48 protein-coding genes, 1 tRNA gene and 1 riboswitch (1 of these 50 running past the window's edge) are annotated in these 57,671 nt (G+C 60.5%); of the genes, 14 read left to right on the top strand and 35 right to left on the bottom strand.

Going from position 1 to position 57,671, the window contains the following annotated elements; genetic code table 11:
* The 5 genes from infB to RCH93_RS11565 all read right to left on the bottom strand — a co-directional run.
* A protein-coding gene (gene infB / locus RCH93_RS11580) for a translation initiation factor IF-2 (protein WP_306548566.1) crosses the window boundary here: on the bottom strand, positions 1-1,280 show its start. Its footprint begins 1,486 nt before the window's first position; only the first 1,280 of its 2,766 coding nucleotides appear in the window; its start codon is at positions 1,278-1,280; its stop codon lies beyond the left edge, outside the window.
* Positions 1,281-1,318: 38 nt separating this feature from the next.
* The gene (locus RCH93_RS17940) at positions 1,319-1,516 is read right to left on the bottom strand and encodes a DUF448 domain-containing protein (RefSeq protein WP_373693287.1); all 198 of its coding nucleotides are present in this window, start codon (positions 1,514-1,516) and stop codon (positions 1,319-1,321) included.
* Entirely contained in the window at positions 1,516-2,895 is a 1,380-nt protein-coding gene (nusA, locus tag RCH93_RS11575; protein WP_306548565.1) for a transcription termination factor NusA, read from the bottom strand. The genes RCH93_RS17940 and nusA overlap by 1 nt, the downstream gene beginning before the upstream one ends.
* A gap of 81 nt (positions 2,896-2,976) precedes the next feature.
* The gene (gene rimP, locus RCH93_RS11570; RefSeq protein ID WP_306548564.1) at positions 2,977-3,438 is read right to left on the bottom strand and encodes a ribosome maturation factor RimP; all 462 of its coding nucleotides are present in this window, start codon (positions 3,436-3,438) and stop codon (positions 2,977-2,979) included.
* 184 nt (positions 3,439-3,622) lie between these two features.
* Positions 3,623-3,698, bottom strand: a tRNA-Gly gene (locus tag RCH93_RS11565).
* A gap of 294 nt (positions 3,699-3,992) precedes the next feature.
* Between RCH93_RS11565 and RCH93_RS11560 the strand changes: the two genes are divergently transcribed.
* Together RCH93_RS11560 and RCH93_RS11555 are read left to right on the top strand one after the other, a co-directional pair.
* A complete protein-coding gene (locus tag RCH93_RS11560) occupies positions 3,993-6,674 on the top strand; it encodes a CBS domain-containing protein (RefSeq protein WP_306548563.1) in 2,682 nt (893 codons plus the stop codon).
* Between the two features lie 114 nt (positions 6,675-6,788).
* Positions 6,789-7,415 carry a site-2 protease family protein gene (locus RCH93_RS11555; protein ID WP_306548562.1) on the top strand — a complete coding sequence of 209 codons (627 nt, stop codon included), beginning with the start codon at positions 6,789-6,791 and terminating at the stop codon, positions 7,413-7,415.
* A 61-nt stretch (positions 7,416-7,476) separates the two neighbouring features.
* Here the strand turns inward: RCH93_RS11555 and RCH93_RS11550 are convergent, their stop codons facing one another.
* On the bottom strand, positions 7,477-8,712 hold the full coding sequence (locus RCH93_RS11550; RefSeq protein ID WP_306548561.1) for an OmpP1/FadL family transporter: 1,236 nt from the start codon (positions 8,710-8,712) through the stop codon (positions 7,477-7,479).
* Positions 8,713-8,750: 38 nt separating this feature from the next.
* A complete protein-coding gene (locus RCH93_RS11545; protein ID WP_306548560.1) occupies positions 8,751-10,526 on the bottom strand; it encodes an AMP-binding protein in 1,776 nt (591 codons plus the stop codon).
* A 174-nt stretch (positions 10,527-10,700) separates the two neighbouring features.
* On the opposite strand from RCH93_RS11545, the gene RCH93_RS11540 reads away from it, so the two are divergent.
* A complete protein-coding gene (locus tag RCH93_RS11540; protein WP_306548559.1) occupies positions 10,701-11,960 on the top strand; it encodes a D-alanyl-D-alanine carboxypeptidase family protein in 1,260 nt (419 codons plus the stop codon).
* A gap of 84 nt (positions 11,961-12,044) precedes the next feature.
* Here the strand turns inward: RCH93_RS11540 and RCH93_RS11535 are convergent, their stop codons facing one another.
* Both RCH93_RS11535 and RCH93_RS11530 read right to left on the bottom strand, forming a co-directional pair.
* A complete protein-coding gene (locus RCH93_RS11535) occupies positions 12,045-12,416 on the bottom strand; it encodes a response regulator (RefSeq protein WP_306548558.1) in 372 nt (123 codons plus the stop codon).
* Positions 12,417-12,513: 97 nt separating this feature from the next.
* A complete protein-coding gene (locus tag RCH93_RS11530) occupies positions 12,514-13,449 on the bottom strand; it encodes a DUF1566 domain-containing protein (RefSeq protein WP_306548557.1) in 936 nt (311 codons plus the stop codon).
* 98 nt (positions 13,450-13,547) lie between these two features.
* On the opposite strand from RCH93_RS11530, the gene glgX reads away from it, so the two are divergent.
* The 5 genes from glgX (at position 13,548) to RCH93_RS11505 (ending at position 18,221) form a co-directional block, all read left to right on the top strand.
* Complete coding sequence (gene glgX, locus RCH93_RS11525; protein ID WP_373693290.1) at positions 13,548-15,650, top strand: glycogen debranching protein GlgX; 2,103 nt, start codon at positions 13,548-13,550, stop codon at positions 15,648-15,650.
* Positions 15,643-16,182, top strand: coding sequence for a GDSL-type esterase/lipase family protein (locus RCH93_RS11520; RefSeq protein ID WP_306548555.1), 540 nt, complete (start codon positions 15,643-15,645; stop codon positions 16,180-16,182). The genes glgX and RCH93_RS11520 overlap by 8 nt, the downstream gene beginning before the upstream one ends.
* A 114-nt stretch (positions 16,183-16,296) precedes the next feature.
* Entirely contained in the window at positions 16,297-17,163 is an 867-nt protein-coding gene (locus RCH93_RS11515; protein WP_306548554.1) for an OB-fold nucleic acid binding domain-containing protein, read from the top strand.
* A gap of 15 nt (positions 17,164-17,178) precedes the next feature.
* On the top strand, positions 17,179-17,757 hold the full coding sequence (locus RCH93_RS11510; RefSeq protein WP_306548553.1) for a hypothetical protein: 579 nt from the start codon (positions 17,179-17,181) through the stop codon (positions 17,755-17,757).
* A gap of 20 nt (positions 17,758-17,777) precedes the next feature.
* Positions 17,778-18,221 carry an NUDIX hydrolase gene (locus tag RCH93_RS11505; RefSeq protein WP_306548552.1) on the top strand — a complete coding sequence of 148 codons (444 nt, stop codon included), beginning with the start codon at positions 17,778-17,780 and terminating at the stop codon, positions 18,219-18,221.
* 16 nt (positions 18,222-18,237) lie between these two features.
* On the opposite strand, the gene RCH93_RS11500 is transcribed toward RCH93_RS11505, so the two are convergent.
* From RCH93_RS11500 to RCH93_RS11490, 3 genes are all read right to left on the bottom strand, one after another.
* Positions 18,238-19,014, bottom strand: coding sequence for a hypothetical protein (locus RCH93_RS11500; RefSeq protein WP_306548551.1), 777 nt, complete (start codon positions 19,012-19,014; stop codon positions 18,238-18,240).
* Between the two features lie 198 nt (positions 19,015-19,212).
* Positions 19,213-21,012 carry a translational GTPase TypA gene (typA, locus tag RCH93_RS11495; protein WP_306548550.1) on the bottom strand — a complete coding sequence of 600 codons (1,800 nt, stop codon included), beginning with the start codon at positions 21,010-21,012 and terminating at the stop codon, positions 19,213-19,215.
* Between the two features lie 212 nt (positions 21,013-21,224).
* Positions 21,225-22,586 (bottom strand): DEAD/DEAH box helicase, encoded by a 1,362-nt coding sequence (locus RCH93_RS11490; protein ID WP_306548549.1) that lies wholly within the window; start codon positions 22,584-22,586, stop codon positions 21,225-21,227.
* 123 nt (positions 22,587-22,709) lie between these two features.
* On the opposite strand from RCH93_RS11490, the gene RCH93_RS11485 reads away from it, so the two are divergent.
* Together RCH93_RS11485 and RCH93_RS11480 are read left to right on the top strand one after the other, a co-directional pair.
* Positions 22,710-23,456 carry a hypothetical protein gene (locus RCH93_RS11485; protein WP_306548548.1) on the top strand — a complete coding sequence of 249 codons (747 nt, stop codon included), beginning with the start codon at positions 22,710-22,712 and terminating at the stop codon, positions 23,454-23,456.
* A 36-nt stretch (positions 23,457-23,492) separates the two neighbouring features.
* Positions 23,493-23,834, top strand: a complete 342-nt coding sequence (locus RCH93_RS11480) for a histidine triad nucleotide-binding protein (RefSeq protein ID WP_306548547.1) — start codon at positions 23,493-23,495, stop codon at positions 23,832-23,834.
* A 34-nt stretch (positions 23,835-23,868) separates the two neighbouring features.
* Here RCH93_RS11480 and RCH93_RS11475 read toward each other — a convergent pair whose 3' ends face one another.
* The 4 genes from RCH93_RS11475 to RCH93_RS11460 form a co-directional block, all read right to left on the bottom strand.
* Entirely contained in the window at positions 23,869-26,694 is a 2,826-nt protein-coding gene (locus tag RCH93_RS11475; protein ID WP_306548546.1) for a response regulator, read from the bottom strand.
* A 2-nt stretch (positions 26,695-26,696) separates the two neighbouring features.
* A complete protein-coding gene (locus RCH93_RS11470; protein WP_306548545.1) occupies positions 26,697-27,215 on the bottom strand; it encodes a YfiR family protein in 519 nt (172 codons plus the stop codon).
* A gap of 36 nt (positions 27,216-27,251) precedes the next feature.
* On the bottom strand, positions 27,252-29,288 hold the full coding sequence (locus tag RCH93_RS11465; protein ID WP_306548544.1) for a TonB-dependent siderophore receptor: 2,037 nt from the start codon (positions 29,286-29,288) through the stop codon (positions 27,252-27,254).
* A 203-nt stretch (positions 29,289-29,491) separates the two neighbouring features.
* The gene (locus RCH93_RS11460) at positions 29,492-30,814 is read right to left on the bottom strand and encodes a CBS domain-containing protein (protein WP_306548543.1); all 1,323 of its coding nucleotides are present in this window, start codon (positions 30,812-30,814) and stop codon (positions 29,492-29,494) included.
* Positions 30,815-31,060: 246 nt separating this feature from the next.
* Between RCH93_RS11460 and gltB the strand changes: the two genes are divergently transcribed.
* The 3 genes from gltB (at position 31,061) to RCH93_RS11445 (ending at position 37,281) form a co-directional block, all read left to right on the top strand.
* Complete coding sequence (gltB, locus tag RCH93_RS11455) at positions 31,061-35,509, top strand: glutamate synthase large subunit (protein WP_306548542.1); 4,449 nt, start codon at positions 31,061-31,063, stop codon at positions 35,507-35,509.
* A gap of 24 nt (positions 35,510-35,533) precedes the next feature.
* Positions 35,534-36,952, top strand: coding sequence for an FAD-dependent oxidoreductase (locus RCH93_RS11450; protein ID WP_306548541.1), 1,419 nt, complete (start codon positions 35,534-35,536; stop codon positions 36,950-36,952).
* Between the two features lie 188 nt (positions 36,953-37,140).
* Positions 37,141-37,281, top strand: coding sequence for a hypothetical protein (locus RCH93_RS11445; protein WP_306548540.1), 141 nt, complete (start codon positions 37,141-37,143; stop codon positions 37,279-37,281).
* Positions 37,282-37,493: 212 nt separating this feature from the next.
* Here the strand turns inward: RCH93_RS11445 and RCH93_RS11440 are convergent, their stop codons facing one another.
* The 18 genes from RCH93_RS11440 to RCH93_RS11355 form a co-directional block, all read right to left on the bottom strand.
* Positions 37,494-37,862, bottom strand: coding sequence for a hypothetical protein (locus RCH93_RS11440; protein WP_306548539.1), 369 nt, complete (start codon positions 37,860-37,862; stop codon positions 37,494-37,496).
* Between the two features lie 50 nt (positions 37,863-37,912).
* A complete protein-coding gene (locus RCH93_RS11435) occupies positions 37,913-38,359 on the bottom strand; it encodes a DUF1499 domain-containing protein (protein WP_373693289.1) in 447 nt (148 codons plus the stop codon).
* Between the two features lie 281 nt (positions 38,360-38,640).
* The gene (locus RCH93_RS11430) at positions 38,641-39,207 is read right to left on the bottom strand and encodes a DUF2878 domain-containing protein (protein WP_306548537.1); all 567 of its coding nucleotides are present in this window, start codon (positions 39,205-39,207) and stop codon (positions 38,641-38,643) included.
* Positions 39,207-41,186: a DUF1365 family protein gene (locus tag RCH93_RS11425; RefSeq protein WP_306548536.1), complete on the bottom strand. Its 1,980-nt coding sequence runs from the start codon at positions 41,184-41,186 to the stop codon at positions 39,207-39,209. Before RCH93_RS11425 ends, RCH93_RS11430 begins: the two co-directional genes overlap by 1 nt.
* Positions 41,183-42,466 (bottom strand): NAD(P)/FAD-dependent oxidoreductase, encoded by a 1,284-nt coding sequence (locus tag RCH93_RS11420; protein WP_306548535.1) that lies wholly within the window; start codon positions 42,464-42,466, stop codon positions 41,183-41,185. Before RCH93_RS11420 ends, RCH93_RS11425 begins: the two co-directional genes overlap by 4 nt.
* Complete coding sequence (locus RCH93_RS11415) at positions 42,463-43,275, bottom strand: DUF1295 domain-containing protein (protein WP_306548534.1); 813 nt, start codon at positions 43,273-43,275, stop codon at positions 42,463-42,465. The genes RCH93_RS11420 and RCH93_RS11415 overlap by 4 nt, the downstream gene beginning before the upstream one ends.
* 37 nt (positions 43,276-43,312) lie before the next feature.
* Positions 43,313-43,726, bottom strand: a complete 414-nt coding sequence (locus tag RCH93_RS11410) for a DUF2177 family protein (RefSeq protein WP_306548533.1) — start codon at positions 43,724-43,726, stop codon at positions 43,313-43,315.
* Between the two features lie 168 nt (positions 43,727-43,894).
* Positions 43,895-44,377, bottom strand: coding sequence for a pyridoxamine 5'-phosphate oxidase family protein (locus RCH93_RS11405; protein WP_306548532.1), 483 nt, complete (start codon positions 44,375-44,377; stop codon positions 43,895-43,897).
* Positions 44,378-44,383: 6 nt separating this feature from the next.
* Entirely contained in the window at positions 44,384-44,593 is a 210-nt protein-coding gene (locus RCH93_RS17935; protein ID WP_373693288.1) for a DUF1722 domain-containing protein, read from the bottom strand.
* A 485-nt stretch (positions 44,594-45,078) separates the two neighbouring features.
* Positions 45,079-45,666 (bottom strand): ferredoxin-thioredoxin reductase catalytic domain-containing protein, encoded by a 588-nt coding sequence (locus tag RCH93_RS11395; RefSeq protein WP_306548530.1) that lies wholly within the window; start codon positions 45,664-45,666, stop codon positions 45,079-45,081.
* A 688-nt stretch (positions 45,667-46,354) separates the two neighbouring features.
* Positions 46,355-48,274 carry a potassium transporter Kup gene (locus RCH93_RS11390; protein ID WP_306548529.1) on the bottom strand — a complete coding sequence of 640 codons (1,920 nt, stop codon included), beginning with the start codon at positions 48,272-48,274 and terminating at the stop codon, positions 46,355-46,357.
* Positions 48,275-48,321: 47 nt separating this feature from the next.
* Positions 48,322-48,454: riboswitch (cyclic di-AMP (ydaO/yuaA leader) on the bottom strand.
* A gap of 105 nt (positions 48,455-48,559) precedes the next feature.
* Positions 48,560-49,390, bottom strand: a complete 831-nt coding sequence (locus RCH93_RS11385) for a flagellar motor protein MotB (protein ID WP_306548528.1) — start codon at positions 49,388-49,390, stop codon at positions 48,560-48,562.
* Positions 49,391-50,179 (bottom strand): flagellar motor protein, encoded by a 789-nt coding sequence (locus RCH93_RS11380; protein ID WP_306548527.1) that lies wholly within the window; start codon positions 50,177-50,179, stop codon positions 49,391-49,393.
* 163 nt (positions 50,180-50,342) lie between these two features.
* Positions 50,343-50,561, bottom strand: coding sequence for a flagellar FlbD family protein (locus RCH93_RS11375; RefSeq protein WP_306548526.1), 219 nt, complete (start codon positions 50,559-50,561; stop codon positions 50,343-50,345).
* A gap of 134 nt (positions 50,562-50,695) precedes the next feature.
* Entirely contained in the window at positions 50,696-52,723 is a 2,028-nt protein-coding gene (locus RCH93_RS11370) for an acetyl-CoA carboxylase biotin carboxylase subunit (protein ID WP_306548525.1), read from the bottom strand.
* 8 nt (positions 52,724-52,731) lie between these two features.
* Positions 52,732-54,282 carry an acyl-CoA carboxylase subunit beta gene (locus RCH93_RS11365; protein WP_306548524.1) on the bottom strand — a complete coding sequence of 517 codons (1,551 nt, stop codon included), beginning with the start codon at positions 54,280-54,282 and terminating at the stop codon, positions 52,732-52,734.
* A 265-nt stretch (positions 54,283-54,547) separates the two neighbouring features.
* A complete protein-coding gene (locus RCH93_RS11360) occupies positions 54,548-55,675 on the bottom strand; it encodes a sodium ion-translocating decarboxylase subunit beta (RefSeq protein ID WP_306548523.1) in 1,128 nt (375 codons plus the stop codon).
* Between the two features lie 42 nt (positions 55,676-55,717).
* Positions 55,718-56,116: a hypothetical protein gene (locus tag RCH93_RS11355; protein WP_306548522.1), complete on the bottom strand. Its 399-nt coding sequence runs from the start codon at positions 56,114-56,116 to the stop codon at positions 55,718-55,720.
* Between the two features lie 468 nt (positions 56,117-56,584).
* Here RCH93_RS11355 and RCH93_RS11350 point away from each other — a divergent pair, with 468 nt between their 5' ends.
* A complete protein-coding gene (locus RCH93_RS11350; RefSeq protein WP_306548521.1) occupies positions 56,585-57,049 on the top strand; it encodes an HPP family protein in 465 nt (154 codons plus the stop codon).
* A gap of 51 nt (positions 57,050-57,100) precedes the next feature.
* On the opposite strand, the gene RCH93_RS11345 is transcribed toward RCH93_RS11350, so the two are convergent.
* The gene (locus tag RCH93_RS11345; RefSeq protein ID WP_306548520.1) at positions 57,101-57,451 is read right to left on the bottom strand and encodes a DsrE family protein; all 351 of its coding nucleotides are present in this window, start codon (positions 57,449-57,451) and stop codon (positions 57,101-57,103) included.
* Positions 57,452-57,671 lie beyond the last annotated feature (220 nt).

The raw sequence follows: 57,671 nt of genomic DNA, 5'->3' as shown, positions 1-57,671 counted from the left end.
GTAACCACCGGCGGCCGCAACATGGCCTCGCCGCCCATTTCAACCTCCTGCTCCTGCAAGGCCTCCATTTCCAGTTCCTCGGTCATGGCCTGCTCGACCTCGTAACCGAAATCAGCGGCCACCAGGGCGGCGGTGTCGACGTCCAGGGCCTGGTTCAGGGTCGCGAGAACGCCCATCCGCATCAAAGCGGCAATGACCTCGCTGGCCTTGACGCCCATGCGCTTGGCCAGATCGCCCACACTGATCGTGGCCACCACCTTGATCCGCTTTTTGATGGCCTTGGTTTCGGCCACCTGAGACTGGGCGGAAAGATCTTTTCTCCCATCCTTCTTTTTCTTGCCCTTGCGGGGCCGCATGAATTCCCCTTCGCCGTCGGGTGAGAATTCGAGCCGGCCCCGGCTGTCTTTCTTGCCGGCCTTGGCTCCTTTTTTGCCCAGGCTGTCGTCGTCGGCCTTGATGGTTACGACCCTTTTCGTCTTCTTTTTGCCCTTGGCGTCAACCCGGCCGGCCTCGTCCTTGGCCGCCGGCGTTTCGACAGGCGCCTCGCCGGCAACCGGACGCGCCGGACGAACCGGTCGTTTGACCGGAGCGGCGGGGCGTGTCCTTTTTTCCGGAATCGGAATCACCACCCGGCCGACGATCTTGGCCAACTGTCTGGGCTTTTTCGTCTCATCCTCGACCGCCTTTGCAACCACCCGAATCGGCTCGGCCGGAGCGGTTTCGCCCGGCACCGCAACGGCGTCGGCAGGCGTCGGCGTCTCGCTTGCCGCACTCGGCCGATCAGCGCCGTCGGCATCCGGAGACTCGGGCTCCTGTGGGCCGACGGCAGGCGGCCCCACAGGCTCGGCGGCTGGCGACTCGTCTTCCTGCGATTCTATCTGAGGCTCAACCGGCGCTGGAGGTTCCGGCTTTTCGCGGGCAATCCTCGCCTCCTCCTCAAGCCGGGCCTCGAGGGCCAGGATCTCGGCTTCCATGGCAAGGGCGTCGGCCTCTTCCTGCTTCTTGGCCGCCTCTTCCTTGTCGGCCTTGGAGCGTCGCCGAACAACTGTTTTCGTTTTGGCGGCGGCGTTCTCAGTCTTCTGCTTGAGTTCGATGCGCCCTTCCGCTGTTCCGACAACAGCCTCACTATGCAATTTTTTTCGAATATCCGCTGCCATATCGTCGTCTACACTTGAACTATGACTCGCAATGGGATAGCCCATTGCCATCAACTTATCCGCCAGTTCTTTGCTTTTCAGTCCTGCTTCTTTTGCGAGATCATAAATACGAACCTTGCTCATCAAACGCTCCCTTCCTCTGTAACCCGCCACGCATGGGTTCAGTCCGCTTTCAGGACCTTTTTGCTTTTTGCCAACCGATCACGACACAGGCTTTGGTTGCAACAATAGATTCCCTTGCCGCTCCGCCCTTCCGCGACCAACCGGCCGTCGACGACAACAAAACGCAACAAGCCGGACTGAGGGGCCTTCTGGCCGCAACCTCGGCAGGTTCGCTCCGGGACGTGTCCCCGCTTCATCAATCCTGATCGGCGGCCGGGCCGTCCTGGGACTCCGGAACGTCCTGATCAACCTGATCGACCTGATCGACCTGATCATCCAGGTCGTCCGCATCGTCATCATAATCCACGTCGCCTTCCTCGGGCGGCGCGACTGCGGCGGCTGCTTTTTGCAAGGCCAAGGCACGATCCTGATCCAAGCGCGCCAAGGTCATCAGCTGCTCCACGTCCATGGTCGCCAGCACAGGCGCCGTACTGACGCCGGCGGCAAACAGACGATCCGCCAGACTCTCGTCAACGCCGTCAACCGCCGTCAGACTGCGATAGCCCCGATTGTCCATATTGGCGTAGCGCTGCTCGCTCTTGACGTCGATCTTCCACCCCAGTAGGCGGGAAGCGAGACGGACGTTTTGCCCCTGACGGCCAATGGCCAAAGACAGCTGGTCGTCGGGCACAATCACCATCAACGCCTTGCGCTCGTCTTCGACGATGACCATGGACACCTCGGCCGGGGCCAAGGCGTTGTACGCATACTTGGCGGGATCCGGGCTCCAAGGCACGATGTCGATCCGCTCGCCCTGCAGCTCCTGAACCACATTTTGCACCCGCGAGCCCTTGAGCCCCACGCAGGCACCCACCGGATCGACGTCCGACTCGATCGAAGACACCGCGATCTTGGCCCGGAACCCGGGTTCCCGACTGGCGCCCATGATCTTGACGATGCCCTCGGCAATCTCCGGAACTTCCATCTCGAACAGCTTGATCAGAAATTCGTTGCAGGTCCGACTGAGAATGAGCTGCGAATCACGAAACTTGCCTTCCCGGGCGTCGCGGCGGACTTCCAGGAGATAGGCGCGAATCCGGTCGCCCTGCTTGTAGGATCGTTTGGGAATCTGGCCGTCGCGGGGCAGTATGGCGTCGGTGCGCCCCAGGTTGATGATCATGTCGCCGCGCTCAAACCGCTGCACAATGCCGTTGACGATGGTTCCCTGGCGGTCGCGGTACATCTCGTAGATGACGTCGCGCTCGGCGTCGCGCATGCGGTGAATGATCACCTGCTTGGCTGACTGGGCGGCGATGCGGCCGAGATCGGCGATGGTGTCCATCTTTTCGCCCAGGTCGTCGTCCAGTTCGATTTCGGGATCAAGACGACGGGCGTCCTCCAGGGCAATCTCGGTATCTTCGTCGTAGACTTCGTCCACCACGGTGCGATACTGAAACACCTCGACCTCGCCGGATTCCTCGCTGAATTGAACCTCGATTTCCCGGCGGTTGCCGTATTTTTTTCGGACAGCGGAACGAACAGCCTCTTCAATGGCGTCGATCAGCAAGGCCCGATCAATCCCCTTGTCCCGGCAGATTTGATCGACAATTCGTTTTAGATTTTCTGTTCCAACCATTGTTCGCTCCAACTCAGACAATCATTTCCGTTGTTTCCGCGGCCCGAGGCGCCGCCTGTTCAACCTCGGTGGGCACGGGCGCTACAGCGTCAACCGCGCCCTTGCAATATTTTCCATATCTATTTGGATTGTTTCACCTTCCTGGGCAAGAAGGACGGCGTCGCCCTCCAAGCCAAGCAGCGTGCCGACCAGCACCCTCTGCTCTCCCATAGGCTCCCGCAGCTTGATCCGCACCAAACGGTCAACATATCGGGTAAAATCCGTTCTTTTTTTCAGCGGCCGTTCCAGACCGGGCGAGGAAACCTCAAGATGATATGCGTGGCTGATAAGGTCCTCGACTTCAAGATAGGCGCTGATTTGCCGACTTACTGCGGCGCAATCGTCGATGGCTATGCCGCCTTCCTTGTCGATAAAAAACCGGAGAACCCAGCCGTGCCCCTCGCGCCGGAACTGCACCTCCACCAACTCCATCCCCATATCGGTTACCAGAGGTTCCGCGAACCCCTGGATGGCGGTCAACAATCGATCAGAAGCGTCGTCCAAGGCTTTTCTATCCGTTGCAGTTGATTTTGCGGGGAAAAACGCTTTCACGCCCCCTTGACAAAGGTCTGTGGTTCTCGGCAAAAGGCAATAAAAAAAGCGGGCAGAGCCCACTTTCACGTTCACCGGCATATCCGGCAGCCGATTCCAACAGAACGAACCAGCCTTGCGGCCGGCGGCTTCGCCATGGAGCGGGCAACGGGGTTCGAACCCGCGACCCCAAGCTTGGGAAGCTTGTGCTCTGCCAACTGAGCTACACCCGCTCTGCTGATCCATAGGAAGTTCATTAAAATAGAGCATCAGCGGCCAATTGTCAAGCAACAACAAAATGATGCCAAACATTTTTATTCTCCGCCCTGCCGAGGCGCCTCAAGGACCATTGCCAAATAAACGCAGGATACCCGATAGTTGTCCCTCTTTAACTCGACCTCCGAGCTGATTTGGGGCGCTGCCGTTCCCCGTCCTTCATGTCGATTTTCCCGTTTTTCCACACTTCGCCTGCCACGAGGGCCGGGGTTTGCTTTACAGACAGGGCATGTTGTGTATAATTCCCGGCCATGGACATCATCACCACCCACATCGGCGCCGACTTCGACAGCCTGGCGGCCATGGTCGCGGCCAAAAGACTGTACCCGAACGCCGAACTGGTCTTTCCCGGCTCTCAGGAAAAAAGCGTGCGCGATTACCTGGCCCAGGAATTTCGCAACATCTACGAGTTCAAAAAAATCAAGCACATCGACCTGGCGCGGGTGCAACGGCTGATTGTAGTCGACACCCGCCAAGCGGAGCGAATCGGCGGCCTGGCCGACTGCCTGCGCAATCCCCATCTCAGCGTTCATCTCTACGATCATCACCCCAACGGACCCGGCGACCTCCACGGCGACCTAGAGGAAGTTCGTCCCTTGGGCTCCACCACCACCCTCCTTGCCCAAATCTTTCAGCAGCGCGGCATCGTGCCCAGCCCAGACGAGGCCACCCTGATGGCGCTTGGCATCTACGAGGACACCGGCAGTTTTCTCCATTCGTCCACCTGCCCGGAGGATTTGATTGCCGCCGCCTGGCTCCTGACCCAGGGGGCCAACCTCGACGTCGTTACCCAGTTCGTTTCCCGGGAACTCTCGGCCGAGCAGATCAGCCTGATCGGCCAGCTGCGCCAGGAATCCCACGCATACATGATTCGCGGCGTGCCCGTGGTAATCGCCAAATTGACCGTGACCGACTACATTGACGATTTCGCGGTCATCGTGCAGCGCCTGATGGTGATGGAAAACATCGACGTGCTCTTCGCCCTGGCCAGCATGGGCGAGCGCACCTACCTGATCGCCCGCAGCCGCATTCCCGAGGTCAACGTCGGCGCCGTGGCCCGCGAATTCGGCGGCGGCGGCCACGCCTCGGCGGCCTCAGCCACGGTCCGCGACCTGACCATTGCCGAGGCCGAGGAGCAGTTGGTCGGCCTGATCCATCGCCACATCCGCCCCAAAGCCATTGCCGGCGAGCTGATGAGCGCCCCGGTGATCACCGCCACCCCAAACGTGACCATCGACCAGGCCAACCGGTTGATGACCCGCTACAACGTGACTGTTTTGCCGGTGGTGCGGGAAAACGGCGCCGACAACGGCCCGCGCCCCACGGGTCTGCTCGGCATGATTTCCCGCATGGTGGCGGAAAAAGCCATCTTTCACCAACTGGGCGGGCTGCCGGTGGCGGATTACATGACCACCGAAATCGCCACCATCGAGGAGAACGGCACCCTCTCCGACATCCAGAAACTGATCGTTGAGAACCGACAGCGCCTGATCCCGGTGGTCCGGGGCGAGGAGATCGTCGGCGTGATCACCCGCACCGATCTCCTAGGCCTGCTGGTCAACGACCCGGGCAACCTCTCCTCCGATCTGCTCCGCGGCGACGAACGGCCCTCGGTGGAACGAACGCGCAACCTCGGCGGGGTCATGGCCCAGGTGCTGCCCCGGGAGATCATCGTCCTGCTGCGCGAAATCGGCGAAGCCGCCGCCCACTTGGACTGCAACGCCTATGTGGCCGGCGGTTTCGTGCGCGACCTGCTGCTGCACGTCAAAAACACCGATATCGACATCGTCGTCGAGGGCGACGGCATCCGTTTTGCCAAGTTTCTGGCCCAACAGCGGCGCGGCGTGGTCCATCCCCACGAAAAATTCGGCACCGCCACGGTGATCTTTCCCGATCAGACCCGCGTCGACGTGGCCACCGCCCGGCTCGAATACTACGCCCACCCGGCGGCCATGCCCACGGTGGAACTCAGCTCGATCAAGCTTGACCTCTACCGCCGCGATTTCACCATCAACGCCATGGCGGTGCATCTCAATCCCGAGCGGTTCGGCGCCCTGGTGGATTATTTCAACTGCCAGAACGATCTCAAGGAGCGGCGCATCCAGGTGCTGCACAATCTGAGCTTTGTCGAGGATCCCACCCGCATTTTCCGGGCGATCCGCTTCGAGGGGCGGCTCGATTTCACCATCACCCGCCACACCGAAAAGCTGATCAAAAACACGGTGCAGATGAACCTGTTCGACCGGTTCGATGGCCCCCGGTTTTTCCACGAACTCAAGCTCATCCTCTCTGAGGACGATCCGTCCCCGGCCCTGAAGCGCATGGGCTATTTCAAGCTCTTCCCCTTTCTCTGGCCGGACCTGCGCCCCAACCTGAAGATCGATCGCCGCTTCATCCACGGCCTCGTTCAGGCCCACCAGGCGATCTCCTGGTTCAAACTGCTCTACCTCCCGGACAAGGTGGAAACCTGGATGGTCTATCTGCTGGCGATCATGAGCCGGTCGCGCACCAAAGAGCTGATCAATTTTTGCCATCGGTTCGACATCCCGCCCAAACAGCGGAAAAAACTGATCTTGCAGAAGACGGACGCGGAAAAAATCGCCCAGGAAATGCAGAAACGCCCCTTTCTCAAGCCCAGCGAGACCTATTGGCTGCTCGGCGAGCTCGAAGTCGAGGGGCTGCTGCACCTGATGACCATCGCCCGCAAACGCCACATCCAGCAGGCGGTGTCCCTCTTTGTCACCACCTTGCGCAAGGCGACGCCCCTGGTCGGCGGCGACGAACTCAAGGCCATGGGCTACACCCCCGGCCCACAATTTCGCGCCATCCGCAACCATCTGATCGAAATGCAACTGGACGGCGAGATCACCAACCACGAGCAGGCCCTGGCCTTCATTCGCAGCGCCCATCCCCCACTTCCCCGCAGTTCCTGAACGCGGTGTTGTTTCCCCTCGCTTTTTAGCCGTTTTGCCTTATCGTTTGCCAACGCGCCCGCCCCTCTCTTTTGTCCGAGCGCCAACAGCGCATCAGGAGAATATTTTTTTGCTATGAATTTCGACATTAACAGCTTTATGCAGCAACTGATCATCCAGGCCCCGCCTCTGCTGTTTGCCCTGACGGTGCATGAACTGGCGCACGGCTACGTGGCATTTCGCCTGGGCGATCCCACCGCCAAAAACGAAGGCCGATTGACCCTCAACCCGCTCAAGCACCTTGATCCGCTCGGCGTGTTGGCATTTATCATCATGAAAATCGGCTGGGCCAAGCCGGTGCCGGTCAACCCCTGGTACTTTAAAAATCCGCGCCAGGACATGCTCAAAGTGGCTCTGGCCGGACCAGGGGCCAATGTGGTCCTGGCCGTTGCCAGCGCCGCCCTGGCCCACCTGTTGGTGGCCCTCCATTTCCTGCCTTTTTTCTTTTTGCAACCGGTGGTGGCGATGCTGGCGGCCAGCGTTTGGATCAACATCATGCTGGCGGTGTTCAACTGCATTCCTATTCCGCCGCTCGACGGTTCCAAGGTGCTCATGGGCCTGCTGCCGCCAGAGGCGGCTCGCGGCTACGCCAAGCTCGAACCCTATGGATTTTTTATTCTTTTAGGGCTCTTCTATACCGGGGCCATCGGCTGGCTGATCATGCCGATCATCCGCTTCTCCAATTCACTGCTGCTGGGATAAAAAAAAACGGGTCCGGAACATGTCCCGGACCCGTTGGCGACACCTCGCTGCGAGGGGCGAACTACAGTTTATAGGTCAACCCAAACGTCAACAGGTGGGCGGCGGCGTCTTCAAAGGAGCCGTCAATGGAAGCGTTGTTCACGTCGCGGCTTTCCTTGTCGTCGTAGAGATAGGCAACTCCCAGTTCCATATCCTGATTGACTTTATACCGCAGCCCCACCGAGTACAGCATGGCGTCGGAGTCGGGCAGTTCAAACCCGAGGTTGTCGTTGGGCACAGGGTTCTCGTCGATGGCAATGCCCGCCATGAGGGTGAAATTGTTCTTCAGGTCATAGGTGAAGCTCAGCCGCCAGGCGTCGGTGTCTGACCATTTTTTTGCTTTGGCGTCGTCAAAGGCGGCATCCAGCGCTGGATTGCTAAAGGGCGCCGGATAAGTAAAATCGAGTTGCTCGTAATCAGACCAATAGGTGCGGTCATACTCGAGCTCCACGGTCAGCTGATCAAAAAAAGTGTAGGAAGCGGCGACTGCCAGCACCGCCGGCAGGGGAATTTCCACCCCTGTGTCGCCGCTGTACGTATTGGGGGCCACGGGATAGTTGGTCGACAAATTGGCATGACCTTCAATCCCTAAATCCACCTCGGATCGATAGGTCACGCTGACGTTCATTTTGTCAACAGGTCGAACGGTCATGGCGAGATTGTACCCTGCCTCCAGGGCGTCGCCATCCATATCTCTTGTTGCGGTAGTGCCGTAGGCATTGATCACGCCGTTGCTTTTGACCTTGCCGTCGACATAAATGGCGCGAACGCCGCCAGCCACAGAAAACCGGTCGCAAAATTTGTAGGATAGCGTCGGATTGACGTCAAAAATTTTCAGGCTGAATTCTTCGGCAAAGGTGCGCGGATACGGATCCTGCCAGCGTTTGGACAAGCCCCCTGGCGCGGTGACCGAAAATCCCACCCGAAAATTGTTGTAGTCGGGCGACACCGCAAAGAACGTCGGCAGGAAAAAATCTTCCTCCTCTGTTTCGCCGCTACGCGCGGCAATGTGATCGGTGTACTCAATCGCGCTCAGATGAATCCAGGTGGCGTCCACCTCGAGATAACCCCGATCCTCCAACCAGGACATGTTGGCAGGATTGTAATAGGCGGCGTCGGCGCTCGGCGTATAGGCCACATAGCTGCCGGCGCGGGCGGTGGAATTCACCGATTGCTCGGGAATACGATAGCCCGAGGCTAGGGCCGATCCGGCAGTGGCAAGCAGAAGCAACCCCACGGCTCCGAGTGTTTTGTTCATTGGTCCCCCTTTGTTGTTGATGGTGGTGTGTGGCACGGTCAGACGTGCATGGTGTCGGCGGAGTAGAGATAGCGTTTGATCTTGTGGGTGGCGGTTTTGACAAAAGGCTCGCGCCGCTCCAGCACCCTCGACAGCCGTGACGAGAGCGAGAGTTGCGCGTTGACGGTGGTTCGCATCTCCTCGAGCAGGCCGGCAATGTACTGATGGCGCTGGGTGCGATTTTGCCCGGCGGTCTTGCCGTCGATGAATTCATAATCGGGATAGACCCAGGCCTCAAGCATGCCCCGGTTCTCCACCACCAGCGACTCGACCACAAAGGGGTAGGCGTTCACCTTGTGCTCAATGGCCTCGGGATAGACGTTTTCGCCGTTGGAAAGCACAATCACCGATTTGGACCGCCCCTTGATGTGCAAATTGCCGGCGGCGTCCAAGAGGCCCAGATCGCCTGTCCGCAGCCAGCCGTCCTCGGTGAAGGCGTCTTTGGTGGCCTCCGGGTCGTTGAGATAGCCCTGCATGACGTTCCGACCTTGGGCCTGGATTTCGCCAATTCCGGTTTCTGGATGGGGATCGTCAATGCGGATGTCGACATGGGGCACCGGCTTGCCGGTGGAACCAGGGCTGACCGTGGGGTCGCGATGGGGGCCGCCGGCCAGCAGCGGCGCCGCCTCGGTCAATCCGTAGCCGACGATGAACGGAAACTCGGCGTCGCGCAGAAACAGTTCCACCTCCGGGTTGAGGGCCGCGCCGCCAATGCCCATCACCTCCAGACGATTGCCGAAAAAGGCGCTCAGTTTAGCGCCAATTTTACGATAAATCATTCTGCGGCTCATGCTGAACCGACAGAAAAAACTTAACATCCGGCTCTTCTCCACCGCCGGCGCCACCCGTTTTTTGAAAATCTTTTCAATGATGAGCGGCACCACCAGCATCACCTGGGGTTTTTCCCGTTCGCAGATCTTCTGCAGCACCGCGGGCGTGGGCGTCTTGCCGGCATAGACGATTCGGCAGCCCTTTAAGAGGGGCAGCAAAAAGCCAACCGTGAATTCATAGGTGTGGGAAATGGGCAGCACCGAAAGAAACACCCAGCCAGGAGCCAGCTGCATGACGCCGCTGGCCGACTGGGCATTGGCGCAGAGGTTGGCGTGACTGAGCATCACCGCCTTGGAAAATCCCGAAGTGCCCGAAGTATAGAGAATGGAGGCGAGGTCGTCTTTGTCGACCGCCGGAAATTCCAGCGTCTCATTGCTGGCCTGTTCGCCGAATTGCGCCTGGGCCTGGGCAAGGAAATCACTAAAGGTCTGCAGGGCAATCAAACCGGTGTCGTCGCGGTAGTCGTCCAGGGTAATCACATGCCGCAACTGCTGTTTGAGATCGTAGATTTTCTCAATCTGCCGCTGGGTGAGGAAAACGAAATCGCACTGCATTTCCCCCAGGATATGGTGGACGTCGGCCTCGGGCAAATCCGGAAAGATAGGCACCGTGCTGGCGCCGAGCCGCACCGCCGCCAAATAGACGGCCCCCCAATTATGGGAGTTTTCGCCCAAGAGCGCCACCCGGTGGCCCCGACCAACGCCAAGACTGCGAAGATGGGCGGCCAGGGCCAGGATGCGTTCATGGAACGCCTTGTAGGTCAGCGGCTCCTCAAGCGCCATGCCGATGGCCGGCAATTGACGGTACTTGCGGCAACTGATGTCGACCAAATCATTAAGCGTCGCCGCGTTTTCTTGAATGACGGGAAGATGGGCCAGAACCGCCTGCTCGCCGGCGGCGCCGTGCTCTTCTTCCTTGCCGTGGACAGTTGTTTCTGGTTGCATCTGCATGGTTTCCTCCCGATCCGGCCATTGGCCCCTTGGTTACCGTCGCTGCGCTTTTACCATAAGCGCTGTTGACTTTCAAAGAAAACGGGCAATTCGCTTGACAGGAAGCGGCAAGAAATATTAAATTTCGGTAATTTCTATATTTTCCATTAACCTGTGACTACCTCCGCCATGCGCCGACACCTTTATGTTCTTTTTCTGCTCCTGCTTTGCATCGCGTTTCCCCTCCAGCCGGCTATGGACGCGCTGGGGGCGCAACAGCCTGCCGTTGCGAAAAAAACCGTAACAACAACTCAAAAAACGACCGTTAAGAAGCCCGCCCCCGCCACAACAGCCAAGACGCCTGCCAAGGTAGCCGCGCCAACAAAGGCTGCGCAGAAAAATCCTCCCAAAAATCAGGCCGCCAAGGCGCCGCAATCGGCTAAGCAACCGACAGTCGCCGCCAAACAGGTTGGCAAAAAATCGCAACCCGTTGCCTCATCGCGCACCGCAGTCGTCACCAAAAAGACCACGGTCGTTAAGCGGACCACCGCCGCGCCGACCGTCGCCCGTAAAAAAGCCTCGGCCCGACGTCCGACGCTGACGCGAAAAAAACCGCGCGCCACAGCAACGGCGGCGCCGGCCTATGTGGACGAGGCGGGCTTGCCCGACATTGCCAAGCAGATCAGTTCCCGGAGCGTGATGGTGATGGACGCGGGCACCGGGGGCGTCATCTTTGCCAAAGCGCCCGACAGCCCCCGCCAACCGGCCTCCACCATCAAGATCGTCACCGCTATGATCGCCCTGAAATCGCTGAGCAACAACGACGTTATTAACGTCAGCCGTCACGCCGCCGACATGCCGAGTTCCAAAATTTTCCTGGACACCGGCAAAAGCTACCTGGCCAACGATCTGATTAATGCCGTGCTGCTGGCCTCGGCCAACGACGCCTCCGTGGCCCTTGCGGAGCGCATAGCCGGCAGCGAGGCAAAATTTGCCAACCTTATGACCCTCAGCGCCAAAATGTGGGGGGCGCAAAACACGGTCTGCCGCACAGCCAACGGTCTCACCGCAGACGGCCAGCAATCAACGGCGCGGGATCTGGCCAACCTGTTCCGGTACGCCATGCAGCACGATGAGTTCGCCCGCCGGATGCGGGAACGCGCCATCTCCACCTCCTACGGCAAGGTTCTGCGCAATCACAACAAGGCGCTCTGGCGCCTCGACGGCGCGGTCGGCGGCAAAACCGGCTACACCGTTGCCGCCCGCCAGACCTACGTGGGGCAGTTTACCCGCGACGGACAAACCATTGTCGTCGCCATCATGGGCAGCGAATCCATGTGGGCCGATCTGGAGAAACTGGTCAACTACGGCTTTAAGAAACAAAAAGAGGAACAGGTGGCGCTCGCCGCGCCTCACATCCCGGAAAGCGATCCGCTGCGGATCAACTGACCGCCGCTTCCCGCCGCGCATAAAAAAAGGGCCTGCAAATTTTGCAGGCCCTTTTTTTATTTCTTCTGGTGAACAACAGGGGTTCTACTCTGGCGCGGTTTGCTTCCTGACCAGATCAAGCAATACATCCCTTTTAAAGGGCTTCTCCAGGGTGGCGATGTCGCCGAGATATCCGGCCATGGTCAGGTATCGCTCGGCCTTGATGGCTCCGCCGCCGGAAATGGCGAGAATGCGCAGATCAGGATAGTCGCGGACCAGTTCCATGATGAATTTGAGCCCGTCCTTCACCGGCATAATCATGTCGGTGATGACCAGATCAAAAGCGTAACGGCCCACCAGCGCCAGCCCCTCTTCGCCGTTTTCGGCGGTATGCACCGTATACCCTTCCTGCTCCAGCATCTGGGTCAGCATGGTGCGTATCTGCGCCTCGTCGTCAACCACCAGTATTCGCTTCAAGGAATGTCCGCTCCCCGTGTCATGAAGGCATCTTGCAATAGATTTGCCATCCTACAAGGTACCCCCCTGTCATTCAACAGCTTTTTGTCGGGACCTTTTATTTTTCCTTGCGGCATAACCGACCGAAACCGCCGGGAATGGTGCCAGAGGACCAAAAGGCACGCCCCTGCTTGTAATCGACGAACCACTGACCACCCGGCTTCCTGACCGCATCAACAAAAACAAACGGCTGCTCGCCGGAGAAACACCGATGCAAATACTGATTGTTCGCCAATTTTTCCCGTTCCAGCAAGCTCAGCGCCTCAGCCATGGAAGGCAGGCGCCAGTCGTTGTAGCCGGCAAATCCCTCTGCATTGATGCGCCCCACCTCCCGCCGCATGGAACGATGACTCATGATGTCGACGCCGCCGCGCTGCCACATGAGACCCGTGGCCAGATCGGTGACGGTCAGACCGTCGCCGTTGTCGACCATTGATTTGGGAAAGTCGCCGTTGGGGTTGCGTTCCTGATCGGCAAAATTATACCGGGCAACAAGGGCCGCGACGTCTTCCTCACTCATTTCAGCCGGCTCGCTCAGCAGCATTGTGGCGGTGACGGCCGAAACATCGGCCTCCCTGCCCGGAAGCCCCGAATCGCCGACCACAGCGGCGGCGGGAGTTTCCAGAGGGATAATTTTGGATTCGTCGTCGGTCTCCACCACATTGGCCAGCAGCCACTGCTTCAACTGCGCGTTGATGGGGTGGGTGCGCTCAAACAGGGCCACCTTGCCCTGCTCCTTGACGCATTGGCGGACCATCTCCGGCGGGGCCAGGATCTCCGCCACCACCCGGGCGTGCTTGATGCCGCGTTCCATCAGGCACAAGCGGGGCTCTTCATCCCAGGCGTCGATAAAAAAGTAGTAGACCCGCTCCTTCTTGCTGCGCACCCGCTCTCGGCCGCCCCAACTCTCATAGGTGCCGAAGGTGTATTCCGGAGTCATTTCCCAGTCAATAGCCGGCATGTCTGTGATTACCAATTTGTTAAACAAACCCATATCTACCTCCGCAACGGTTTGAAAAAGAGAGACCAGCCTGTATGATGCGTTTAACTGGAACTTAATTGCACTATAATGATAATGGTTACTATTTCAAGATGAAAAATGTATTCTCCACCCGCGTCGGCTCGCCGTTGCCGCTGGGCAGCAGCATTACCCCGCAAGGCGTTAATTTCGCCATTTTTTCCCGCCACGCCGAGGCCGTCTCGCTGGTGATCGCCGCCGATTCCGAACGACCGGGCTGGCAGGAGATCGCCCTGGCCCCTGCGATTCACAAGACCGGCGACGTCTGGCACATCCTGCTGTGCGACGCGCCGCTTGACCTGCGCTACGGTTATCGTCTCCAAGGTCCGCAGGCGCCCAACGACGCCGGCCACGCCTTTGACCCCGCCCGAATCCTGCTTGATCCCTATGCCAAGAAAATTCACAGCCCGGACTGGGGCAGGCCACGCTCCTGCCTCGGCGCCGAGCCCTGCTGCCTGTTGGATCGGCACGATTACGACTGGGAGGGAGATCGCCCGCTCAACATCCCCTTGCACGATTCCGTGATCTACGAGCTCCATGTGCGCGGCTTCACCCGACATCCCTCGTCTCAAGCGGCGCACCCCGGAACCTTTCGCGGACTGACCGAGAAGATCCGCTATCTCAAGCGGTTGGGGATCACGGCGGTGGAACTGATGCCGGTGACCGAGTTCAACGAAAACGAACCCACCTTTGTCAATCCGCAGAGCGGCGAGCGGTTGAAGAATTTCTGGGGTTATAGCCCGTTGTCGTTTTTTGCGCCCAAATGCGGCTACAGCAGCAATCTGGACGCGCCGCTGACGGAATTCCGCGACATGGTCAAGGCCCTGCATCAGGCCGGCATCGAGGTCATCCTCGACATCGTCTACAACCACACCGCCGAGGGCGGCGCCGATGGGCCGACCACCAGCTTCCGGGGCATCGACGCCTCCATTTACTACCTGCTTGATCCTTGGACCCGCGCCTACCTCAATTTTTCCGGCTGCGGCAACACCTGCAACTGCAACCATCCCATTGTCCGCAGCCTGATCATGGACGCCCTGCGCTGGTGGGTGGTCGACATGCACGTCGACGGCTTTCGCTTTGACCTGGCCTCCATCCTCGGCCGCGACGCCAACGGCCAGGTGCTGGCCAACCCGCCGGTGGTGGAGATGATCGCCGAAGATCCGGTGCTCAGCGCCACCAAAATCATTGCCGAGGCCTGGGACGCGGCCGGCTTGTATCAGGTGGGCAGCTTTTCGCCCCACCGCCGCTGGGCTGAATGGAACGGCCGGTTCCGCGACGACGTCCGCGCCTTTCTCTGCGGCCGCCCCGGCATGGTTCCGGCCCTGGCCACCCGGCTCGCCGGCAGCTCCGACCTGTACCAGGCCCATGGCCGCAGCCCGAACAACTCAATCAACTTCATCACCAGCCATGACGGTTTCACCCTGGCCGACCTGGTCAGCTACAATGCAAAGCACAACCTGAACAACGGCGAAGACAACCGGGACGGCGACAATCACAATCTCAGCTGGAACAGCGGCGCCGAAGGCCCGACCGCAGACAAAAAAATCCTGGCGCTGCGCTCCCGCCGCATCCGCACCATGGCCGTGATTCTCCTCCTGTCCCAGGGGACGCCAATGCTGGCCGCCGGCGACGAATTTGGCCGCAGCCAGGGGGGCAACAACAACGCCTGGTGCCAGGACAACGACGTCAACTGGCTGGATTGGACCCTGGCGAAAAAAAACCGGCTGCAGCTCCGTTTTTTTCGCAAACTGATCCATCTACGCAAGGCGCACCCCATCTTCCGGCGCGTCGATTTTTTCCAAATCGACAACCCGCCGGAAACGCACGCCCATGGCCTGGAAATACTCTGGCAGGGGCTGCAGCCGGGACAACAGGATTGGTCTCATGAATGCCGAACCCTGGCCTTGCTCCTCAACGGCGCCGCCCTTGCGCCGGAGGACAACGATTTTTTCATCATGCTCAACGGCCATCCCGCGGATACGGCCCTGTTCACCGTGCCGCCGCCCACCCGCAACCGAACCTGGAAGCAGATTGTCGACACCGGCCGCGCCGGCCCTTTCGACTTCGTTGACCAGCAACGGGGTGATGCGGTAGAGTGCGGCCAAACCGTTTCCGTCTCCAGTATGGGCTGCGTTGTTCTGCAGTCGCAACCAATGAGGTGCGCTGATGATTAAATTATTGATGCTGGGCGATTCCCTGGTTGAATGGGGCGACTGGGCCAAGCACTTGCCCGGTGTTGCCGTGATCAATCGAGGTGTTGCCGGTGAAATGACCGAGGAACTCTCCGACCGCTTGATGGACGAAATCGACGCCTGCCCCGACCCGGACGCGGTGCTGATCCAGTCCGGCACCAACAACCTGCTCTTTGGCTACATGTTTTTCCCGGCCATCATCACCTCCATGCTGCAGCGGTTGCGCCTCTGTTATCCGCACAGCCCCCTGATCGTCAACTCGCTGATGCCCATGCCGATTGTGGCCGCCCACGACCTCGAGCAGGTCAACCGGGAACTGGCGCAGGCCGCAGCTACGGTGGACGGGGGCGTCTTCCTCGACGCGGTCGGTCCCTTTGCCGAGCAATGCCTGCCCATCACCCAGCCCGGCTTTCTCAACGACCATGTGCATCTGAGCACCCGTGGGTATCAGGTCTGGGCCGGCGAGATCGACCGGAACCTGCGCCGGCTTTTCCCCGATGCGGCTCAATCTTGACAGAGACACCTCCCATTCTTATTACAATCCCTTGACGTAGAGCAGCACCGCCGCCGTGCATGCCGCCTGCGGTCGACGCCTCTTCATCCTGTCACTCTTGCTGGAGATTTATCCATGTTTTCATTGAAAAAAGTTCTCAGCCGCACCGCTCTGTCCCTGTGCCTGATCGCCCCAACGCTGGCCCTTGCCGAAGAAAAACCAGCCGCGCCGCCGGCGCCGGCCGCAGCCAACGCCTCCCTTGACGGCGTCGCCCTGCAGGGCAAAATCGTCGAAACCATGAACAGCAGCGGCTACACCTATCTGCTGCTCGACGCCGCCCAGGGACAAATCTGGGTCGCCATTCCAGAAACCAAGATTGCAGCCGGACAGGTCGTGACCTGCGCGCCGGGCATGACCATGAAAGATTTCACCTCCAAAACCCTGAACCGCACCTTTGCCGCCATTGTCTTTTCTCCTGGCCTGGACGCAGGCGCGCCAACAGCAGCCAGCCCAGCCGCTCCTCCCGCAGACAAGCCGGCCGAACCGGGCAAAACGGGAGCCGGCTTTGACGCCGCCCTGCAGGCCGAGAGCAGCGGCAAGGCCGCGCCAGGGGACGCCGCCGAAATGACGGGCCCTTCGACCGGCAGCGCAGGCGCGGTGGTGCCCTCCTCGTCCGACGTCAACGTCAACAAGGCCGTCGGCGAAAACAGTTATTCGGTGGGCGAATGCTTTGAGCAGGGCAAGGAGTTGAACGGCAAAACCGTCCGCGTGCGGGGCAAGGTGATGAAGATCTCCCGGATGATCATGGGCAAGAACTGGCTGCACCTCCAGGACGGCACCGGCAATCCACTCAAAAACGAGCATGATCTGGTGGCCACGACCACGGAAGATCCCGGCGAAGGCGCGGTGGTAACGGTTGAAGGCAAACTGAGCGCGGAACGTGATTTTGGCGCCGGCTACAAGTATGTGGTCATCGTCGAAGACGCCAAGGTTGAGAAATAACCGCATCCTCAGTCTATGAAAATCGCCAAGATCCGCCCCGCCGAAATCGGCTTTGATTTCGACGGGGTGATTGCCGACACCGTTGAGGCCTTTATCCGCATCGCCTGCGAACAGTACGGCCACTGCGGCATCCGCCCCGAGGACATCACCGACTTTTCCGTGGAGCAGTGCCTGGACATGGACGCAGGCCTTGCCGAGTCTATTTTTCTCCAGATCCTCCACGACTCGGTGGGCACGGGTCTCTTGCCCATGCCCGGCGCGGTTGCGGTGCTCGACGACCTGACCGGCCACGGCCAGGTCACCATAGTCACTGCCCGACCGGACGCGGAACCGGTGCACCACTGGTTGCACACCGTTTTTCCGGCCCAGGCCAGGCGCCGAATTCGGGTGGTGGCCATGGGCGATCACGACGACAAGGCCCGCCACATCAAGGACCTTGGCCTTTCAACCTTTGTCGACGACCGGGCCGAAACCTGCCTGCAACTGCGGCAGGCCGGCATCCGCTCGATTGTCTTTGCCCAGCCCTGGAACCAGGGGCGGCACGATCTGCCCACGGTGCGCAGCTGGGACGACATCCGCGCCCTCTGCCTGTAATCTCTCTTCCGGAGTTTCCCATGCAATGCCCTTCCTGCGGCGCGTCACTGAGCGTCTATCGCAACCCGGCCCCCACTGTGGACATCATCATTGAAACCGAAGGCGGCATTGTGCTGATTGAACGCAAAAATCCGCCTTACGGATGGGCTTTGCCCGGCGGCTTTGTCGATTACGGCGAATCGTTTGAGGACGCGGCCAGACGGGAGGCCGCCGAGGAGACGGGGCTGACGGTTGAGCTGCAACGCCAGCTGCACACCTATTCAGACCCCAAACGGGACGCCCGTCAGCACACCGCCTCGACCGTGTTCATCGCCACGGCCAGCGGCCGCCCGGAGGCTGCGGACGACGCCCAACACGCGGACGTCTTTTTTCAAGACAACCTGCCCAAACTGGCCTTTGACCACGAACGCATTGTAGGGGATTATTTCGATTTCAAACAAACCGGCAAGTTGCCGGGGCTGTAACGGGCGGGAGAACCGGCTACCGACGCTCGGCGTCTTCCACCTGCAGGGTTCCCAGCTTAAGGGAGGGGGAGGGAGGAGCCGGAACATTCTCGGGCTCAGCGAGCGGAACGACCGGCTCCGCTGCCTGTTGCAGCGGCTGAACTTGCTGCAATTGCTGCGGTTGCTCAACAGCAGGGGGGGGAAGGTCCAGCGGCCGGATAGTGATCGTCTGCGCCGCCGGAGGGGGAGTAGTGGATTGGGGCGCCGAGGCGTGCATGCCGACGCGCCAGACCAGCAGCGCGAGCAGCGCCAGAATCCCCAGCAGCGAAACGGCCAACCAGACAAGCCTTCCAGGTTGCTGTTGCTTTGGGGGAGCCTGCGGCGAGTCGTCAACCGTCGACGCCTGCGCCTGAACATCGACACGAGGGGTCGGCTCCAGATCCGGCCGCTCCAACGGCCCCGTTTTGCCGGCGATCCGGGCAACAAGAGCCTCGGCGCCTTCCAGGGCGCGTTGTTCCTCCGCCACCCCCGGCACATCAATGGCAATCGCGGCGATCTCGCCGTACACCGCCGCCGCCTGCTCCCTGCGCCCGTCGGCAACCAGCGCCTGGGCCTGACGCCGCAACTGCTCGACCTGGGTCAACAGCCCGGTCAGCTCTCGCTCCAACGCCTTTTTTTCACTTGCGCCGATCTCCCCCACCAACTGCCGACAGAGAAACCGCGCCTCAAAGAGGCGTTTTTCCTGCATCCGGGCGCGGATCAGGGACACGGGATCGTCCAGGGCAAACAGGGGGTCGGGTGTACGGGTCGGCATCGGCGCGCAAGCTCAGAAGAGGGTCTTCAACACCGCATAGACAACGAGCCCCGCACCTGCGGAGCCGTAGAGCAGCAGTCAGGGGAGACAATCGCCCCCTGACCGCCTGACAATCACTGCAAAGACGGCAACACCGGTCAAAATCGCCGCAACAACCATGAGCAATTCTTTCATGCCGCCTCCCTGGGAATAAAAAATCTAGCCGCGAATCTTGGCGTCCTTCTTCTTGCGCAAGCGGATGGCTTTAGGGGTGATCTCCACCAACTCGTCGTCGTTAATGTAGGCAATGCACTCCTCAAGGCTCATGTCAACCGGCGGGGTGAGAATAACCGCCTCATCCGAGCCCGAGGCGCGCATGTTGGTCAGTTTCTTGCCTTTGGCCGGATTGACGATCAGGTCGGCCGGACGACAATGTTCGCCAATGATCATCCCTGGATAGGTGTCGATTCCCGGTCCGAGAAAGAGCCGGCCGCGGTCCTGCAGGTTGAACAGGGCATAGGCCACGGTGGTGCTCGGCTCTTTGACGATCATCACCCCGTTGACCCGATTCTGGATTTCGCCGGCATAGGGACCCCACTCGGCAAAGATGTAATTCATCACGCCCATGCCGCGGGTGTCGGTCATGAAGGTGGAACGATATCCGAGCAGGCCGCGGGTGGGCACCTTGAATTTCATCCGGGTCATGGATTTTTCCACCTGCATGTCCTCGAGCACGCCCTTCAACTTGCCCAGCTTTTCGATCACCACGCCCTGATACTGCTCGTCCACGTCCACCGACAACTCCTCGTAGGGTTCCAGGGTCTTGCCGTCGACCTCGCGCATGATCACCTGGGGCCGGGTGACCTGGAACTCGTAATCCTCGCGCCGCATTTTCTCAATCAGAATGGAGAGATGCAGCTCGCCGCGCCCGGAGACCCGGTAGCCGACCGCGTCGGTCAGCGGTTCGACCTGCAGCGCCACGTCAGCCAGCGTCTCCCGAGAGAGCCGCTCTTCCAGATGGCGGGAGGTGACGAACTTGCCGTCCTGACCGGCAAAGGGCGAGTCGTTGGGGATGAAGTTCATCGAAATGGTGGGCGGATCAATCACGATCAGCGGCAGGGGCTGGGGATTGACCGGATCGGTGAAGGTGACGCCCACGGTGACGTCGTCCATGCCGGCCAGGGCGACAATGTCGCCGACCGAAGCGCTTTCCACCGGCACCTTCTGGTCGCCGCAGTAGCCAAAGATTTTATTGATCCGCACCGGGCCGATCGATCCGTCGAGCCGGGCCACAGCCAGCGGCGTGCGCAGATTGAGGCTGCCGTTGACGATCTTGCCGATGCCCAAGCGGCCCAAATAGGGCGAGTAATCAATGGTGTTGACCTGCAGCTGCAGCGGCGCGTTGGGATCGCCCGCCGGCGGCGGCACGTGTTTGACGATCATGTCGGAGACCGCGTGCATGCCGGTGAGCGGCGTGACCTCGGCGTCCGGGGTGGTGACGGCAAATCCGGCCTTGGCCGAGGCGTAGACCACCGGGAAATCGAGAATGTCGTCCGGGGCGTCGAGGCGGTCCAGCAGTCCGAACACCTGATCCACCGCCCAGTCGCAGCGCGCCGCAGGCTTGTCGATCTTGTTGATCACCACCAGAATCGGCAGGCCGGCCGCCAGGGCTTTCTTGACCACGAAAAAGGTCTGCGGCATCGGGCCTTCCTGGGCGTCGACCAGCAGCACCGCGCCGTCGGCCATGCGCAGCACCCGCTCGACCTGACCGCCGAAATCGGCGTGACCAGGGGTGTCGATGATGTTGATCTGATAGTCGCCGTGAATATAGGAGCCGTTTTTCGAGGCAATAGTGATGCCGCGCTCACGTTCCAGGTCCATGGAATCCATCAATCGTTCCGCCACCTGCTGATTGTCGCGGAACATGCCGCTCTGACGGAACAATTGATCGACAAGCGTGGTTTTGCCATGGTCAACGTGGGCGATAATGGCGACGTTACGAATAAACTGCTGATCCATACTGCTCCCGCCCCGAAAAGGGGGCTTATGTATTTGTGTTGTAAAGAAATGACATCCCGGAAAACGCTCGGGAAAGAGGACGATTCGGGTAAGCGTCGGTGGAGCGGGCCTCGTTGGTCAAGCAACAGCCGCCCCCCTGCAGACAGAGATAAAAAACCAAAAAATATACAAGAAGAAGGACAAAAAGACAAGGAGATTGATAGCCCAGCCGCTCACCACGCCAAAAAAATTTGTCGGCGGGCGGCTGCCGAGCGCCGCAACACCGCGATGTTCTCGTCGACATAATCAATCACCCGCGCCCTCTTGCCCTCGGCGGGCCGCATGATCCGACCGACCACCTGCAACAGTCGCCCCTCGAACTTGATCGGCGTGGCCAGCACCAGGGTGCTCAGCCCGGGGCAGTCAAAGCCCTCGCCAATCAGCTGCAGGGTGGCGATCAACACCGCCACCCCGCCAGCCTGGACCTCAGCCACTATCGTCGACCGTTCCTCCGGGCCAGTCTGCCCGGTAAGGATGGAGGCCGCCGCGCCCTCGGCCGCAAGCAGGCTCGCCAGGGCGCGGCAATGCGCCACCCGGTCCGAGACCGCCAGGATCGTGCCCTGGTGCCCTTTCCGGATCAAGTTCAGGACATCAGTCACAATCAAACGATTGCGCCGCTCGCTGGCAGCCAGGGCCTTGATCAGCTTGGCATACTCGCCTTGGTATTCGTAGACAAAACCAGTGGGGCGCTGGTCCAGCTCCGGCCGAACCACCGCGCCGCTTGCCGCCAGCATCCGGCCGTCCACGCTGTGCACCCGCTCGCCCATATAGATGTGGATCAAGCGGGTCATGCCGTCTTCCCGGCGGAAGGCGGTGGCCGACAGGCCGAGCATGTAGCGGCCGTCAAAGGCCGCAACCACGTCGGTGAACAGGCTGGCCGGGACCCGATGGCACTCGTCGACCACGATCTGGCCAAAATGTTCGGGCAAGCGCTCGAGATTGTTTTTGGCCGTATTGACGATGGCCACGGTAAGCGGTCGGCGGTCGAACACCCCGTCGCCCGCCTGCCCGGCCTCGACGCTCAGAAACTGGCGAATACGCGCTTGCCACTGGTGCATCAGCTCCTTGGAGTGGACCAGAATCAGGGTCGGTTGCCGGCGACGGGCGACAACGGCAAGGGCCATCACCGTTTTGCCCGAACCGGTGCCGGCCTCCAGCACCCCGAAGGTGTGGGCCAGCACGGCGTCGACGGCCTGCTCCTGGTAGGGCCGCAACTCCCCTTCAAAGCGCAGATCCAGCTCCGCCAGGGTGCGTCGCTGGTCAACAATTTCCGGCGCCGCGCCGGTCTCGCGGCGGCACAAACGCACCGCCTGATTGCCAAATCCGCGCGGAAAAAAGAGGCTGTCGCCCTCTTGGCGATAAAAAAAGAGCTGCGGTTTGAGCTGCTTGCCGATCCAGCGGCCAAACTGCTTGGCCGCCTGGTACTTGGGATTGTCGATGGTCAGCTCGGCGCGGATGGCCGCCGACAGCGCAGAAGGGGCCCCGGTCAGACGGCATTCGCGATCCACCGTCAGCTGCGGCGCCTGATCAGCCAAGGTCACAACCTGAGCGCGCCCGCGCCGCGCAGGGCTTTTTCTTGTCGGTCGGCTTGACAGTCGGGGGAAAATAGAGCATTTTGATGTGTTTTCTTTTTCTTTTGGCCCGGAGCAACGCGGCCCGTGGTTCATAAGCGCCGCCTTTCCATTGTTCTTCATTCTCTTCAAGGCCTTGCCCGGTTGATCCGCATCATCGGGAAAACCGGCGGCATTGCAGACACTCTTTCGTATTTTACCGCCATGGTCAATAAAAAAACCTTTCACATCGGCCTGCTGCTGTTCGCCCTGTTCCTCTTGCCGCTCTCGGCGCTGGCCGCAGCCGGCGCGCAAGGCAAAAAAAACATTATCATCACCCTGCCGGCGGAAACCGTGCTGACCTCGCTGCAAAAAATGCTGCCGCTGGACATCCCCTCGCAAAGCCGCCAGTTGCAGGGCGACATCACCCTCGAATCCTTGGACCAGCTGGTCATCCACGACAACATCATCACCGTGCGCGGCGTGCTTTCCGGCCGCAACCTGGTGGTGACGACCCGTCTCGCCGGCCAGGACATCCAGCTCAAGGTCGGCGAGGTGCGCCTGCCCATGACCTGCGACCTGCATACCCGGTTCGATCCGGCCCAGCACAAGCTCTATGTGACGCCGCGTTTCGTCGACGCCGCCCAGAACGGCGACAACCAGGAGGACGCGCTCGCCCCCCTGCTCGGCGCCTTGGGCGGCCGGGAGTATCCGGTCGACCTTGACGCCTTGGAGATGATCAACATCAAGGTCGGCGCCAAATCGATTCCCATCGCCATGGAGCCGGTCAAGATCGCCGGCATCGACAACGCCCTGGTCTTCCACCTGCTGCCCCGAGTCGGCGCGCCCCGATAACGCCGTCACTTTGCCCGTCAACCCAAGAGGTCCGTCATGCCTGACAACTGTCTGTTCTGCAAAATCGTGCGCGGAGAAATACCGGCAAACAAGCTGTACGAGGACGACGACGTGCTCGCCTTCCGCGACATAGCTCCCCAGGCGCCGGTGCACTTTCTGGTGATCCCGAAAAAACATCTCAGCGGCCCCTCGGCGGTGACCGCGGAAGATGAACCAATGGTGGGAAAACTGCTGCGAGTGGGCAACGAAATCGCCCTAAAGGAAGGAACGCCACACTACCGGGTGGTGTTCAACAACGGGGCGCAGGCAGGCCAGACGGTGTTTCATTTGCACATGCACATCCTGGGCGGCCGCAACATGGCCTGGCCTCCAGGCTGAGCCCGACAACCGACCGCGTCCGGCGCGCTCTGGCTCAGGGCTTGCCGGACATTTCCTCCAAAATGGCGGAGAGGCTCCGGATCGAATAGGGTTTCTTCAGCATGCCCCGAAAGCCGTAATCCGCAGGCCGTTGCATCACCGGATCCTGCCCATTCCCGCTCGAAACCAGCATCAGGGCCGCAGGATCAAGGGCCAGAATTTCCCTGGCCGTCTCCTCGCCCCCCATGCCGCCGGTCACCTGAAGATCGGCGATGACAAGGTCATACCCCTTCCCGGCGGCAAGCGCCTGGGCATACAGAGCTACAGCCTCCTCGCCGGTGGCGGCGAGATCGCAGGCGCATCCCAGATACTGGAGCATGCCGCCGACCACGTCCCGAATCACCTCTTCGTCGTCCATCACCAGAACCCGCGCCCGATCGAGCGTGCTTGCCGGCTCGCCCGCCGTCATCGCCGCCTGCAGGGTTTCGGCGACAGGCGCCTCGGCCAGCAGCAAGCCAACCAGCCCAGTCTGCAGGGCGGTCAACGCCTCGCCCGCCTCCGTCCCGCTTTCATTTTTGGCGTGCTGAAACAACGCCTGCGCCCACGCTCCCCAACCCGAGAGGCCGCACTGCAACAGCGTGCCCTTGAGGGTGTGCGCCGCCAGCCCCAGTTCCTGAAAATCTCCCACTGCAAGCGAACGCTCGCAGGTTGCCAGCAACCCGGTCACGCTCCGGCGCGAGGTGACGAACAGCCGTTCGACCTGCTCCGGGGTAAAGGCGCCCGCCGCCTGGAAAAAATCGCGGATCTGATCCACCGTGGCCGGCTCGGGGACGTCCTCCTCTCCTCCATCTACGCCGCGCGGCCGCTCGTCGACGGCGTGCCAGGCGCCCGCGGTCAATCCGTTGATCGACACCAGGGCGGCAAACAGCTGTTCCGGCTGGAAGGGTTTGGTCACATAGTCATCCATGCCGGCCTCAAGACACATCTCCTGATCGCCGCCCATGGCGTGGGCGGTCATGGCGATGATTGGCAGATGCCCCCCGGCCAAGCGTGCGGCCAGTCGTTCCCGCAGCTCGTCGTCAAGCGCCTGGGGCAACGGATCGCCCTGCTCGACGGCGCGGATGATCCGGGTGGCGCTGAGCCCGTCCATGACCGGCATCTGCACGTCCATCAGCACCACGTCCACCTCTCCCGCCTCTGCCGCATCTGCCGCCGCCAAAGCGTGCAGCGCGGCGAGGCCGGTTGCTGCGGTGCGCACCCGATGATCCCGCTCCAACACCATGCGCGCCAGGTCGCGATTGACCTCGTTGTCGTCCACCACCAGGATGCGGAGCCCTGAAAGCCGCTGCGCCGACGTCTCGCGGGCGGCCGGGAGCGCCAAAACCGTTTCGCCCACCTCCAAACAGAGCATGAAATGAAAGTCGCTGCCTTGGCCTGGCGTGCTTTCCACCCACATCCGACCGCCCATCATCTCGGCCAGTTGCCGGCTGATCGCCAATCCCAGGCCGGTGCCGCCGTATTTGCGCACATACGATCCGTCCGCCTGCTCAAAGGTGTTGAAAATGCGCTCCTGCTTGTCGGGTTCAATGCCAATGCCCGTGTCGCTGACGCTGCAGTGGAGCATGCAGCCGTCCATGGGCGCGCCTTCGGGTTCTCGGTCGATCCTGATGGTCACCGAGCCGGTTTCGGTAAATTTGACCGCGTTGCCCACCAGATTGAAAAATATCTGCCGCAGGCGTAAATCGTCGCCGATCAGCACGGCCGGCAACGCCGCGTTTTCAACGTATTCGAGCCGCAAACCCTTTTCTGCGGCCGGCGCCTGCATGGTGGACAGCACGCTTTCCATCAGTTGCCGCAGTGCAAAGGGCTTTTTGCTGAGCAACAGTTGCCCGGCCTCGATTTTGGAGAAATCGAGGATGTCGTTGAGAATGCCGAGCAGGCTATCCGCCGCGTTTCTGACGGTCTGGAGCAACGTATGCTGTTGGGCGTCCAATGGATTGTCGAGCGCCAACCGGGTCATGCCAATGATTGCATTCATCGGCGTCCGAATCTCATGGCTCATGTTGGCCAGGAACAGACTTTTTGCCTGATTGGCCGCCTCGGCCGCTTCCTTCGCCGCCAGCAAATCGTGGGTCCGCGTCTCCACCTGTTCTTCGAGATACTGGTCGCGCTCCTGAATCTGCGCGATCATCGCGTTAAACCCGTTGGCAAGCCGCCCCAGCTCGTCCTTGCTGCGGATGGGCGAACGAACCGTATAGTCCTTCTCGCGCGAAATCACGTCCATAATCCGGGAAAGGGCGCTGATCGGTTCTACAATCACACTCAGCAAACGGCGGGAAAAGAGCGTGGCCATGCCAAGCCCCACTAGCAGCATGCCGAGCATCAACCCCGCCAGCAGCGTCAGGTTGCGGTTGAGGTCGCGCAGGCTGACCAGCAAAAACACGGCCCCTATCGTTTCCTCGCCCAAGACGACCGGCTGGAGGATCTCGGCATGTTGCCCGTGAAAACGAAAATCGCCCGCAACCAGCCCCGCCGACGTTTGCCTCTGATAACCGACATGCACCGACTGCTCACGCTCATATTCGGCCAACAACTCCCCCTTGGCGTTCAAGACCCACCCGACCATGACGTTGGGTTTGGCCGAGAGCGATTGCAGGATGTGCTTGAGGGCCTCCCGATCCTCAAAGGCAATGCCGGCGCTGCTGTTGTCCGCAATCACCATGGCCAGGGTGCGCACCTCGTCGGCAAGCTGCCGGCGGACCAGATACCATTGGCTGCCAAAGGAGGCCAGCATCACCAGCACCAGGGCGGTGGAGCAGGACAGCAGCACGATCACATGCAACTTGGAGCGGATCGGGAGTTGGAGAAACCACTTTTTCATAACTACAGCACTTCAACGGCCAGATTGAGCAGCGAGGCACTGATGTGCATCCCGCTGGCCCTGGCCTTGGTGTTATTGATGATAAAGGAAAGCCGTCCGTCCCGATCCTTGAATTCAAAGACGCCGCCGGCCTTGGCAAAACCTTCGATGTCGCTGACCGTGAGGATCGGCTGGCCGGCGATCGTTGAGAGAATACGCGCCAGATTGCCCTGTTCCGACTTGCCGACAAACAGCAACCGGCACTGGTCGATGCCGTCCGCAGCCGAGGCGGGATGGCGCAACAGAATCGTCTTGCCGCCGATCTCCTTGGACTCGATGCCGGCCAAGGCCGGACCAAAGGGGTCGTCGCCAAGCACGCAGAGGGCAAAGCGCGGCTCTGGAGCAGCGCTCTCCGGCCACGCGGCAAAGCGGGCGAAGTTGAGTAAAAAAGCGGCCTTCACCTTGTACTCAACCTCCCCTTGCTCCGCCCGAACAACGACGCCGCCAAGCACGAGCAACAGCGCCGCCAGCAAAACGGCCATGAAACGTTTACCGGGCATCACGGGGTGTACGCGCCCTCAAAACCGCCAGGTGATTTTGCCGTACACGCCGCGGTCTATTTCGGTGGCCGGGGTTGAGTACTCGGACAGGTATTGCAGTTGGCCGCTGTTGGTCAGGTTCTGACCGGCCAGCATCACCTCCAGCTGTTTGTTCGGGGTCCAGATCAGGTTGGCGTCCAACAGACAGTACGCGTCAATGGGCACGGGCTGACCAAGCAAATCGGAGCTGTTTCTTCCCGAAATTTGGTCGACATAGCGTCCCCACAGATTCAAGCGCCAATCCGGGGCCAGGAGGATGGACGAACGGAGCCCAAGTTGTTGCTGTGGCGCGGCGTCTTCCACCAGCGAACTGCCGGATTGGCTGCCGACCATCGGGTCGGTGGTCAAATCCAGTTGGAGATACGAATAGGTAAGGATAAACGAAAGCCATGAGCGCGCCTTCCAGTCGGCCGCCAGCTCAAATCCATAGCCGTGGCCGCTCTGGCCGTTGACGAATTCATAATCAACGTCCAGGCTTGGCGTCGGCGGCGGTTTGACCGTGTAAATTTCATCGTAGTCGTTGTAAAACAGGGCCAGATCAAAGGAAAGCGCATCCGTTGCCTGCCAGCGATACCCGGTTTCGTAGGCGTTGACGATTTCCGAGTCAAAGTCGGGATTGCCGACAAAGGAGACCGTGCCTTCCAATGGAGGTCCGGCGGGAACGTAGGGATTGGGGATTGAATATCTGGCCATGGTCAACCGGCCGTACTGTTCGACAATCGCCGGGGTGCGGACGGCCCGTGCCGCCGAGGCCCACAGGGAGTGGCGGTCCGCCGGCTTCCACAGCAGCTTGGCGCTGGGCTGCCATTCGCTGCCGGTGTAGTCGTTGTGTTCGTACTTGCTGCCCAGGGTCAGCCACAGCCTGTCGGCCAGGATATTGATCTCGTCCTGGAGAAAGGCGCTGTACAGCGAATCGCTCCGATCCGGCAAGGAGATTTGGAAGGTCCGGTCAAACGAACCCTGGACGGATCGATAACCGGTTCCCATGGTCAGGTTCTGTCGCTGCCCCAGTTTGGTTTCGTACTGCAGGTCCAAATCAAGGGTGTCGAACTGAAGTTTATAGATGGCTTCGTCGCGCTGGGCGTTGTCGTAATAGGCCTTGAAAGTCACGGCCTTCCCGTCGCCTAACTCCTGCCGCCAGCGGCCCAACAGGTTGGCGCCTTTGGCGTCGATCTCGTCGAACAGGGCGGCGGGCACGACCGACTCGGCCGTCCAATACGGAAACACCAACTGGTCGCCGTTGTTCTCGTACACGTCGCCCTGCAGGGTCCATTCCTGGCCGTTGCCCGGTTTGCCGTCCATGCGAAAACCGGTCTGCATCGGCTGCGAAGAATCGTCGGCGTCTCCGCCGGTCTGGTGGAGGGTGTTGCTCGCATGGTCGTCATAGGTCAGGTACACGCGGCCATAGGCGACGTCGCTGATCTTGCCGCCGTAGCGGGCGGCGCTGGAAGAGGTGTGCTGAGAGCCCACGCCGGCCCGGACCAATGCGCCCTGGGTGTCTTCGGCCTTCTTGGTGATAATGTTGATCGCGCCGTTGACCGCGTTGGCCCCCCACAGGGTGCCGCCCGAGCCGCGCACCACCTCGATCCGTTCGACGTCTTCGAGCATGACGTTTTGCGTGTCCCAGAACACGCCGCTGTGGGCTGGGGAATAGACCGAACGGCCGTCGATCAGCACCAGCAGCTTGTTGGAGGTGAGGCCGGCAAAACCCCGGGAAGAAACCGACCATTTCGAAGCGCTGATTTGGGCCACCTGCAGTCCCGGGGCCATGGCCAGGGCGTCGGGGACGGTGGTTACGCCGGAACGGCGAATATCCTCCTGGGTGATCACAAACACCGCCGCCGCCGCATCCGACAGGGGCTGGGCCTTCTTGGCCACCGAGGTGACGGTGACGTTCATCAGTTGGCCGATGTCCATGTCGAGGTATTCATTGTCTTCCGTCGCCCTCGCCATGTCGACGCCGACGACGCACAGCAGCGCCACTGCCGCCGCCATTTTATGATCGATCCAATCCATGATCACTCCACATCCCAAAAACCTGCCCGCCGGCGCGACGAATGCGACTGCCAATGGCCGGGCTTTGCAAAAAACATGCGCCATCCCCCTCAAAGCGGGTGACAGTAGCACAATTCAACAGTGAAACAAAACGGAAAGATGCGCGGCCTGGGCGACGGCAATCCCCCGATATTCACGCTTCCGCTTTGCAGGGGCGGCCCCGGTCAGGACGGCAGCATGCCGTAGAGATAATTGATCACGTCGGTGCGGGTGACGATGCCGATCACCTTTTCCCCCTGGACCACCGGCAGATGGCCGATGTTCTTCTGGACCATCAAATCCGCCGCCTCGCTGGCCAAGGCCTCGGGAGCGATGGTCGCCACCTTGCGGTTCATGAAGGCCTTGACCGGGCTGTTCCACTGCTTCTGCAGCCGCAGTTTTTTCAGATCCCACAGCACCACGATGCCGCGCAGGCAGTCATCCTCTTCCACCAGCACGCCGCGAATCTTTTCCTCTTCCATAATCCGTTGAATCTCGTGCATGGGCGTTTCCGGGGCAACGGTGGTCACCGGAAAGGACATCATGTCCGCCACCTGGGCGCCGCCGCGCTGGACCTCGTGCAGGGCGGCGATAATCTTCTGCCGGATTGCGCCTGAGGTCGTTTGGCTGTCGTTGATCGTGGCCGAACCGGCGCCCGGATGGCCGCCGCCGCCGAATCTCTGCAGAATGGTGTTGACGTTGATCTCCGGGGCGCTGCTGCGGCCGATGACAAAAAAACCGCCGCTCTCGTTGACGAAGATCACGAACACCGCGTCGGCGTTGACAATCTTGCCGTAGAGCTGCACCACCATGGCCAGCTCGACGTGCTTGTTGATCTGGACCACGCCGATGCCGACCCGCTTGCCCTTGATCTCATGTTGCTCGGCGTCGCGCATCAGGCGAAACAGCACCTTTTTCTGCACCTCGCCGTAGGCCATGTTGAGAAAATCGACCGCGATGTTCAAATCCGCGCCCTGCTCAAGGAGAAAGGCGGCGGCCCGCGCGTCCTCCGGGGTGGTGGAACTGAAGGTCAACTGGCCGGTGTCCTCGTAGAGCCCGAGCAAAAACAGGGTGGCCTGCAGGGGCGTCAGGGCGATGTTCTGCGCCTTGAGCTCGCGCGTCAACAGGGTGATGGTGGCCCCGATCTTTTCCACGCACTGCCAGTGGGGATTGATGTCGCCGATGCCCAGATGATGGTCCCAGAGCAGCAGTTCAACGTTGTCCCGATCCTTGAGCTGCTCCACCCGGTCAAGCCGGCGCCACTGGTTGGTGTCGGCCACGATCAGGCGGGTGACCTCCTCCAGCTTGACCTCGCTGGCCAGGATGATGTCAAACGAGGTTTTGTGGAGGGAAAGAAACCGGTGGACGTTGGGATTGACGTTTTTGGGGCAAACGGCAACGGTTCCGGGATAGAGCAGAGTGGCGGCGATGATCGAGGCCAGGCCGTCAAAATCGGTGTTGCGGTGGGTGGTGGCGATTTGCATGGATTCGGAGGCGTTGATGGGCAAGGGGTTGAGCGACGCAGATCGGGTCCGGGGCCGCGTGACGGTCAAAAAAACAGTGTTGGCGCAATGCTTCCAAGCAGTTCGTTACCATATAGGACTCAAACAGCCTGTCAATACAAGAGTCGCTGGTCTGCAAACGAACGGCCGGTCATTTATGAAAACGCTGATCGTTTAGGAACAATTCCTGTTGCGCTGAACGACGGCCAATGCTTTACTGGCCACAAGATTTCTCAACCGCACAGGGGACCCATGCAAGGGCTTTACGATCTGAATGAATGCAAGGACAATTGCGGCTTCGGCCTGATTGCCCATATCAAGGGCGAAACCAGCCACCGTTTGGTGCGAACCGGCATCGAGGCGCTGACCTGCATGACCCACCGCGGCGGGATCGCCGCCGACGGCCGCACCGGCGACGGCTGCGGCCTGCTGCTGCAAAAGCCGGACGCGTTCCTCCGCCAGGCGGCCCGCCTCTGCGGGGCCGGCGAACTGACCCCGCTCTACGGGGTTGGCGCCTTGATGCTCAGCCAGGACAAGGGCCGGGCCGAGGAGGCGCGCGCCGTTGTCGAGGCCGAGCTGACCGCGCAGGGGTTGCAGCCGGCGGGCTGGCGAGAGGTTCCCACCAACCCCGACTGTCTAGGGCCGATTGCCCTGGCCTCTCTGCCGCGATTCCTCCAGGTTTTTGTCAACTGCGAGGAGTTGAGCCGCGAACAACTGACCGCCCGGCTGCTGATTGCCCGAAGAAGAGCGGAAAAACGGCTGATAGCCGACCCGGAGTGCTACATCGTCAGCCTCAGCGAGGGCGTGGTGGTCTACAAGGGGTTGATGATGCCGGTTGACCTGCCCGGCTTCTTCCCCGACCTGGCCGATCCGGCCCTGGAGAGCGCGATCTGCGTCTTCCACCAGCGCTTTTCCACCAACACCATGCCGCGCTGGCCGCTGGCCCAACCCTTCCGTCTGCTGGCCCACAACGGCGAGATCAACACCATCAGCGGCAACCGCAATTGGGCCGAGGCGCGGACGGGCAAGTTCAAGACCCCGCTCCTGCCGGACATCGAGGCCATTGCGCCGCTGGTCAACCGCACTGGTTCGGATTCCTCCAGCCTCGACAACATGCTCGAAGTCCTGGTCGCCGGCGGCATGGACCTCCACCGGGCGGTGCGCATGCTCATCCCGCCGGCCTGGCAGAACGTCGAACACCTCGACGCCGACCTGCGCGCCTTCTACGAATTCAATTCGATGCACACCGAGAGCTGGGACGGTCCGGCCGGCCTGGTGATTTCCGACGGCCGTTATGCGGTCTGCGCCCTAGACCGCAACGGCCTGCGCCCCTCGCGCTGGGTGCTGACCCGCGACGACTTCCTGACCGTGGCCTCGGAAATTGGCGTCTACCAATACGACGCCGGCGAGGTGGTTGCCAAAGGCCGCCTCGGTCCGGGCCAGATGCTTTCGGTCGACACCCAAACCGGCGCCCTGCGCCACACCGGCGAGATCGACGAGCAACTCAAACGCCGCCACCCTTACAAACAGTGGCTCAAGGACAACACCCTGCGCCTCGAAGGCGCCCTGGACCAGGACCGGGCCACCAGGGAGCTGGAAGGCGAGCCGCTCAAAACGGCGATGAAGATGTACCAGGTCAGCTTTGAGGAGCGCGACCAGCTGTTGCGGCCGCTGGCCGAAACCGGCCAGGAGGCCACCGGTTCGATGGGCGACGACACCCCGATGGCGGTGCTTTCCCGCCAGCAACGGCCGCTCTACGACTTTTTCCGCCAGCAGTTCGCCCAGGTGACCAACCCGCCGATCGATCCCCTGCGCGAGGCGGTGGTGATGTCGCTGGAAACCTGCATCGGCCCGGAACAGCAATCGATCTTCGAGGAATCGGAGCAGCACGCCAGCCGGGTCATCCTCACCTCGCCGGTGCTCTCCACCGAGAAATACCGGGCGCTCGTCCATCTCGACCGCTGGGGCTACCGACTGTGTCGGCTGTCGCTCGGCTATGATCCGCAAACCCACAACATGCGCCAGGCCATCGAGGGGCTGTGCCTCCAGGCGGCCGAAGCGGTCCGTTCCGGCTGCGTCCTGCTGCTGCTCACCGACCAGGACTGCGCCCCGCCCCTGTTGCCGATCCACGCCCTGCTGGCCACCGGCGCGGTGCACCACCACCTTGCCCAGGCGGGCCTGCGCTGCAACGCCAACCTCCTGGTCGCCACGGCCACGGCGCGGGATTCCCACCAGATTGCGGCCCTGATTGGTTTCGGGGCCACCGCGGTTTATCCCTATCTCAGCTATGCGGTGCTGGCCGATCTCTGCCGCAGCGGCGAGTTGGACCTGGCCCCGGACCTGGCGATCAAGCAGTACCGCAAGGGCATCAAGAAGGGCCTCTTGAAAATCATCTCCAAGATGGGCATCTCCACCGTGGCCTCGTACCGGGGGGCGCAGTTGTTTGAGATCATCGGCCTGGACGAGGAAGTCGTCAACCTCTGTTTCCCCGGCACGCCCAGCCGCATCCAGGGGGCGGGCTTCGCCGACCTGGAGGCCGACCAGAAGATCCTGGCCCGGGCGGCGGTCAGCCCGCGAAAACCGATCCAGATGGGCGGTCTGCTCAAATTCATGCACGGCCAGGAATACCACGCCTTCAACCCCGACGTGGTCACGGGGCTGCAGGCGGCGGTCAAGAGCGGCGACTACAACCAGTGGCAAACCTGCGCCGACCTGATCAACCGCCGCGAGCCGGCCGTGCTGCGCGACCTGCTCGGCCTGCGCCGCGACCTCAAGCCCATCCCCATCGACCAGGTGGAACCAGTGGAGGCTATCATCCGCCGCTTCGACACCGCCGCCATGTCGCTGGGCGCGCTCTCGCCCGAGGCCCACGAAGCCCTGGCCGAGGCGATGAACAGCATGGGCGGCCGCTCCAACAGCGGCGAGGGCGGCGAGGACCCGGCCCGCTACGGCACGCAAAAAGTTTCCAAGATCAAACAGATCGCCTCGGGACGCTTTGGCGTTACCCCGCACTATCTGGTCAACGCCGAGGTGCTGCAGATCAAAATCGCCCAGGGGGCCAAGCCCGGCGAGGGCGGCCAGCTGCCGGGCGGCAAGGTCAACGGACTGATTGCGCGTCTGCGCTACGCCGTGCCCGGCGTCACCCTGATCTCGCCGCCGCCGCACCACGACATCTACTCCATCGAGGATCTGGCCCAGCTGATCTTTGACCTCAAGCAGGTCAACCCGGCGGCCCTGGTTTCGGTGAAGCTGGTGTCCCGGCCCGGCATCGGGGCCATTGCCGCCGGCGTGGCCAAGGCCTACGCCGACCTGATCACTGTTTCCGGCTACGACGGCGGCACCGCCGCCAGCCCGGTCTCCTCGATCCGCCATGCCGGTTCGCCCTGGGAACTGGGCTTGGCCGAGGTCCATCAGACCCTGCAGGCCAACGACCTGCGCGACAAAATCCGACTGCAGACCGACGGCGGCCTCAAAACCGGGCTCGACGTGGTCAAGGCGGCCATGCTCGGGGCCGAGAGCTTTGGCTTCGGCACGGCGCCGATGGTGGCGCTGGGCTGCAAGTATCTACGCATCTGCCACCTCAACAACTGCGCCACCGGCCTGGCCACCCAGCGCGACGACCTCCGCCGCGACCACTACCAGGGCACGGTCGCCAAGGTGGTCAACTATTTCCGCTTCGTCGCCCAGGAAACCAGGGAGTGGCTGGCGCTGCTCGGCGTGCGCAGCCTGGAGGAACTGGTTGGCCGGGTCGACCTGCTCGAACCCGTGGCCGGAGTCACGCCCCGGCAGCAGCGGCTTGATCTCCGTCCCCTGCTCCACACCGACAGCCTGCTGGCGCAAAAGCCCCGCCACTGCACCGTCAGCCGCAATCAACCCTTTGACAAGGGACCGCTGGCCGAACAGATGGTGCGGGACATCCTGCCCGCGATTGAAGCCAAAACCGGCGGCGCCTTTGCCTACGCCCTGACCAACGGCGACCGCGCCGTCGGGGCCCGGCTCAGCGGCGAGATCGCCCGACGCTGGGGCAACCAGGGCATGGTGGATGCGCCGATCAAACTCAAGCTGACCGGCATTGCCGGCCAAAGCTTCGGGGCCTGGAACGTCGGCGGTCTGGAACTCTACCTCAACGGCGACGCCAACGACTACGTCGGCAAGGGCATGGCCGGCGGCAAGATCGTGCTCCGGCCGCCGCACCGCTCGACCTTCAAGACCGAGGCCGCCAGCATCATGGGCAACACCTGCCTCTACGGCGCCACCGGCGGCCGATTGTACGCCTCGGGTCAGGCCGGCGAGCGGTTTGCGGTGCGCAACTCCGGCGCCCATGCGGTGGTCGAAGGGCTGGGCGATCACGGCTGCGAGTACATGACCGGCGGTCTGGTCGCCGTGCTCGGCCCCACCGGCAGCAACTTCGGGGCCGGCATGACCGGCGGCTTTGCCTATGTGCTGGATCTCGACAACAGCTTTGTCGACAAATACAACCACGAACTGGTGGAGATCCAGCGCGTCCACTCCGGCTACATGGAGGAGCACCGCAACCACCTCCACCGGGTGATCGAGGAGTTCTGCCGCGAAACCAACAGCGACTGGGGCTGGCGGCTGCTGGACGATTACCTCGACTACATCGGCAAGTTCTGGCTGGTCAAACCCAAGGCCGCCGATCTCTCCGGCCTGCTCGACCGACTCCGCCAGCGCGGCGAATAAACCTTTTTACCTCACGGCGCCCCCATGAAAGAACGTCTCAACAATGTGTTCCAATTCCTCGACGTGGAACGGAAACTGCCGCCCAAGACCAACATCCTCACCCGCAAAACCGCCTTCCGCGAGATCTACCAGCCGGTGGACGAGGCCCAGCTCCAGCACCAGGCACATCGCTGCCTGGCCTGCGGCAACCCCTACTGCGAGTGGAAGTGTCCGGTGCACAATTACATCCCTAACTGGCTGAAACTGCTCTCCGAAGGCAACCTGTTGGCGGCGGCGGAACTCTGCAGCCAGACCAACTCCCTGCCTGAAATCTGCGGCCGGGTTTGCCCCCAGGATCGCCTCTGCGAAGGGGCCTGCACCCTGAACGACGGCTTTGGCGCGGTGACCATCGGCAACATCGAAAAATACATCACCGATCAGGCCTTGGCCCAGGGTTGGAAACCGGACATGAGCGGCGTGGTCTGGAGCGACAAGCGAGTGGCGGTGATCGGGGCCGGGCCAGCGGGCCTGGGCTGTGCGGACGTGCTGGTGCGGGCCGGGGTGCGGCCGGTGGTCTTTGACCGCTACCCGGAGATCGGCGGGCTGCTGACCTTCGGCATCCCGGAGTTCAAACTGGAAAAATCGGTGTTGGTGCGGCGGCGGCAGTTGTTCGCCGCCATGGGTGTGGAATTCCGGTTGGGCGTGGAGATCGGCCGCGACCTCAGCCTGGATCAGTTGCTGAACGAGTTTGACGCGGTTTTTTTGGGCATGGGAACCTACCAGTTCATGAAAGGCGGCTTTCCCGGTGAAGATGTGCCCGGCGTCCATGACGCCCTGCCCTTTCTGATCGGCAACGTCAGCCAACGCCATGGCTATGAAGGGCTGGCCCCGTTTATCGACGCCGCCGGCAAGCGGGTGGTGGTGCTGGGCGGAGGCGACACCGCCATGGACTGCTGCCGCACCGCAATCCGCCAGGGCGCGGCCAGCGTCACCTGCGCCTACCGGCGCGACGAGGCCAACATGCCCGGCTCAAAGCGGGAGGTGACCAACGCCCGGGAGGAAGGCGTGCAGTTCCTGTTCAACCAGCAGCCAGTGGGAATTTTGGGGGATCATCGGGTGGAGGGGGTGGAACTGGTGACCACCGAGTTGGGCGAGCCGGACGCCAGCGGTCGACGGCGGCCGGTGGTGGTCGCGGGCAGCCAGGTCACGGTGACGGCGGACCTTGTTTTGATTGCCTTTGGCTTTCGCCCCAACCCGCCCGCCTGGTTGGCGGCGCACGGCATCGCGCTTAACGACCGCAACCGGGTTATCGCCAGCGAATCAGGCGAGTATCCGCTCCAGACCACCAACCCCAAAATTTTTGCCGGCGGCGATATGGTGCGCGGCTCCGACCTGGTGGTCACCGCCGTCTGGCAGGGCCGGCAGGCGGCCAAGGGCATCCTGGCCTATTTGGAGATTGACTGAGCGGCAAAACGCGCCCATTGTCTGGCCGGCACCCTCTCGACGGGCCTTGCAGCCGCGCAGGCTGCAAGCGCGCACACACCCTGCCGGCGTGATTGCACCCGGAGACATTTCATAACTTGGAGAAGGCAGAAATTTCCCGGCATTGCTCCACACTACGAATCGCCCCGACTGCACACTGACCGGATGTCGTGGAATATGCACTCCACTGGGCCATGCCGATTTGGCTGGCGGAACTGAAAAACCGTGTCCACACCGCCCAGCAACGGGCGCCCCTGGCGATCAACCGCGAACTGGCGCCGCTCTACTGGCAGATCGGGTGGGAATTCTGATCCGGCAGGCCCAACAGGGCTGGGGGCCAAGATTATCGAGCGGTTGGCCCTGGATCTGCCAACGCCTTTCCCGAGATGCAAGGCTTTTCGCCCTGTGTTGTGCCCTGTATGCCAATCAGAAAAGCTGAGATTGAGCGGTGATCAGAAAAGAAAAACCCCGCCAATACAACCTTGGCGGGGCATGGGGCTGGACAGGTGGACCAGCGACGGGCCTACCAATTGTCCTTGCTCAGGACCTGACTCACATCCACACAGCGATTGACCTCCTCAGCGGTCAGGTCCTCCTTCCTTTTAATAACCTTTATCTCCTTGAATTGGCACGCATATTCATTTCCGTCCTTGTCCCGGATCCAGACCATTTCTTCATATCCCAAGCCGGTTTTGCCACTTTCGTTGCTCATAACACCCTCCATGTTTAATTTTGCACTGTGTTGCTCAGTAATCGCATAACAACATGCCATCGCATGTTGCCGACCGTGGAAAACATACTTGCACCTTCTTAAAATGATTCCGAAAAATGCGGTTGCAGCCAAAACCAATAAATTAGACACACCCGTAACAACAGTCAATCTGTAGTGCATATCAGCCTGTGTTTATTGCCAGCCAGGCCACCAAAATCGTCTTCCCGTGGCTATTTCCCCTCATGTGCAAGAAGAAATTGGCCGCGAATCTCTTCAAGACGGCTGCGGTTCTTGCCAAGATCCGAATAGCCCAGTCGTGAAGCGGAGCGGACGTGGATGACTGCATTCGCTCGGTCCAGCCAAAATTCACCATCATCGACAAACAGGAGTGTGCGCAGTTCAACCCGCAGGTAGTCGGTTAAATCATCCACGACGGTTGCATCGCTCCGCGCTGAAAGAACCTCTTTGAGGTGAGCAAAGGCTGCACTGGGTTCACCACTCACTGCCAATGGCGCTATTCGGTGGACTTCGCTCTCAGTCTGGCTCGAAACACAGTTGGGCGAACTCGGGCACGGGGCGAGCATCCCCTCCCTAACTCCCAAGTTATTGGGACGCTCACCAGCGCAACCGGCCAATCCAAGCAATCCAAGAGCCATACCGACAATCCTCCTTGTCATTTTTTTCATCGTTGGTCTCCTGACCCAGGCAGCGGAAGACACCACTGTCTGTATTTCCATGTTTGCGGGGACTTCCACATATTGCGACACCTTTCATTGTTTTCTCCAGTTCTCCTGCTCCTTGCTCAAGGTTATATTGGACGACGACGCTGCGCGGTTGACGAGCCCCGATCTCAGCAGGCGCTCAACGAGGCTCCAACAGGGGGAAGAGCAAAGCCCCAGCCTTTGGTCAGGGTTTGGGCCGCGTTTACTCGTAGTGCCTCCTAACGCAAACCACATCGCTATTTTTCGTCAAAACAGCGATAGGTCCGCGCTTTGTTAGGGGGCGCGGTGAGCAAGGAAACTTTCAGCAGGATGAGCAGAGTCAGGCCCCAGCTCAGTCCGATCTGCACTAAGCTGGGGACCAGTTCCGCGCCAAATGCGGCGGCGCCGAACCTGACCCCCGCCCAGTAGGCAAGGCCGCCGGAAACACTCCCCAACAACGCGCCAAGGCAATAGCGGCCGGATAGCCAGCCCAGCGAGTAGTGGAGGGTCATGGCGAACTGAAGCCAGAGGACGAGAATCCAGGCCGGCGGCAGGGCCGGATGGAAACTGCCGATGGGGAAGTCCAGCACGCCTGTGCGGATATGGACGCCGTCGACCACCAGCCCAAGCAGCAGGCCTGTCAGCAACAGCAGGCTTTCGCGAGCTGCATTTCTCACCAGAATCAGGTGCGCCAGCACCAACAGCAGTCCGGCCGCTGTCGCCAGCCACGGATATCCTGCGGCCGCCCCGAGTACGCAAACAAACCATCCTACTTGAAACAAGCCGTAATTGAGCAGCGATGTCCACGTTTGGGCGCTGAACATTATTGTTGTACTTGCTCCACCGGTTCACCCATCCTGGCCAGCACCAGATGATAATTCCGCACCAGACGGTTGCGGAACCCTGCCTCGCAGTAACTGAAATAGTATTCCCATTTGCGCACAAAAGTCGGTTCAAATCCCAGGTCGAGAACCTCCTGTCGCTTATCGAGAAACGCAGCACGCCAGAGTTGCAGCGTGCGGATATAGTGGCTGCCGATATCCTCCATCTCGACGATGTTGAGGCGGGTCTTGCCGCTCATGGCGGAGACCATTGCCCCGACTGAGGGCAGGTGGCCGCCGGGGAAGATATGTTTGCGGATCCAGTCGGAACCGGCCCGATAGGCGCCGTATTTTTGGTCTGGGATAGTGATGGCTTGGATGACTATCCGTCCGCCGGGAGCGAGCAACTTATCCAGAGTCGAAAAATAGACCGGCAGGTGGGGATGGCCGACAGCCTCGAGCATCTCGATGGAGACGATTTTGCTGAAGCTACCCTCGACATGGCGGTAATCGGTGAGGAGGATTGTGATCCGATCCGCCAGCCCTTCTTCCTCCACCCGCCGGGTGGCCCAGTCGAACTGCTCGCGGGAAACCGTGATTCCCGTCAGGCGGCACCCGGTCTGCCGCACCGCCTCAAGCGCAAAACCGCCCCAGCCACAGCCGATCTCAAGCACATGGTCTGCCGGGCCGATGGCTGCTTTATCGATGACTGCCTGGAACTTGTTGTATTGTGACTGCTCGAGGCTGTCGTTACGGTCGAGAAAGATGCCGCTGGAGTAGGACATGGTGGGATCGAGAAAGAGGGCATAGAGCTCGTTGCTCAGGTCGTAATGCTCGCTGATGTTGCGTCGGCTGCCGGCCGGGGTGTTGTCGCGCTGGCGGTGAACCATCAGGTTGACCAGCCGCCCGGCCAGGGCCGGCCAGATCCGCCGGTCGTTGACTGCTTCCTCCCTGAGGTTGAGGAGGGAGAGCAGGGCAACCAGGTCCGGGCTGTTCCAGTCCCCGTCCACATAGGCCTCGCCGAAACCAATATCGGCAGTCAGCATTGCGCGCTGAAAAAACCGATGCTTGACCACGTGCATGGCCACCTGCGGCGAACCGTCGGGTTGACCGAAAATCAGCTGCTCGCCTTCGGGCAGGGTCATGGTCATCTGGCCATGGTCGAGTTGGCTGAAAAAATGAACCATCACCTTGCGCCCCAGCCGCTCAAGCAGGCTCGGCGGGGACTGGCGCAGGGTCAGGGGTGAGCAGGGGTCAGGCTTGGTGTAGACCTTGAGCCGTTTTTGGAAAAAGAGACGCCCAGCCTGCCAGAGAATGCGGGGAAAAGTCAGAACTGCCCGCAGCGGATGGAAGTAAACGGTCCGCGCCAGCGTCCCAGGGGTCAATGGCCTGGCCGTGCCGGTGAACGAGGCCACCAACGCCGGTTTGTCCCCATCGAGACAGAAGGTGATTTCCAGCAGCAGGGTGTTTTCCGGCGGGCTGAGGCGGAAGGCGTACCGGCCTTTTCGCGGGAAAAAAGGGGAGACGTGAAAGGCCTTGTCGGTCCCAAAGGTGAGGTCGCCGGACTCGTTCCGGAGAACGTAGAGATGGGTTTCGCCAAAGGTGTTGTTCACCTGGGCGAGGACGCAGAACACCTTGTTTGCCTGATCGTAACAGTAAAAAAAGCTGACCGGATTGAAGACATAATGGAACTGCCGCAGGGCGGTGACGAGAACGACGCGGGCGGCAGGCTGGTTGATGCCGTTTTCTTCGAGCGCCCGGTTGACCTTGGCGATCAGGGGCGCGTTGCCGGGATACAGGTAGTCGCGGTCATGGAGGGCGAGCGGTCGGATTCGGTTATGGCCGAACCAGAACGAGTCGCGGTCCAGCTGTTCCAATTCGTCGAGGTCCAGGGCAAAGAGGTGGAGGCTGTAGACAAAGCTGTGCTCGACCTCATGGGTGCGGGCGTGGCGAAGCTGCCCGGTGAAAAGTTGCGAGTTCATGCTTTATCCTGCAAAAGTTTGACCGCCTGGACACTGGAACGAACCGCATCCTCATGGAATCCGTAGCCGAAATAGCTGCCGCAGAAATAGGTGTTATTGACCCCGTTGAGCGTCGGCAGCGAGGGCTGGGTTGCCATGGAATCGACGGTATAGGTGGGGTGATGGTAGATCATGCGGGCAATCACTTGACTTTCGTCGTAGTCGCCGGGCCGGTTCAGGGTGACGAGATACTGTTTGCGGGTGGTCAACCCCTGGAGCAGATTCATGCTGTAGGTGAGGTACACGGGCTGATCCGCCGTATTACCCGCTTCCCTCCGAAAATTCCAGCAGGACCAAGCCCTGGGCATGGAAGGCAGCACCGACACATCGGTATGGAGGACCGTGTTGTTAGCCTCGTACCGCCAGGGGCCAAGAAGCCGCTTTTCTTCCGGGGTCGGATCACCAAGCAAGCGGAGCGCCTGATCGGCATGGGTGGCGATCACCACCTGGTCAAAGCGCTCCGGGGGCTGACCGGCGCTGGCTACCAGGACGCCGTCATCGGTGCGGTCCAGTCGCTCCACTCCGGCCTGCAGGCGGATCGTGCCGGTGAACGCCTGGGTAAAAGCCTTGACATAACTCCAACTGCCGCCGCTCACCGTCCGCCAACTCGGTCGGTTGACAAAGGTCAGCAGGCCGTGATTGCGGAAGAAGAGGAGAAAGGACCGGGCCGGGAAGGCGGCGACCTGGCCGGCCGGGGTCGACCAGATGGCGGCGGCCATGGGTTTGAGATAGTTTTCGACCATAAAAGGCATGAACCGGCGCCGGATCACCCATTGTTCCAGGGTTCCCAGGTCGTGGCCCGCGTCTAGATCCATGTTCGCCTGCTTGCTGAAACGCCCAATCTCAAGGAGAAAACGATAGAAGTGTGGTTTCAATAGGTTGGATCGCTGGGCAAAGAGGCCGTTGAGATCATTGCCGGCATACACCAAGCCGGTCTGGAGGCACTGGAAGCCGAACGACATCTCCGTCCGCCTCGATGGCACCTTGAGTTCCTCCAGGAATTGGATGAAATGGGGATAGGTGGCCTCATTGAAAACGATGAAGCCGGTGTCGACCGGGGCGCCGGCATCCGGACCATCGGGGACAGGGATGGTATGGGTATGACCGCCGAGGTAGTCGCCCTGTTCCAGCAGGGTGACGTCATGGGTTTTCTGAAGGAGGTGGGCGGCTACAATGCCGGCCACACCGCCGCCGATCACCGCAACTCGTTTTCGGGGTGTCCTGTTATCTGATGGGTTCATGAATGTTCCGGCTTGCCGGTGGAGGTAGGAGTGCCCGGCCCCTTTTTCGGGAGCCAGGGGAAAAAGGCGTTGGTCCTGGCCTTGTAGGCCTCGAACTGGGGATTGCCAAGGTATTTGGCCTCAAGCATGGGGATGCCGGACACTTTGAGGAGGAGAAAGCAGATGGTCAGCGGGCTGATCAGACCCCAGAGGCCTGCCGGTGATCCCAGTCCAATAATAAAAATACCCCACCAGAGAACGGCTTCACCAAAATAGTTGGGATGACGGGTGTAGCGCCACAACCCCTCCTCGATGGTCTGGCCGCGATGGGCCGGGTTCTGTTTGAAACGGGTCAACTGCCAGTCGCCGACTGCCTCGAAGAAGAACCCGACTCCAAAGAGCAGGATGCCCAAGAAATCGGTCCAACGCGGACCACCGCCGGGACTGGCGATGGTGAGCAGGATCGGCATCGCCACCACAAAAACCACTGCCCCCTGGAGCAGATAGATCTGGAGAAAACTCCGCCAGATTATGGTCTTGCCCCAGGCCTCACGGAAGGCTTGGTAACGAAAGTCCTCCCCCTTGCCCCTGTGGCGCAGGCCGATATGCAAACCAAGACGCACCCCCCAGAGCGTGACGAGAGCAAGCAGCAGCAGGGGGCGGAATCCCGCACTGCCGCCAAACAGCCAGGCGCCCCAGGAGGCGACCACAAAGGCCGGGCCGTAGGCTATGTCAATCAGGCTATTGTCTTTGGCAAGCAGGCCGATGACAAACATGCAACTCATGTAGGCCAGGAGGAGGAGCGCCGCACTTTCTAAAACGCTGGCCATGATCATCACGCTGCAATCATTTTGGGGACAAGGGGTTTCATCCCTTCAGAAGCCAGGAACCAATGAGAAAACTGCCGCCGCTCACCAGGGTGCAGAGCACCGTGCCCCAGGCGATGTCGACCACGGTGACCAGCACCGGCCAGTCGCGCAGCGTCGCCAGATTGGTGAGATCATAGGTGGTATAGGTGAAAAAGCCGAACAGGGCGCCGAAAAGGCAGGCCCTGGCGAGCGAGCCGGCTTCCAGGCCAGGACGAACGGCAAAAAGAAGAATGCCGACGATGTAGATAAAATAGAAGAGGAGGGCCGCGGTCCAATTGACCTGGGGGCTGAGCAGCGAATGGAGCTGCTCCTTATAGAAATTCCTGGCCACATAACCCAGCCAGATCATGTCGATGGCAAAGAAAACCGGGATGGTGAACAGGTAGAGCTTGAACCAAAACGAGAAATTCATGCGACTGCCTCCCCGACGTAGAAAACCGATAAACCGTGAAAGGGCGCCTAACACTCACTTCATGTTGCCAGGAGATTCAAAGAAGAAGATATGACTACCGTAATGCTTCCCCTGAAAAAAACAACAGTGTTGTCGATGAATTGTGACTGGTCTGCTTTGATGCCGCGCTCAGGCAATGGTCTGGATGTCAAGCAGGCGCACCTCATCGAACCGGTTCACGAGGATATATCGGCGGACCATGAGGACCATGAGGGCAGAAGATGGGGCCAGACAAAAGGGCTCAAGCTCAGGATGCCGTTGGAGAAAGAGGGCGAGCGGGCCGTCTCTGTCTTTTCCCAGCAGTTCCCTTGCCTGTCCAAGGGCTGTGACCGCAAGAGCCGACTGAAAATCGGCGCTGCGGTTGGTCCGGTTGTCGATGAGCGCCGAGACCTGATTGTTGGCAGCCATGTTACTGTATTTACGCGTGCCACGTGAGGTGAAAACAAAAAGGCGGTCGAGCTCGGCGGCAGCGGCAAAGGCCATCAGGCTGGTGTAGGGCGCGGCGCCGTCGTGGGTTGCCAGCACCATATGGAGTTGTTGTTGAAACAAACAGCGCAGTTGCGACGCCAACTGTTCCCGGTCCTTTGGACAATGTTTTTCTTGTTGTTGCATAATTATTCAGCAATGGCTGCGCAGGCGCAGGTCGAGAGGGTGAGGGTGGAGATAGCACTGGTCGCGCAGGTCGAGTTGATCGAATGTACGAACATGGTGGTTGATCAGTATAATAGGGACGATCAGCGGTACATCTGCGAGGCTATAGGCCTCAATCATCTCCAGCACTTCCTGCTTTTCATCAGGTGAAAGCTCCTGCTTGAAATAGCCGAAGATATGCAGGAGGACGTTGCGATGCTTCTTTGCGGTGGTGCGAACCTGCAGGATTTTCGCAAGGAATGCGCCCTATTGACTGCAGGCTTCTTCGACGGATTCAGGCCTATTGGCGAGGAACCGCCCCATCAATCGGCAGTGCTCCTGGCTGTGGGCAAGAAGCCGCAGAGATCCTCTTGTTCGAGCTGCTGCACTCTGTCCTCGGCCCAGACCTGCACCGGTTCGGGTAGGGTCGACACCGCGGCGGCTGGTCACCAGCCGAGGGGGCATCCTCGCTGCCTACCAGCGCAGGGTCTCACGGATTAAATTTGAGCTGGCCCCCGCCGTTATAACCAACGTTCTGGCCAAGCAGGCTGGCGCCAACCCCGATTGTTAGTTTTCCCCTGCCGTTACGCTCCTTCCGAGAGACGTGTGATTCACTGGTGCTTTCTTTTGAGGGCCCTGCTCAAACGAACAGCCGCCAGCAAGGCGTGGACGAGACAGATGTTTCAGGAGTCCCGCCCGACGGGCCTTCTCTCCGGCACAAAAATATGAGGAATGCGTTCCTCGTTCCATTCCTGAGACACATAAAACTGACAGTAACAAGAACCGAATTCCTCGACATCCGCCGCCCGATACTCACAGGGGCAGATGATGTCTCGGTCAGCCTCTCGCTTTCCCGAAGCCAGCCTGCAGGGGCAGGCCATGTAGCCATAGCGGTCCTTGTTGGTCAGCAAGCCTCGGAGCAGATCAAAAGTCCGCTCCCGGTCCCGGTTGAAGAAATAGCCTTTGGGCTCCTGCACCTTTTTGAGCATGTCATGGAGATCGTCGACCTTGGTGCGCACCCCAATGGCCTCCTTGATCTCCTGCACCTTGAATCCGGTAATGGTTTGCCCGTCGATGTTGATGGTGGGAAAGGAGCAGCTGGGGTTGAGCAGGCGCAATTCAGCCAACAAGGCATCTCGCTCCTGACCTTCCAGCAGGTCGCCATCAACGAATTCATGCGGCACATCAAGATCCCTGAGCATTTTCTTTATGGCCTGACAGTAGGCACAGGTTGAAAGGCTGTAGAGTTTTATCCGTTTTGTTTCCATCATGAATACCCTTTGTTTGCTTTGGCGGATTCGATGATTAACTAGAATTTAGCGCACCATACGATAGCGAAAGCTCTTTGAAACCCTAACTTGCTGAATGATGAAAATGCAGTTCCAATTGCATTAGCGTTGTTGTCGTTAACCAACTACACATACAACTACACGAAAAATTGATCTGCCGTGAAGCAGAATAGCTCATTTTCACTGTCCATCCAACGGGCAATAGAGAGGCATGGCCTCGATGTTGAATCCGAGGTCAACACCTCCTTCAATGAGCTGGGCGTCAGAACGCTCCTCCACCAGTCCTGGATTCGAAAAGAGAAGGTCTCCCACCCGTCACGCTGCTCTTTGTCTTGATCGTCTTGCCGCTCATCAAACAGAGCCTGTGCTCGTTGTGGTCCGGCTCATTCTTTGCCACCATTATCATGTGCTGGAAAACGCGTTCACGCCTGTTCCGCTGGAGGGGTGTGCGAAACTTGAGGGAATTGGCCGCTCATCATGCAAACAGGGGCGACCAATGAGGAAACGCAAAAAGACTTGAGGCTCAAACCCCACACGGTGAGATTCGTTTCTATTTCAGCAGCAGCCAATCGAGATCAGGAGGTGAACATCGGATGAAGTGAGTGAAACGGTTAACCACGGAGTTGGGCAAACAGGGAGCTCTGCGCAACAACCCAAAACTGGTGGCCGCCTACAACTCCACCTGGTTGCCCAACTCCACCACCCGATCCGGCGGCAGCTTGAAGAAGGAGGTGGCGTTCCAGGCGTTGCGCGACATGAAGATGAACAGCTTCTTGCGCCACTGGGCCATGGGCGCCGAGCCGCTGGAAAAGAGGGTCTCGCGGCCGAGGAAAAACGAGGTGGTGTAGATGTCGATGGCCACGCCCTTTTTGCCGACCAAATCAAGAATGCCCGGCATGTCCGGTGATTCCATAAAACCGTAGCTCGCCCTGATCCGATAAAATCCCTGCCCCAGATCTTCCAGAAACACCCGCTCCTCGGCGGGCACGGTGGGCGTTTCCGCCGAGAGTATGGAGAGCAGCAGCACCCGTTCGTGCAGAGCCTCGTTGTGCTTGAGGTGGTGCAGCAGGGTATGCGGGACGCCTTCCGGCGTGATCGACATGAACACCGCCGTGCCTGCTGTCCGTTGCGGGCTGTACTCGGCCAGATCCTTGAGAAAAACGTCGGTGGGCATGCGCATCAGGGCGTAATGCTTGGCCAACAACGCCCGGCCGTCGCGCCAGGTGATCATCGAAATCAACACAATCGATGCGATGCAGATGGTGATCCAGCCGCCGTCCTTGACCTTGAGGATGTTGGCGCTGAGGAAGGCGCCGTCGAAAATCAGGAACAGACCCGCCAGGGCGGCGCTCTGCCACAGCGGCCAGTTCCAGCGGAAACGGGTGACGTGGAAGTACATGATCGAGGTGATGGTCATGGTCGCGGTCACCGCAAAGCCGTAGGCCGAGGCCAGCCGGGTGGATTCCTTGAACGCCAGCACCAGGGTCAGACAGGCAAGCATCACCAGCCAGTTGACCGTCGGCATGTAGATCTGGCCCTTGGCCTGCTCCGAGGTGTGGATGATGCGCATACGCGGGGTAAAGCCCAGCTGGATGGCCTGTTGGGTCAGCGAATAGACGCCCGAAATCATGGCCTGGGAGGCGATGATCGCCGACACCGTGGCCAATCCCACCAGCGGATAGAGCAAAGCCTTGGGCGCCAGGGCGTAGAAGGGATTGACCTCGGCCACGGTTGGGTCGTGGAGCAGCAGCGCCCCCTGGCCGAAATAGCTGAGCACCAGCCCGGGGAGGACGATGCCGTACCAGGTGATGCGGATCGGCAACCGGCCGAAATGGCCCATGTCGGCGTAGAGCGCCTCGCAGCCGGTGATGCACAGCACTACCGAGGCCAGGGAGACAATGCCGTGGAGGTGATGCACCGCGAAATACTGGTAGGCGTGCCAGGGATTGAGGGCGGCCAGCACGTCGGGTTGACGGAGGACGGCCAGCAGGCCCAGCGTGCCGATGCTGCCGAACCAGAGAATCATGATCGGCCCGAAGACCTTGCCGATCACCGCAGTGCCGAACCGCTGGGCAAAAAACAGCCCGAACAGAATCAGGCAGGTCAGCGGCACCACATAGGGCGCGGCCGCGTCGGTGGCCATGTTGAGCCCTTCCATGGCCGACAGCACCGAGATGGCCGGGGTGATGATGCCGTCGCCGTACAGCATCGAGGCCCCGGCGGCGGTGAGCACGGTGAGCACCGTCCACCAGCGTTTGCGGTCGCTCAGCGGTTTGCGCAGGGCGGCGAGCAGAGAAAAGGTGCCGCCCTCGCCCTTGTTGTCGGCGCGGAGCACAAAAATAACGTATTTGAGGCTGACCACGATGATCAACGACCAGAACACCAGCGACAAAATGCCAAGCACGTTGGCCGCGTTCGCCTCCACCCCGTGGCTGCCGGAAAAGCATTCCTTGATGGTGTAGAGCGGGCTGGTGCCGATGTCGCCGTAGATGATGCCAAGGGCGGCCAGGGCCAGGGAATGCAGCGGCGCCTGGGGATGGTGGGGATGATTGTCCGATGGAGCGGCGGCGGACCGCGCAAAAAAGGGCATGGGGCGAACTCCTGGTTGCCGTGATTCAAGCCCCTGGAAACAACCCCGGAGGCTCCCATTAAGCTTGCGAGGTGAGCTGACGGGCTCAGGCTGAGAGATGCCTTACGCGCAATGCGCGATTCGCCCCAACAAAGTGGTTCCCCCGCTTCCGTTTGTCGCGGAATTCAGCGATGTCTGACAAAATTGTTCAACGCCACACATTGAACGCGGCCTACTTTCCCTCTTCTCGGGCAAGAATGCAAGCGGGAAATGCAGGGGGCGCACCTGCGTGTTTTCCAGGACCCGTCACAAAGGCAGGCGTTGACCTTCCGAAGGCGTCGCGGGCTGTGGCGGCCCTTCGGCGTCTCCCTCGGGGGTTGCTTGTACAACTATATCCACCCGGCGATTTTGTTTTCGTCCCTCCTCGGTGCTGTTGGTCGCAATCGGTCGGTATTCGCCGTACCCGGTCACGGAAAGCTTCTGTGGGGCGAAATCGTGCCGGTCGATAAAATGATGCGCCAAATTGGTGGCCCGGGTCGACGACAGCTCCCAGTTTGACGGAAACAACGATGAATGGATTGGTTTATTGTCGGTGTGCCCTTCAAAACTGATCATGTTGTCGTAAGGATTCAACACATTGGCTATTTCGGCCAGCAGTTCAAAGCCCACGGGTTTGATCACGGCGCTGCCCGAATCGAAAAACCCCGCCTCTTTCAGACTGATAACCAGTCCTCTGGAGGTCACCTCGACGTCTACGAGACCGCCGGCCTTGTGCTCCATGAGATATTTCTCTATCGTCACGAGCATGTGCTTGAAGTCCTTGTGGGTTGCCCGGACCTTGCCGGCGCTGTCTTTGTTTCCTTTAGGCGCGGCAGGAGGTTCAGCTTGCGGCCGGATGGTCGGGACAGGCGCCACATTGGTTTTGGGCAAAATATTCGGTTGGCCCGAACTGACGCTGGAGGTTACGCCAAAGGCGACGCGATAGGAAGCGGCGACCTCTTCCACCTTCTTCTTGTCGGTCTGCGACATGGCGTACAAGGTGACAAACACCGCAAACAGCAGGGTGATGAAGTCGGCGTAGGAAACCAGCCACCGCTCATGATTGGCCGCTTTTTCCGGCTTTTTCTTCCTGGCCATTTATTTTTTTCCCCCGTCATCCTCAATCATGCCGCCGGCCTTGTCGCCCGCTCCGCCCAGATACGACTTCAGCCGCTCCTCGATAAATCGTGGGTTCTCCCCATTTTGGATAGCCACAATCCCGGCGATGATCATCTCCTGGCGGAGCATTTCATCCTTGATGCGATGCTTGATTTTGGTGGCGGCGGGTAAACAGATGATGTTGGCGGTGACCAGCCCGTAAATGGTGGCCACGAAGGCCACGGCAATGCCGCCGCCGAGCTTGGAGGTGTCGCTCAAATTGCTCATAACGTGGATCAGCCCGAGCACGGCGCCGATGATGCCGATGGTCGGGGCATACCCTCCGGCGGCCTCGAAAAACTCGACGCTCATCTTCGCATGTTCTTCCGTGGCGCCGAGATCGATTTCCAGCAGCTCCCTGATATCCTTGGGATCAACACCGTCGACCGAAAGGGAGATCGCCTTTTTCATGAACCGGTCTTTATGGTTCTGGGCGTCCTGTTCCAGGGCGATGATGCCGTTTTTCCGGGCCTTGGCGGCATAGCCGCACATCTCGACGATCAGATCGTCGTTTTTAGGCGAACTGGTCAGAATTTTTTTGATGTCTTTGAAGCCGCCGATGGCTGTATGCATGGGAAAACTGATAAAGGCCGCGCCAAAGGTGCCGCCCAGAACGATCAGGGCGGCGGTCGGCTGCACCAGCGAGTTGAGATGCAGACCTTCCAGGGCGGCGCCGCCGATGATGGCCCCAAGCGCCATGAGCAATCCGATGATGGTTGCGATATCCATAGGTTCTCAGCGTGTGTTCAGAAGAGGTTGCAAGACAATGCACTCCAAGACCTTTGGAATGCCAAGTAAATCATTGTATTGGCGGAACGGAGCAAGGAAAAGGAAAAAAGAGCGAGGCAGGATTCCGAACAGCGACTGGTCATGGTTGATTGCCGCGGCGGAGTCAATCAGGCGGGTCGCAATCGACAGGCAGGCGGGATTGGCGCAACACCCGGACGCGAAAGGCGACGATCCGGTCGACGATCTCCGCAGCCTTTTCCCGGACCAGGATATTGTCGTCATTGACCAGCTTGATGGTGGTGTCGGGTTTCTCTTCGATGCTCTTGATCAGGTCGGGATTCAGATAAAATTCCATCTGGTTGAGCCGGGTCAGCTTGATCATGGCGTGAACGCGAGTGTAGAGGGTTAAGGTGGCGCGGAAGAACCGAACAGCCCCTTCCCCGTCGGAACGGGGAAGGGGCTCGGTTCCGCGTGGGCGCGCAGAAAAGGGGGGAGAAGCGAACGCTCTCCCCGGCTTCAGGCGCTCTTTTCCTCCACATCGAACTTAATCAGGATCTCGTCGGCCTCCACCGCCTGTCCCTTCTTGACCAGGACCTCGGCAATGACGCCGTCCACCGGCGAGGCAACGCCGCTCTCCATCTTCATCGATTCGAGAATCACCAGGTTCTGCCCCCGGAAGACCCGCTCGCCCTTCTGGGCCAGCACATCCACCACCAGGCCGGGCATCGGGCAGAGCAGGATGTTGTTGGCCACGCTGTCGGCCTTCTCCGGCATGTACTTCATCATCGCCCATTCTTTCGGGGTGTAGACCTCGAACAGCCGGGAGAGTCCGTTGAAGGAGACAAACATGAACGATTCGTCAAACTGGATGCGGAAACGGTAGGCCTGACCGTTGATGACCAGCTTGAGTCGGCGGCGGAAAAACTCGAAAAACGGAATCTCGACCTGATACATATTGCCGTCCACCCGGATGGTGCAGGTCTCGCCGCTGATCGGCGGGGCCTCCAGAGCGACCTCGAAATGGTCGTCCTCGCAGCGGACCATGTAGCGGGGGGTGCGCTTCATCTTCCGTTGGCCGCCGATGTCGGAAACCATGTGGCGCATCGATTCGCGCAGGGCCACGGTGCGGGTGTGATAGATCACCCCCGCGACCAGGGCCGCCAGCCGCAGGTAGTGGATGGCGGGTGAGCGTTTTGACTTGCCGCCGTCAAAATGCTGCTCAATGAAGCCGGTGCTCAGGGTGCCCTCGGAAAACTCGGGCAGACACAGCACGCTGGTGACAAAATCAATATTGGTGAACACGCCCTCGATGTGGTAGCCGTTGAGGGCTTCGATCAGGCCGCGACGCGCGTCTTCCCTGGTTTTGCCGTGGCAGATCAGCTTGGCCAGCATGGAATCGTAGTAGACGTCGATCTTGCCGCCGATGTTGACCCCGGAGTCGACGCGAACGCCGCTTCCCTTGGGCGCGGCATAGCGGGTGATCATGCCAGTGGAGGGGATGAAGCCCCGCGAGGGATCCTCGGCGCAGATCCGCGCCTCAATGGCCCAGCCGTTGAAGCGCACCCCTTTCTGATCAAAGGGCAGGGGCTCGCCGCTGGCGATGCGCAACTGCCATTCCACCAGATCAAGCCCGGTGACCATCTCGGTGACCGGATGCTCCACCTGCAGGCGGGTGTTCATCTCCAGAAAATAAAAATTCTGGTGCGCGTCGAGCACAAATTCCACCGTGCCGGCGTTGACGTAGTTGGCCACGCGGGCCAGATCGCAGGCCGCCTTGCCCATCCGCTCGCGGAGGTCGGCGGAAACCGCCGGCGAGGGCGATTCTTCGATCACCTTCTGATAACGGCGCTGAATGGAACACTCGCGCTCGCCCAGATGGATCACATGGCCGTGGCTGTCGGCCAACACTTGGATCTCGATGTGGCGGGGTTGTTCGATGTACCGCTCGACAAACACCCGGGTGTCGTTGAAGGCCTTTTGGGTTTCCTTGCGGCTGGCCGCCAGGGCGTCCTTCATCTCCGAAGCCTTGCGGACAATGCGCATGCCCTTGCCGCCGCCGCCGGCCGCCGGTTTGAGCAGCACCGGATAGCCGACGTCCTCGGCGGCCGCCAGTGCCTCGGCGTCGTCCTTGACCGCCTCGATATGACCGGGAATCACCGGCACGCCAGCGTTCTTGGCCAGTTCCTTGGAGGTGATCTTGTCGCCCATGACGTCGACCGCATCCACCGGCGGGCCGATGAAGACCAGCCCCGCCGCTTCCACCGCCCTGGCAAAGTCGGCCTTCTCCGAGAGAAAACCGTAGCCGGGATGCACCGCCTGGGCGCCGGTGGCCTTGGCTGCGGCAATGATCTTGTCGATGTCGAGGTAGGATTTCTGCGACTGGGATTCGCCGATGTGGACCGCCTCGTCCGCCAGATGTCGGTGCAGGCTGCGGCTGTCGGCGTCGGAGTACACCGCTACGGTGCTGATGCCCAGCCGGTTGCAGGTGCGAATGATGCGGATGGCAATTTCGCCGCGATTGGCGATCAGAATTTTATCAAACATAGCGTGCCTCACAGGGGAATGTTTCCGTGTTTGCGATCCGGGCCCTTGGTCTTCTTGCTGTCGAGCATCTGCAGGGTGCGGATGAGATGCGAGCGGGTGTCCCGGGGAAAGATGACGTCGTCAATATAGCCCCGCTGGGCGGCAAGAAAGGGGTTGGCAAAGGTGCGGCGGTATTCCTCCATCTTTTCGCTGAGCACGGCGTCCGGATCGTCGGCCTCGTAGATCTCCTTGCGGTGGATGACCTCGGCCGCGCCCTTGGGACCCATGACCGCAATCTCGGCGGTGGGCCAGGCGTAGTTGACGTCGCAGTGGATGTGCTTGGAGTTCATCACCAGATAGGCGCCGCCGTAGGCCTTGCGGATGATCACCGAGATGCGCGGCACCGTGGCCTCGGTGAAGGCGTAGAGCAGCTTGGCCCCGTGGCGGATGATGCCGCCGTGTTCCTGATCCGGGCCGGGCATGAAGCCGGGTACGTCGACCAGCGAGATCAGCGGGATGTTAAAGGCGTCGCAGAAGCGGACAAACCGGCCGGCCTTGAACGAGGCGTCGTTGTCGAGCACGCCGGCGAGCACCGCCGGCTGATTGGCCACCAGTCCCACGGTCTGGCCGCCGAGCCGGCCAAAGCCGCAGATGATGTTGCGGGCAAAGCCGGCGTGGACCTCCATGAACTCCGCGCCGTCCAAAATCGAGTGGATCAGCACGTTCATGTCGTAGGTCTGGTTGGAATTGCTCGGGATGAGGAAGTCCAGGGCTGGATCGGTGCGGTCCGGGGCGTCGCTGAGATCGAGAATCGGCGAGTGGAGCCGATTGTTGGAGGGCAGATAGCTGATCAACCGCCGCACCTCGCGCAGGGCCAACACGTCGTTGTGGACGGTGAAATGGGCCACGCCGCTCTTGCTGGCGTGCACCTTGGCCCCGCCCAGGTCCTCGGAGGTGATGTCCTGGTGGGTGACGGTCTTGACCACGCTGGGGCCGGTGACGAACATGTACGAGGAGTCCTCGACCATGAACACGAAATCGGTGATCGAAGGGCTGTACACCGCGCCGCCGGCGCAGGGCCCCATGATGCAGGAGATCTGCGGCACCACGCCGCTGGCGCGGACGTTGCGGTGGAAGATCTCGCCGTAGGCGGCCAGGGCGTCGACGCCCTCCTGGATGCGCGCCCCGCCCGAATCGTTGAGCCCGATGATCGGCGCGCCCACCTTGACCGCCAAGTCCATCACCTTGCAGATCTTCTGGGCATGGGCCTCGCCCAGCGACCCGCCGATGACGGTGAAATCCTGACTGAACACAAAGACCTCGCGGCCGTCGATCGAGCCGTGGCCGGTGATCACGCCGTCGCCGAGGAAGCTCTTTCCCTCCAGGCTGCCGCCGCGGCTGCCCTTCAGGACGTCGAACTCCTCAAAGGTGCCGTCGTCGAGCAGCAGATCGAGCCGTTCCCTGGCCGTCAACTTGCCCTTGCGATGCTGGGCCTCTTTTTGCTGTTCCCCTCCGGCGGAAACGGATTCCGCCCGCAGCCGTTCCAGAGTTTCTAAGGTAGCCTGGTATTGCGTATCCATATGTCCCGTCACCTCGTGGCGGAACCTGTCCAAGGCCCAGAAGAGAGCCTAAACAGATTCACGGTTATTGATCGATTGCGCTCTCTGCGGCGTCGCGCCCGGCAGCGGCTGCTGTCGTCGCACCGGCTGAAGCCAGGAATCACAAACCGCCTAATCTATCACAGAGACTGGGATTTCGTCTGCAAAAAAAAGGGGCAACCGGGAAGGAATCCCGATTGCCCGCAAACAGGCCGCGCCCAAGGGCAGGAATCAACGGATCACGCCGTTATCCGATGAGAAAACTCCAGAGGATGCCGGCGCAGACCGCCGAACCAATAACCCCCGAGGAATTGCAGGCCACGGCGTGCATCAGGAGGAAGTTGGTGCGATCCTCCCTCTGCCCCATCATGTGGACCTCGCGGGCCGAGCCGGGCACTGCGGAAACCCCGGCGGCGCCAAGCAGCGGATTGATTTTTTCTTTGAGAAACAGGTTCATGAATTTCCCAAACAGGATCCCGGAAGCGGTGGCGATGCTGAAGGCCACGGCGCCAAGGAGGAAAATGCCCACCGACTTGGGATTGAGGAACACGTCGCCCTGGGTGGAAGCGCCCACGGTCAGGCCGACCAGGATGGTGGCGGTGTCGATGATGGCGGTGCGGGCGGTGTTGGCCAGCCGGTCAACCACGCCGCTTTCCTTGAGGATGTTGCCAAAGAAAAAAGGCCCGAGCAGCGGGATTGAGGCCGGGGCAAGAAAGGTGCAAAGGATCATGCCCACCACCGGAAAGATGATGATCTCCTTGCGGGAAACCTCGCGCATCTCCGGCATGCGGATCAGCCGTTCTTCTCTGCTGGTGAGCAGCAGCATGATCGGCGGCTGGATAATCGGGATCAGCGCCATGTAGGAATAGGCGGCGATCGCGATGGGGCCGATGAGATGCGGCGCCAGCTTGGCGGTAAGGAAGATCGAGGTCGGGCCGTCGGCGCCGCCGATGATGCCGATGGACGAGGCCTCGGGCGCGGTGAATCCCAAGCCCAGGGCGCACAGGTAGGTGAAGAAGATGCCCATCTGGGCGGCGGCCCCCAAGAGCATCAGCTTGGGATTGGCCAGGAGAAACGAGAAATCGGTCATCGCCCCCAGGCCAAGAAAGATGATCGAGGGATAGACGCCGCTGGTGACGCCGAAGTAGAGGTAATGGAGAACGCTGTTGGCCTCGTAGATGCCGATGCCAAACCCTTTGAAAAACGGGATGTTGCCCAGGATGACGCCAAAACCGATGGGCAGCAGCAGCAGCGGTTCGTAATTCTTATGGATGGCGAGATAGACAAAAAACGAGCCGACCACAATCATGATCAGGTTGCGGTAATCGGCCAGATAAAAGCCGGTATTGTGTAAAAATTGCAGAATCAGGTCCATTCTTGTTCTCCCCTCATCATGAGATCTGGTTGCATGGAAAAATCAGGCGACATAACGGAACAGGCCGTCCCCTAAAAACTCGAGCTTTCCCGCGTCGCGGAGGCAGCGGATGGAGAGGTGGGGATGGGGGAGATGGTATTTCTTGGCCAGCCCATAGAGCTCGGCCAGTTCAAATTCAGAGGGCAACTCCTCGATCAGGGGGTGATACAGGGTGATTGCCACCTGGATGTCGTTGGGACAGTCGGGGGGCATCCAGATGGGTTTGGTTTCTTCGACAACCACCTCCACGATGGTTTTGGGAGGTCGGTCAAGCAGGGCCACCAGTTTATGCAACTGGGAAATGACGAAAGACAGAGCGGACAACCCGGCAAAGACGATGCCGGCGCCGGTTGCGGCGATAGTCCACCCGTTGTTGTGTGCAATAGCTTCTAACCCAAACAATTGAGACCTCCTTACAGCGAAAATATTATTCTGAACCCCAATGGACCATTGGGGGAATGATACTTCTGGCGAGGATTTGCACCCTCTTCATACACGAATTCCCGCTAAAGTCAAATTGTTAGTGTATTGTGGCGGGGCCTGAAACCGCGCCGGCGCCGGCGCATTTCCATCAAAACAAAAGCCTCCACGGCGGCGGAAGCGACACGTTGTGCCACCTGGGCGAGCCTGGTTCCCGGTCCGGTCTCAAGACGCCAAATTGCCGCGCCCATGCGGAAAACGTCTGCCGGGGCCGCGCCCTTTGATAAACGTGGTCAACATGGCGGCAGATGTGGTACTGTCCCGCTGTTTTTGCGCACAGAGTTTTTTGTATCCGGATTGCCCCGCGCCAGATTGCCCCCGGCGCCTCCGTTACCCGGTCGCAACGCGTCGCCGCGACCGCAACCTTCAGATCAGTCAAGGAGTGAGTGCATGAAACTGTTTGCCCGCGACATCATGGCCAAAAATTTCGACACCATCAACATGAACGCCCCGGTCGAAAAGGCGATCAAAATGATCCTTCACGCCAAGGTCCGCCCCACCGGCCACAAGACCGTGAGCCTGATGGTGGTTGACGATGTGCACGCGCTCGTGGGCACCATCAGCATGTATTACATTCTCTACCACCTGCGCCCCTCGTATTTGAACTACGGCATCGACGGCAGCGAATTGAACTGGAAAGGCGAGGTGGACGGATTTGTTCAGGCGGTGAAGGATAAAACCGTGGCCCAGATCATGAACGACACCGTGCTCAGCGTGCCGCCCGACGAACCGGTGATGTCGATCCTCGACCGGCTGATTAAAAATCGCATCCGCAGGATCTCGGTGGTGGACAACGGCAAGCTCGTCGGGGTGGTCTACATGTCCGACATTTTTTACCACCTGTTCAGCGAATAAAAAAAGGCGGGCGTCCGATTCGGACGCCCGCCAACGTTGCGCGTCGCCGAGTTAAAAATTAAACACCTTGGCCTCGGCCGCCATGTCGATCAGGTGGGGGCCGCCGTCCAGGACCATATTGCTGTGGAACTTGGCCTCGTCGAGTTTGCGGTTTTTGGCGCAGGGGATGCAAATGCCCACCGGCACCTCGTTTTCGACCAGGTAGGGCAGGTAATCGGCCACGCAGTCGCCGGTGTCGGTTTTCTGGCTGCCGTCCCGATCCTTCAAGGCCCAGTCGACGCCGCTGTCAATGAAAAAGAGATTGACCGTGTGCCCCTTGCCGTGGGCGATCTTGGCAAACTGAAAGCAACGGGTCGCCTTCTCAAAGTTGTTGTCGCGCAGCACAAACAAAAAATTGGCCATAACGTCCTCCCAAATCCTCAAGGTATGTGGTGAAGGGCCGCTCCCTGCCGCACGCGGCACGCAAACCGCCCCCGTTGACTTCGCCGGTTCGTTTTGAACCTATGCACATTTTCAGCAAAACTACCCGAAATCCGAAGGGTTGACAACCGGAAACCAGCCCAGAGACAGACCCCATCCGCCATGACGCCCCTTGCCTTTACCCCGCCCCGCTGGCTGCGCA

Source organism: Desulfobulbus sp. (assembly GCF_030824455.1).
Lineage (GTDB): Bacteria > Desulfobacterota > Desulfobulbia > Desulfobulbales > Desulfobulbaceae > Desulfobulbus.
This window is presented reverse-complemented; position numbering and strand designations above follow the sequence as displayed.

What these genes read in the sequence shown, in the direction of transcription:
- RCH93_RS17940 (WP_373693287.1), bottom strand. Translation starts at nt 1,516, where the DNA reads ATGAAGCGGGGACACGTCCCGGAGCGAACCTGCCGAGGTTGCGGCCAG.
- nusA (WP_306548565.1), bottom strand. Translation starts at nt 2,895, where the DNA reads ATGGTTGGAACAGAAAATCTAAAACGAATTGTCGATCAAATCTGCCGG.
- RCH93_RS11560 (WP_306548563.1), top strand. Translation starts at nt 3,993, where the DNA reads ATGGACATCATCACCACCCACATCGGCGCCGACTTCGACAGCCTGGCG.
- RCH93_RS11555 (WP_306548562.1), top strand. Translation starts at nt 6,789, where the DNA reads ATGAATTTCGACATTAACAGCTTTATGCAGCAACTGATCATCCAGGCC.
- RCH93_RS11550 (WP_306548561.1), bottom strand. Translation starts at nt 8,712, where the DNA reads ATGAACAAAACACTCGGAGCCGTGGGGTTGCTTCTGCTTGCCACTGCC.
- RCH93_RS11545 (WP_306548560.1), bottom strand. Translation starts at nt 10,526, where the DNA reads ATGCAACCAGAAACAACTGTCCACGGCAAGGAAGAAGAGCACGGCGCC.
- RCH93_RS11540 (WP_306548559.1), top strand. Translation starts at nt 10,701, where the DNA reads ATGCGCCGACACCTTTATGTTCTTTTTCTGCTCCTGCTTTGCATCGCG.
- RCH93_RS11530 (WP_306548557.1), bottom strand. Translation starts at nt 13,449, where the DNA reads ATGGGTTTGTTTAACAAATTGGTAATCACAGACATGCCGGCTATTGAC.
- glgX (WP_373693290.1), top strand. Translation starts at nt 13,548, where the DNA reads ATGAAAAATGTATTCTCCACCCGCGTCGGCTCGCCGTTGCCGCTGGGC.
- RCH93_RS11520 (WP_306548555.1), top strand. Translation starts at nt 15,643, where the DNA reads ATGATTAAATTATTGATGCTGGGCGATTCCCTGGTTGAATGGGGCGAC.
- RCH93_RS11515 (WP_306548554.1), top strand. Translation starts at nt 16,297, where the DNA reads ATGTTTTCATTGAAAAAAGTTCTCAGCCGCACCGCTCTGTCCCTGTGC.
- RCH93_RS11510 (WP_306548553.1), top strand. Translation starts at nt 17,179, where the DNA reads ATGAAAATCGCCAAGATCCGCCCCGCCGAAATCGGCTTTGATTTCGAC.
- RCH93_RS11505 (WP_306548552.1), top strand. Translation starts at nt 17,778, where the DNA reads ATGCAATGCCCTTCCTGCGGCGCGTCACTGAGCGTCTATCGCAACCCG.
- RCH93_RS11500 (WP_306548551.1), bottom strand. Translation starts at nt 19,014, where the DNA reads ATGCCGACCCGTACACCCGACCCCCTGTTTGCCCTGGACGATCCCGTG.
- typA (WP_306548550.1), bottom strand. Translation starts at nt 21,012, where the DNA reads ATGGATCAGCAGTTTATTCGTAACGTCGCCATTATCGCCCACGTTGAC.
- RCH93_RS11480 (WP_306548547.1), top strand. Translation starts at nt 23,493, where the DNA reads ATGCCTGACAACTGTCTGTTCTGCAAAATCGTGCGCGGAGAAATACCG.
- RCH93_RS11475 (WP_306548546.1), bottom strand. Translation starts at nt 26,694, where the DNA reads ATGAAAAAGTGGTTTCTCCAACTCCCGATCCGCTCCAAGTTGCATGTG.
- RCH93_RS11470 (WP_306548545.1), bottom strand. Translation starts at nt 27,215, where the DNA reads ATGGCCGTTTTGCTGGCGGCGCTGTTGCTCGTGCTTGGCGGCGTCGTT.
- RCH93_RS11465 (WP_306548544.1), bottom strand. Translation starts at nt 29,288, where the DNA reads ATGGATTGGATCGATCATAAAATGGCGGCGGCAGTGGCGCTGCTGTGC.
- gltB (WP_306548542.1), top strand. Translation starts at nt 31,061, where the DNA reads ATGCAAGGGCTTTACGATCTGAATGAATGCAAGGACAATTGCGGCTTC.
- RCH93_RS11450 (WP_306548541.1), top strand. Translation starts at nt 35,534, where the DNA reads ATGAAAGAACGTCTCAACAATGTGTTCCAATTCCTCGACGTGGAACGG.
- RCH93_RS11440 (WP_306548539.1), bottom strand. Translation starts at nt 37,862, where the DNA reads ATGCACTACAGATTGACTGTTGTTACGGGTGTGTCTAATTTATTGGTT.
- RCH93_RS11435 (WP_373693289.1), bottom strand. Translation starts at nt 38,359, where the DNA reads ATGACAAGGAGGATTGTCGGTATGGCTCTTGGATTGCTTGGATTGGCC.
- RCH93_RS11430 (WP_306548537.1), bottom strand. Translation starts at nt 39,207, where the DNA reads ATGTTCAGCGCCCAAACGTGGACATCGCTGCTCAATTACGGCTTGTTT.
- RCH93_RS11425 (WP_306548536.1), bottom strand. Translation starts at nt 41,186, where the DNA reads ATGAACTCGCAACTTTTCACCGGGCAGCTTCGCCACGCCCGCACCCAT.
- RCH93_RS11420 (WP_306548535.1), bottom strand. Translation starts at nt 42,466, where the DNA reads ATGAACCCATCAGATAACAGGACACCCCGAAAACGAGTTGCGGTGATC.
- RCH93_RS11415 (WP_306548534.1), bottom strand. Translation starts at nt 43,275, where the DNA reads ATGGCCAGCGTTTTAGAAAGTGCGGCGCTCCTCCTCCTGGCCTACATG.
- RCH93_RS11410 (WP_306548533.1), bottom strand. Translation starts at nt 43,726, where the DNA reads ATGAATTTCTCGTTTTGGTTCAAGCTCTACCTGTTCACCATCCCGGTT.
- RCH93_RS11405 (WP_306548532.1), bottom strand. Translation starts at nt 44,377, where the DNA reads ATGCAACAACAAGAAAAACATTGTCCAAAGGACCGGGAACAGTTGGCG.
- RCH93_RS11395 (WP_306548530.1), bottom strand. Translation starts at nt 45,666, where the DNA reads ATGATGGAAACAAAACGGATAAAACTCTACAGCCTTTCAACCTGTGCC.
- RCH93_RS11390 (WP_306548529.1), bottom strand. Translation starts at nt 48,274, where the DNA reads ATGCCCTTTTTTGCGCGGTCCGCCGCCGCTCCATCGGACAATCATCCC.
- RCH93_RS11385 (WP_306548528.1), bottom strand. Translation starts at nt 49,390, where the DNA reads ATGGCCAGGAAGAAAAAGCCGGAAAAAGCGGCCAATCATGAGCGGTGG.
- RCH93_RS11380 (WP_306548527.1), bottom strand. Translation starts at nt 50,179, where the DNA reads ATGGATATCGCAACCATCATCGGATTGCTCATGGCGCTTGGGGCCATC.
- RCH93_RS11375 (WP_306548526.1), bottom strand. Translation starts at nt 50,561, where the DNA reads ATGATCAAGCTGACCCGGCTCAACCAGATGGAATTTTATCTGAATCCC.
- RCH93_RS11370 (WP_306548525.1), bottom strand. Translation starts at nt 52,723, where the DNA reads ATGTTTGATAAAATTCTGATCGCCAATCGCGGCGAAATTGCCATCCGC.
- RCH93_RS11365 (WP_306548524.1), bottom strand. Translation starts at nt 54,282, where the DNA reads ATGGATACGCAATACCAGGCTACCTTAGAAACTCTGGAACGGCTGCGG.
- RCH93_RS11360 (WP_306548523.1), bottom strand. Translation starts at nt 55,675, where the DNA reads ATGGACCTGATTCTGCAATTTTTACACAATACCGGCTTTTATCTGGCC.
- RCH93_RS11350 (WP_306548521.1), top strand. Translation starts at nt 56,585, where the DNA reads ATGAAACTGTTTGCCCGCGACATCATGGCCAAAAATTTCGACACCATC.
- RCH93_RS11345 (WP_306548520.1), bottom strand. Translation starts at nt 57,451, where the DNA reads ATGGCCAATTTTTTGTTTGTGCTGCGCGACAACAACTTTGAGAAGGCG.